A 57,671-nucleotide genomic window follows, 5' to 3' on the forward strand; every position below is an offset into this window, starting at 1 on the left:
ATCTTTACTCATAATATTTTCAAGACGCGCTGTGCTTGTAGGATCAAAATAATGCAAGTCAATATACTCACTAGAAATATTTAAGTTATTTTTTTCACTATTTTGACACACTACTGTAAAAAAGTAACCTAAGCCTTTTTCAAAACAAAGCCTTTCTAAGAAATGCTTTGCTAAAATACCGTCTATTATAATTAAAATATTATTCATTTTAAACTCCAAAAAGGAAATTATAACAAATGGAATTTAAATTAAAGCATAAAGATGGAATGGCAAGGGTTTGTGAAATCGCTACCGCACACAGCACTTTTTTAACCCCTATTTTTATGCCTGTTGGCACAGTAGGAGCGGTTAAAAGTCTTGATGCTAATGATATGAAAAACGAGCTTGATGCAAAAATTATTTTAGCAAATACCTATCACATGTACTTGCGTCCAACTTCCAAAGTGGTAAAAGATTTTGGAGGTTTGCATGGTTTTACGAAATTTGATAGAAGTTTTTTAACCGATAGCGGTGGTTTTCAAGCTTTTTCTTTAAGTAAAAATTCCAAACATTTTAATGAAGGTATAGAATTTAAAAGTCACATCGATGGGAGTCGTCATCTTTTTACTCCAAAAAGTGTTTTAGATACTCAATATGATTTTAACTCTGATATTATGATGATTTTAGATGATTTAGTAGCCCTACCCGCAACCAAAGAAAGGGTTAAAATTTCTGTTGATCGTACTATACTTTGGGCAAAAGAGGCTATTACTTATCATAAAAATATGCAAAATAAAGGTATAGGTATAGGGCAAAATATTTTTGGTATTATTCAAGGTGGTACAAATTATGAAGAAAGAAAGCGTTGTGCTTTAAGTTTAAACGAAATGCCATTTGATGGTTTAGCTATAGGCGGGCTTAGCGTGGGAGAAGAAAATACCTTAATGTATGAAACAGTGCAAAATTTAAACCCTTATCTAGATGAAAATCGTCCGAGATATTTAATGGGCGTAGGAACTCCTGAAGATTTAATAGAAAATGTTGAGCGAGGGGTAGATATGTTTGACTGCGTGATGCCAACTAGAAATGCAAGAAATGGAACATTTTTCACAAGTTTTGGAAAATTTAATATCAAAAAAGCAGAATTTATCAATGATCATGAAGCTATAGATCCTGTTTGCTCATGTTATACTTGTCGTAATTGTTCAAGGGGTTATTTAAACCATCTTTTTAAAGCTAAAGAACTTACTTTTTTTCGTTTGGCAAGTTTGCACAATCTACATTATTATCTTGAACTTACAAGAAAGATGCGTGAAGCAATTTTGAATAATTCTTTTACACAATTTAAAAGAAATTTTTATCACTTAAGAGGCAAATAAAATGCTAGAACTACACGAAAATCTAAAAAAAATCCTACAAGCAAAGAATTTAGAAACTTTCTATAGTGAAATTTATGGACAAAAAATTTTTGTTTATGTGGGATTAAATTTGGAAACTTGGCTTTTTAATGATGAAAAAATTTATAAACTTCAAAATGAAGAATTTAAGCTTTCTAGCATAGAAGAATTTTCAAATTTTATTAAATCCATTTTAGAAGATTTTAAAGTACAAAATACTCATTTTCAAAATCTTTTAGAACACAAAGAAGGTATTATCTTAAAAGGTGGTTTTGTTAAAAATTTTTACAAAAAATCCTTTGTGTTAAGACAAAAAATCAACAAAAATCTAAAGCAAATTAATCTTCTAAGCGAAGCTTTCAATCTTTTGCTTAGTGAACAAGCACAATACAAAAAACATTTAAAAATTTTAAATTTATCCATCGGCATCTTAAGCAAAAACACCAAAGAACATCTAGCAAGAGTTGATACTCTTTATGCATTAACAAGTGCAATTAAAAATGAAAAAATGAATAAAAGTATTTATCTTTTAAGTATACTTTCTTCTATTTTCTTGCCTTTAAATTTGATCGTAGGATTTTTTGGAATGAATACTAATAATCTTTTTTTCAAAGATAGCCCTTATGGTACACTTTATATTTTTTCTTTGATTTGCTGTATTTTGATTGTAGGTTTTATATTTTATCATTCAAAAAAGACTAAAGAATTTGATTTAGATGAAGGTAAAAAAGCTAAAAAACAAACAAAATAAGCAAAATTTTGCTTATTTTAAGAATATTTATATATAATTTTAACTTATTTTTGCGCTCATAGCTCAGCTGGATAGAGCATTTGATTGCGGTTCAAAAGGCCAGAGGTTCGAATCCTCTTGAGCGCACCATATTATTTATCTTCTTTAATTTTTCTTTTAGCTAATCCCATATGCTCGTAAGCATCAATTTCTTTTTTGTAAGATCCAGAAATTTTCTTAAGTTCTTTATTTAAGTAACTGACTGTTTGTGCACTTGCATTAATATTTGCAGCCAAAGCAGAAACAAATTCTAGTTTCTTTTTTGTTGCTTCATCTAATTCTTTAGAAGTTTTTGAACCAAGTTTATGTGTCTGCACATAAAGTTTGGCAAGTTCTTTTAATTCAACATCTGTTAGCTTAACATCGGAAGCAGCAACTATCATTTTATCTAAGTCTGTATCAAATTTTTTAGTCTTTTCAGCTATATGCTGCTTTTGGCTAGTTTTTTGCTTTTTAACTGTTTTTTTGCCATCACTTGTAATAAGATAAGCAATTATGCCTAAAAACAATAAAAGCGCTAAAGCAGCACAAAAAATAACCAAAAAAATATGGCTCATTTAAAGTTTGCCCACAAAATTTCGATTCCTTCTTGCAAAAAGAGCTAAAACCACCATCAACGCAAATCCCCAATAAACATAATTAGGAATTTGAGCCGCTTCGCCTGCAGCGTAAGAATGAAGTCCTGTTAAAAAGTAATTTACTCCAAAATAAGTCATAATAATAACCCAATAAGCAAACATACTCCATAAAGCAAACACAAATTGATTACAATATTTTGGAATCATTCTAAGATGCAAAATTGCTGCATAAACCAAAATGCTAACTAAAGCCCAAGTTTCCTTAGAATCCCAACTCCAATATCTCCCCCAACTTTCATTTGCCCAAATTGCACCTAAAAAATTTCCTACAGTAAGCAAACAAAGTCCAAAAATCATTGCCATTTCATTAATTCTTGTAGCCTCTGTAATATTTCTCAAAATATTAAGATTATATTTTCCATCTTTCTTAAGAAAACACATTAAGAACAGTGTAAAGATACCAAGTAAGGCACAAAGTCCTAAAAATCCATAACTAGCAGTAATAACAGATACATGAATACTAAGCCAATAAGAATTGAGCACAGGAACAAGATTTGTAATTTGCGGATTCATTTCACTTAAATGTGCAACCATTAATACAACACCGGATAAAATAGAAGTTAATGACAAGGCTATAGGACTTTTTCTAGAGAAAAATATACCCGATAAAGACAATGCCCAAGCTATATACACCATACTTTCATAGCCATTACTCCATGGAGCATGACCTGATAAATAAGCACGAAGTCCAAGACCTACTGTATGAATTACAAAAGCTAAAACATTTAAAACATATACCACTTTAAATATAAAAGAGATTTTTAAATTCGGTACGACCATTTTAGAAAAAACAAGAATCAAAAGTAAAAAACCCGCAATTAAATATACAGGAGCGAGTTTAACGAAAATTTCAGCCTTATTAGAAAAAATTTCCATTTCAACCTTGGTTTTACTAGGCATGACTTTATATCCTATTTTTTCTTGATATTCTTTGATAAATTTCAAGCCTTCATCAGCTCTAGTCCAATTACCATCTTTAAAAGCATTTTCCACGGCGCTAAAATAATTCTGTATTAAAGCCAAAACAATATGCCCTTCATCCCCCTTAAGAGTAGTTACAGCAGAAAAAGGTGCAAGCCAAACATTATTTGGATTATTTTGAACAGGAATAAATTTAAATAATTCACCACTAAAAACTAAATTTACAACATTAGCTCTTTCATCTAGTTTTATAATTTCATTATCAAAAACTCCTCTTGCATTTGGGTTTTTACGATTTGCATTTTCAACATATTTTTGAAGTTTATATCGGTTATTCTCATCAAAGAAATCTTTATAAGAAATATATTTAGCGCTAGGAATTTCTAAAATATTTGCAATAGCATCACGAACTGCTTGATTTTGTGGCATTAAAATAAAAGGTTCTATTTGCCATTTATCTACATCAACGAGCATGGAAAGCATAACAGCGTTAGAATTTTGACCCTTATAGCTATCACTTTGATGAATTTTTTCTAAAATTTCTCTTGATAGCGTATCAAAAGGCACCATTCTTCCATCTGCTGATTTTTGAACTATTAAAGTAGCAAGAGCTTTAGCATGATTAGTATTTACCACAGGTAAGGTTGAATTTAAATCTTGAGCAAAAGTCTTTTCAGAACCAAAAGATAGCAATAAAATAAAAATAATCACACTTGCATGTTTTAAAGTGTCTTTATTAATTAATCTTGCCAAAGTTCTAAATCTAGAATGTGGATTTAAAAAATTCATAAACATTCCAAGACAAAGCAAAAAATAACCTATATAAGTTGGTATTTTGCCTGGATCTTTATTTACAGATAAAACAGTCCCTTTTTCATCTTGATCATAAGAACTTTGATAAAATCTATAGCCATCATAATCTAAAACATTATTCATAAAAATTCTATAATCAAAATTTTCATTATTATTTTTTACGGTAATTTCACTTGCATAAGAAGCTGGAGACATAGAGCCTGGATAACGATCTAATACAAAATCTCTCAAATAAATATCAAAAGGCAATTGTTCATAAGAAAGCGCCCAAGAAATAAAGAATTTTTGACCCGCAAGTTCTATCATAATAGGTTTATTATATTCAAAAATATAAAATTCTTTACTTTCATTTTTATAGCTTAATTCTAATTTTAAAGCATTAGAGCCAGTTAATTCTAAGTTTTTATTCTCATTGCTTAAGGCAAAATCTTTAAAATGCAATAATAAAGAATTTTTCCAATTTTGAGGCTCGCCAAAAGTAGAAATCAACATAGTTCTACCCACTTCCAACCAAGCAGATTTGAACCATAACCAAAAACTTTCATCTTGAGGTCTATTGGAGCCTTCTAAAGCTTCTTGCGCATGCAAAGAAGCAGCTTTAACTACAAAACTAATATCATTAATTTCATAAAGCCTTCTTTCCTTAGCATTTGCCTTTTCTCCAATTTTAAGGTCTAAATTTTGTCCATCTAACATACTTAAAAAATGTAAGTTTTCACTTGAACTTAAAGTTAAATTTTCATCAATTTTTACAAAAGGTGCTTTAACATTATCATTCATAAAAGCAAAGTTAACCCCTTCTATATTCTTAACTTCACCTTTTTCAAATTTAACATCAACACCTTGAGATCCTTTTTGAGAAAGCATCAAAACCAATAAAGGATCAGAATTATTATTTTCTTTATAAGTATAATGAGCATTTAAAATTAAATCTTTATATTTTAATACAGCTTGATCATCACCTAAATTAAGTTTTAATTTAAAAGAATTAGCAAAAGGCAAATTTCCTATATAACGATCATTAACCGCACTATAGCGTTCTCCATCTTTTATAGCAGAAATGCGCAAAGAAGTCTTAGAACTTTCTATAAGTGAATTTTGAGTATGCTCTCTAATAGGTAAAATACCTTCAAAACCAGCATATCTTGTCATTGCAGAACCCACTAAAATAAATAAAAAAGAAATATGAAAAATCATTAAAGGCAATCTTTTAAGCCCAAACATTTTATAACGAAACATCCCGCATAGTAAATTAATACCAAGTAAAAGTTGTATATATTCAAACCAAAAAGTATCATAAACCATTGCCCAAGCCGTAGGAGTTCCATAAGCACTTTCAATAAAAGTTGCCAAAGCACAAAAAAGCGCGAAAAGCAAAAACAATACAACCGAAACTCTTAAATCCCCTATGCTTTTTATTATATTTTTCATTCTTTTTCCTTTAAATTTTAAAGCCCTAAATATTTCTTTCTAATCTCATCATCACCTATTAAATTTTTAGCCTCGTTTTCCATTACAATGCGACCATTTTCCAAAACATAAGCATAATCACTTATTTTTAATGCAGAATAAGCATTTTGCTCTACCAAAAGAATAGTTATACCCTCTTCTTTTAAACGCACAATAATATCAAAAACTTCGCCCACAATCTTTGGAGCAAGTCCCAAAGAAGGCTCATCCAACATCAAAAGTTTTGGTTCACTCATTAAAGCCCTTGAAATCGCAAGCATTTGCGCTTCCCCTCCACTCAATGTTCCAGCTAAAGCATGCTTTTTACTTGCAAGTCTTGGAAAAAGTTTATACATTTGCTCTCTTAAATGCTCATAATTTTCAGCATTATTAAAAGCACCTATTTTTAAATTTTCCTCTACGCTTAAATTAATAAAAACACGCCTTCCTTCAGGAACTAAAGCTATACCTTTTTGAACTAAAGTATGAGTTAAATGCCTTTTAGTATCATAACCTAAGAAATTAACCCCACCAGTTCTTTTAACTGAGTTTAAAAGCGCATTTAAAGTTGAAGTTTTACCTGCTCCATTTGAACCTATAAGAGAAACAATATGACCTGTTTCCACTTTAAAATCAATCCCTTTAACAGCTTCAATTAATCCATAATAAACATGCAAATCTTTAACTATTAGCATCAAAATCCCCTAAATACGCAGCAATTACTTCTTTATGATTTACAGCATCGCAAAGTTTACCTTCAAAAATTGTTTTTCCATAATCAAGCACCAATACGCGATCGCACAATTTATTTACAAATTTCATGTCATGCTCTATAAGCAAAACGCTAATTTTATAATCTTTTCGTAATTTAAAAATGAGCTCAGCAAGTTCATCGCTCTCGGAGCTATTCATCCCAGCGGCTGGCTCATCAAGCAATAACAATCTTGGCTGAGTAGCCATTGCTCTTGCAATCTCAACTTTTCTTTGTTGTCCATAACTCAAGCTAGTAGCCTTTTCATAGGCAAATTCTGCAATACCAAGTTCTTCTAATATTGCATAAGCCTTCTCTTTAAATACTTGTTCTATTTTTCCAAAACGCCCTAAATGCAAAAAGGCTTCAAAAATATTATATTTCATTTGTTTATTAAAACCAATAAGAACATTTTCAAGCACATTCATGCTTGAAAAAAGCCTAATATTTTGAAATGTTCTAGCTATTCCTAAATGCACAATCTTATGAGGTTTTAAGTGATCAATTCTTTCTCCTAGAAATTCAACCGAACCTGAACTAGGTTTATAGTTACCTGTTATAATATTAAAAAGAGTTGTTTTGCCAGCCCCATTAGGTCCAATTAAAGCAAAAATTTCACCCTCATTGATTTTAAAAGAAGTTTCATTAATAGCCTTAACACTACCAAAACTTTTTGAAATTTGTTTTAATTCCAAAATCATTTTTCACTCCTTTTAAAACGCTTTTTAATCCCTCTAATCACATCACTCAACTCATAATAACCCATTATGCCTTTTCTTGCAAAAAGCATTACTAAAATCAGAACAATAGAAAAAACAACCATTCTAAGCCCTGGCGTTGATTGGATATCAAGATTTAAAGAATCTATTTTTATATTTAACTCATCTAAAAATCTAAGCCACTCGCTTCCACCAATAACCAATATCGCACCTATGATAGCACCTGTAGTAGAACCAAGTCCACCCAAAACAATAATAATCAAAAGCTGGAAAGTAAGTAAAAAATCAAATTGAGTTGGAGATACGGTAGTCAACAGACAGGCTAAAAGTCCACCACCTACACCTTCTAAAAATGCTGAAGTGCCAAAAGCTAAAGTTTTTATCCAAAAAGTATTTATTCCCATGGCACTTGCAGCATCTTCATCATCTCTTATAGCCTTCATTGCACGACCATATTTAGAATAAACTATATTTAAAATTAAAATAACCGCTACAATAGCAATACCACCTGTCCAATAGATCGTGGAAAATTGTGGAATATCTACCAGTCCTCTTGAGCCATTAGTAATAGAAGGAAAATTAATAGCAGCTATTTTAATAATTATTCCAAAGCCTAAAGTTACAATAGCTAAATAATCCCCTCTCACGCGAAATACAGCAAAAGCTAAAATCAGGGCAAGCAAAGATGAACAAATTCCAGCTACAATTAAAGCTAGAATAAAGGAATTTGAATGGATAGCTAAAATAAAAGAACTAGGACCATCTAAAAAAAACTGATCATTTTTTGCATCAGCACTTAAAAGAACTAAAGCAGCTGCATAAGCTCCAATCGCAACAAATCCATTGGGTTCTAGTGAAAATTGTCCAGTTACACCATTAATAAGGTTGTAACTCACAGCCAAAATAATAAAAATAGCAATTTGATTAACAATGTTTAATCCATAGTCCCCAAAAATATAAGGAGAAATGAAAATAAAAATAATTGAAGCAATTAAAAAGATTAAATGTGAAACCTTAATTTTAACCATCATTAAAACCTACTCTTTTCAAAATTTATACCTAAAATTCCCGTAGGCCTAAATAACAATATAAACACCAAAAAAATAAAAGCAAATGCATCTTTAAAGCCTGATAAATCTGGGAAAAAAGCCACAACAACAACTTCAGTAAATCCTATAATAAGTCCACCCAAAACTGCACCTACTACAGAACCTATACCTCCTAAAACGGCAGCAGCAAAAGCTTTCAAACCTATTAAAGTTCCCATAGTAGGTTCAACAGAGTAATAATTTGCAGCCCAAAAAACACCTCCAACTGCTGCCAAAGCTGAACCTAGGGCAAAAACTATAGCAATAATACGATTTGCATCTATACCCATTAAATTTACTGTTTGTATATCAAATGCTAAAGCACGAATAGCTATACCATATTTGCTTTTATACAAAATCCATAACACTGCTATTAAAATAACAAATGTAAGAGCAGGAACCATTAAAGAACCATAAGTTGTTATCACTCCACCAAAATTAACACTTTCCTCAAAATAACTTGGCGGTGTAAAAGTTCTAGGTGTTGAAGTAAAAAGCATATTAAAAAGATTTTGCAAGAAAAAACTAATACCAATTGCTGTAATCAACAATGAAATTCTAGGAGCCTGTCTTAAAGGTTTATAAGCAATTCTATCTGTAGCCATTCCAACACAGGCAGCAAAAATCATTGCTAAAGATAAAGCTCCTAGAAAAGGAACATTTAGGTTAGTCATGCAAAAAAGAGCTGCATAAGCACCAACCATCATAATATCGCCGTGAGCAAAATTAATAAGTCTTAACACACCATAAACCATAGTATAGCCAACAGCAATAAGGGCATACATACTACCCAAACTAAGCCCATTAACAAGTTGTTGTAAAAATAAAGTAGAATCCATAATCTTTCTATTTTTCCTTTAAGGATTGATAATATCTTTATAATTTTGCTTTTGATTTTTAATTTCTTTAACCACTACAGAACGAGTTGCATTTCCTGTTTGATCAATGCTAATAACACCAGAAACACCTTGATAATTTTTAGTTTGGTGAATTTTTTCATTGACGCACTTACTAGTAAGATTATCAACGCAAGCATTCATAGCATTTAGCATTACAAAATACGCATCAGCACCCATAGCCGAAAAATTTGGAACTTCTTTTGTTCCTTTAGCTTTTTCATAAACACTGATAAATTCTTTGCTTAATTTTGTAGTTGGATTATTAGCATCAAAACTATCTGTGAAAATATAACCCTCGCTTGCATCTCCAGCTAAACTAATAAAAGTTTGATCAGCAACTCCATCTGCAGAGCCCATAGGAATATTTAAACCTGCGAGTTTTGATTGTCTTGCAAATAAAGAAGCTTCACTATAATAAAGCGGTAAAAAAATAAATTCTGGATTTAAACTTTTAACTTGAGCTACAATAGCTCTAAAATCTTTATCACCTGAATTAACTCTTAAAATTCTAAGAATTTGACCGCCATTAGACTTGTACTGTTTTTCAAAAGCTTTTGCTAAACCTAAGGAATAGTCAGTGCTTTGATCTACTACAATAACAGCACTTTTGTAATTAAGTTTTGAAAAAACATATTTTGCTAAAGATGAACCTTGAAAACTGTCCATAAAACATACTCGAGAAGAATATATTTTTTTATCAAGCAATCTATCACCAGTTGCAGCAGGAGCGATCAATGGAATTTTATTATCTTCTGCTACGCGCATAACTTGCAATGTATTAGCAGTAACCATTTCCCCTATAAGACCTATAACTTTATCTTGAGAAATTAAACGATTTGCTCCACTCGAAGATTCTAATTTATCACCCTTAGTATCAATAATAGCAAGAGAAACCTTATTTCCATTACTTAAAGTTGATTGCATTGAATTTGCAAGTTTAATCCCTTCTAGTGCACTTTGTCCATATGCTGCAGTAGCTCCGCTAAGCGGTAAAACAACTCCTATTTTGACTTCCGCAGCACTTAAACTTAAACTTAGAATACTTGCTAAAATTAAACTTTTTTTCATTCTCTACCTTTATTTTAATAATTATGGATTTATAATTGTTTTATAATTTTGTTTTTGATTTTGAATTTCTTTAATCACAACAGAACGAATAGCATTACCGCTTTCATCTATGCTAATCACACCACCAACAGCTTGAAAATCTTTAGTTTGATGAATTTTACTATTAATACATTCGCTGCTAAGATTATCAACGCAAGCATTCATAGCATTTAACATTACAAAATACGCATCAGCCCCCATAGCCGAAAATGCTGGAAGTTCTTTTGTTCCTTTAACTTTCTCATAAGCTGCAACAAAATCTTTTCCTAATTGTGTAGATGGATTGTTATAATCAAAACTATCAGTGAAAATTACTCCATTAACAGCACTCCCGCCAAGATCTATAAAAGTTTGATTATTAACACCATCTCCTGCTGCTAAAAGTTTATCAAAACCAATTTGTCTTGCTTGTCTCGCAATTAAAGCAGCTTCAGGATGATAAATAGGCATATAAACAAAATCAGGATTTAAACTCTTAAGTTGAGAAACCACAGCTCTAAAATCTTTATCTCCTGAATTAATAACAAGTTTTTTTATAATTTTCCCACCATTATTCTTAAAAGAATTTTCAAAAGCTCTTGCCAAACCTAAAGAATAAACATTGCTTTGATCTATGATGATAACAGCATTTTTAAGCCCTAAATCCTTAGATACATAAGTAGCAAATTTATCTCCTTGAAAACTGTCTTTAAAACAAACTCTACTTGCATATTTCTTTTTATCTAGCAATTTATCTCCAGATGCCACTGGAGCTATTAGGGGAATTTTTTTCTCTTCTGCTATAGAAATAGCTTGAATAGTATTTGGAGTTGTAGCTTCACCAATAATCCCAAGGACTTTATCTGTTGCTATTAAACGATTAACTCCGTTTGAAGTTTCAAGCTTATCTCCTTTTGTATCTATTGTGATAAGTTTAATAACATCTCCATTTGAAAGTTTTGGTTGTAGCTTATTAGCCAGTTCAATTCCGTTAAAAACATCTTGCCCATAAGCTGCCACAGTTCCAGTTAAAGGTAAAACTACTCCTATATTAATATCCTTAGCATATAAGCAATTTACCATAGTTAAAACACTTAAAGTTAAAGTTAGTTTTTTCATAGCATTCCTTTTAATTATAGTTTTTACATTTTATTTTAGAAATATATTATGTTTTGTTTTTTGCGCAGGTTCTTCTTCAAGAAGGTCTTTTACTTGCAAATCAAGCGCAAAATTTCCACCTTTAATATAAGCAATAATATTATCTATATCCTCGTGGCTTAAATTTCTAGCATAAAAAGCCATTTGAGAAGCTGTTGTAGAACTGCTACTATCAAGAGTATAACCTATCAAAGCTCCTTTAATATCCTCAGGAGACATATCTTTTAAAATTCTAGATCCTATAACACTCTTTTCAGCATTATCTCCATGGCAAGTATTGCATTTATTTTGAAAATACAAAGCCTTCGCTTTTTCCATATCATATTGCTTATTTGCATCAAAGGTATAAGTAAAAAATGATTTCAAGTTAATACCAAAAAGCGCAACAACAAATATTGAACTAATAAACAACCATCGTATAATCATGATTTTCCTTATTTTATTGTAATTTCCGTTTGTGTTTTATTTTGATATCTATGTGTTTTTTTGTTGTATTTTTTTTCTTTTTTAATATCATAGCGATAACGAACAGTCCCTGAAACTTCTATATCTTTAAAGACTTCATCTAACGGAGCTGCAAAAACAAAATGATTTAAAATCATACCAATTAAAAACATTTTTTTCATTTTTATTCTTTAAACACAAAAAACGATTATATCAAAAAAAGATAATCCTTGTTAATGACCACCTTTATGTAAAAAATAAAGTCCTACACAAAGAGCTAAAATCGATCCAGCAAGAAAAGCCATATCCACAGGAGTAGCAAATTTCATCTGTAAAACCCTTTGAAAGAAATTTACCACTAAGACCATAATGATAACTTTTGCAAGCTTGTCTTTTAATTGATCTAAGCTATGCACCTCTAAAACCTTGCTTTGTTTTGTTTGTTTAAATTCTTCTATTTCACTGATAAAAAGCTCATAAACTCCAAAAGAAAAAATAAACAAAACTAAAGCCATAAGATAAAGATCAACAGCTCCTATAATCAAAGCCACCACATCCTCATGCAAATCCACATTAGAACCTGCATCAAAAAAATAATTATAAGTATAAAATATAACTTTTAAAACATCATAACTTGCAATAAAAAACAATACAAAAGCTCCAATTAAACCAAAAATTACGGGTAAAATTGTAACAATACGACTTCTAACAAGTAAAGATTCAAATATTTTCTCTAACATTTTTTTCCTTATTTATTTTTTAATTCTAACCATTTTTTCGCAATACGCACAGCGTTTGTTGCAGCACCTACACGAATTTGATCTGCCACACACCAAAGATGGAGTATTTTTTTATCATACATGTCAGCGCGAATTCTTCCTACATAAGTTTCATTAGTATCGCTAGTCATTAAAGGCATAGGGTATTTTTTATTTTTAGGATCATCTATGACAACAACACTTGGTGCTTTTTCTAAAATTTCTTTAGCTTTTTTTACATCTATTTCTTTTTCAAAATGCATAGTAATGGCTTCGCTATGACTTCTTAAAACAGGCACTCTTACACAAGTTGCTGAAACTTCTAAATTTTTATGTAAAATTTTTTGAGTTTCATTGACCATTTTAAGTTCTTCTTTAGTGTAATCATTATCCATAAAAACATCAATTTGTGGAATAAGATTAAGTGCTAAAGTATAAGGAAAAGTTTGAGGTTCAAATTCATCAAGTTTAAAAGCAAAAAAACTTTGCATGGCTTCAACCAATTCTTGCATTCCTTCTTTTCCTGCTCCACTTGCAGCCTGATAGGTACTTACATCAACACGCTTTAAATTAAATGCATCATTTAAAGGTTTTAAAACTTGTACCATTTGTATAGTAGAACAATTTGGATTAGCAATAATCCCTGTTTTTTTCCAATCTTTAATATCCTCAGGATTGCATTCAGGAACCACCAAAGGAACATCTTTTTCCATTCTAAAATGACTTGTATTATCAATAACAACAGCACCCGATTCTACTGCAAATTTAGCATATTTTTCACTCACACTTCCACCTGCGCTAAAAAAAGCAATATCAATAGGATTTTCTTTAAATACATTTTCGGTAAGTTCTTTGACTTTATAAGTTTTGCCTTTAAATTCTACTTCACTACCTACACTTTTTGCACTTGCTAAAGGTAAAATACTCTCCACTGGAAAATCAAATTCATCTAAAACATTTAAAAGCTCTTCCCCAACCGCACCAGTAGCACCCACAATGGCTATTTTTTGTTTTTTTGACATTACTTATCCTTTATTTGATATTTTTTAATTTTTTCATTTAAAATTTTTATATCCATACCTAAAATTTGAGAAGCTTGATCCTTGTCATAATCTACACTTAAAAGAACTTCACAAATCAATTCTTTTTCTAAATTCTTTACATCTTTTTTTATACTTCTAGCTTCTAAGAACAAATCTTCACTTGAAATTTCATCATTTTCACTTAAAATACAAGCTCTTTGTACAACGGATATTAATTCTCTAATATTACCAGGAAAATCATATTCAAGTAAAGCATTTTTAGCTTCTTGGCTGAGCTGTTTTTCCTTAAAATCATATTCTTTACAAGTATCTTCTAAAACCTTTTGAGCTATACCCAAAACTTCTTCTTTACGCTCTCTTAAAGGCGGAATATTAATAGGAACAGTGTTTAAACGATAATATAAATCTGAACGAAATTCGCCATTTTTTATTTTTTCATCTAAATTTGCATTAGTTGCACTGATAATTCTTACATCTATTTTGATGTTTTTCGTACTTCCAAGTCGTGTGATTTCTTTTTCTTGCAAAGCTCTTAAAAGTTTGGCTTGAATTTCATAAGGCATTTCGCCAATTTCATCTAAAAACAAAGTACCCTCATTAGCCATTTCAAAAAGCCCTATTTTAGTTGCATTGGCATCAGTAAAAGCACCTTTTTCAAAACCAAAAAGCTCACTTTCAATCAAATTTGCAGGAATGGCTGCCATATTAATAGCAACAAAAGGCTTATTAGAGCGTTTAGAATGGGTGTGAATATAACGAGAAAATACCTCTTTTCCTACTCCACTCTCTCCAAAAAACATTACAGAGGCATCAGTTTTAGCCGCTTTTTGACTTAAATTTAATGTTTTTTCTAAATTAGGAGAAGTTGAAAAAAAATCTTTATTTTCTTCTTTTTTTTCATTTTTTTTGCTTTTTTTATCGGCTGTTTTTTCTCTTATGATTTTAGCACGCTTAATAGCCTCGACTAAAGTATCAACATCAAAAGGCTTGGTTAGAAAATCTTTTACTCCCAAACGAACCGCTTCTATAGCACGGTTTAAAGTAGCATTTCCTGTCATAATAATAAAATCATATTTATTTTCACAGGCTTTAACAAATTCTATGCCATCAATTCCTGGCATATTAATATCTGTAATAATCAAATCTGTATTCTCATCTATTTTTTTTAAAGCCTCAGTGGCAGATTTATAAGATTTAATATTAAATTCTTCATACTCTGCTAATGCAATTTCTAAGGATTTACGCATATTAATATCATCTTCTACTATGACTAAATTCATCCTAAGCCTTTTAAAAAATTTCTGCTATAGTATCCAATTTGCGCTTAATTTTGAATTTACTTTTTTTTAAGATAATAAATTATCGCATTTTGTTCGCCAAATTCCACGGTAAAACGCAAGGGTAAAATTTTAACATAGGTTTCACTTTGAGCACGTAATAAGTCAGTATTAACAATATCCTTAACACTGATTTTAGCTCCTATAAAGCAATCACTTAACTCATCTTTATGAGAATTTAAAAAATTAAATTTAATTGTTTTTGGCATATTATCATCAATCAATCCTAAAGAAGTTCGAGGTAAAACTTTTAAATCTTGATCACTATAAGAAATTTCACATACCCATTGTTCTTCAACATTTTCACTTTGCGTCATTGCTAAGGATAAATTTCGATTTTGATGAAAGAGAATGAAATTTTTACTAGAAAGCTCTGCCCAAAAAATAAATTCATCTTGGGCAAAAAGCTTAAAGCTAAGAAAGATTAATAAGCAAACAATTCTTTCCACTTGTCTGCATCGATTTTAAGTTCTAAGTTTACTCTATAAAGCCCTTGATTAAAATTCTCATCAATAATACTTGCATTTTTAATCAAACCATTTACTTGCGCAGTAATAGTTGAACTTCTAAGCATTGCATCTTTTACAGTATCCTTACCATTCACTTTCACACCATAAAGCTTACTTGCAAGCTGTCTGTAAGCATCTGTAATCGCTGCTCTTTTTGCTAAAGCTAGGGCTTGAGCAGTAGAAACTGTATTCATCGGAGCAATCCCTTCACCAACTGCTGTAAAACTAAGTTCCGTTTCGCTAGCATCTGGAGCCAACATTTTTTCTTCTCTGATAATATCACGCACATCATCTTTATCGACTTTTTGCACGATAACATCTTGAGATGGAGCAGTGCTATTTGCACTTGAATTTTTAGTTGCACTGTTTACACTTGGTACACAACCAGCGAAAATTCCTGCTATTGCTAGCATAAAATAAATTTTTTTCATTTTTACACCTTCAAAATATTGTAATTAGTAAAATAAAAAGCAATAAGCGTTCCAACTTTAAACTTATTACAAATCTAAACCAAAGTTTTCATCGCTTAACTCATCCTCATCATTTTCCTCTTTAGGACACTTAGCGATGCTAACCACCTCGTCATTTTCCACGTTAACAACGATGACGCCACTTGTGTTACGCCCTGCTTTTCTAATACTTTGCATATCAACACGTATCATCTTGCCTGAACTTGTAAGAGCCATCAAATCCATAGTTTCATCTACTATAACTACGCTAATAAGATCTTTAGTTTTTTCTGTAAGTTTCATGCAAATTACACCCTTACCACCTCTGCTTTGTAATCTATATTCTCCAGCATTGGTGCGTTTTCCTATACCTTTTGCGCTTATGCTTAAAATTTCTTGCTCATCATTTTCTACAACAACTGCACCTACTAATTCGTCATTTTTCTCTTTAAACTTAATAGCCGTCACCCCACGACTTACACGGCCGATTTCACGCACTTTGGCAAGTGGGAATTTGATACACATACCTTTTTTGGTTACTGCAAAGAGCATTTTACCTTGTGTGTTTATACTTTCTTCATTTTCAAAATTTTCATCATCTAAATTTTCAATTTCTTGATTTTCTAAATTTTCTTCACCACCACTGGTAAAAATTTCATTTTCATCTCTTTGAACAATAATAGCAGTTACCAACTCATCATTTTCATCCAAGTTGATCGCTCTAACTCCTACACTTCTGATATTTTGATATTCACTCAAATTTGTACGCTTTACAATACCATTTTTAGTAAAGAAACATAAAGATTTACTCTCATCAAAATCCGTGGTTGGAATAATAGCCATGATTTTTTCTTCAGCTTGTAAATTGATAAGATTTACCACTGCTTTTCCTTTAGCCGTTCTTGAGCCTTCAGGAATTTTATAAACTTTAAGCCAATAAAGCTGTCCACGATCTGTTACAAACATAAGCGTATCATGTGTATTTGCCGTAAAGAAACTTTCTATAAAATCATCATCATAAGTCGTAACGGCTAATTTTCCTTTTCCACCTCGTTTTTGCTTTTCATATTGTTTACTAGGCACACGCTTAATATAACCGCGATGCGTAATAGTTACAACCATATTTTCATTAGGAATCAAATCTTCAATATCAATATCATCATAATCATCTTCAATTTGAGTAATACGTGGCACATCAAATTTACTTCTAATTTCTTTTAATTCATCGCGAATTAAATTTTCAAGCAAGGTTTCACTTTTTAAAATTTCTTCAAGTCTTGCAATTTCTTTCATTAATTCTGCAAGTTCATTTTCGATTTTTTCTCTTTCAAGTCCTGTTAAACGACCCAGTTTCATATCTAAAATAGCATTGGCTTGAAGCTCACTAAGACCAAATTTAGCTACCAAAGAATCTCTTGCGGTATTATTATCAGAACTGTTTTTAATTAAAGCAATCACTTCATCTATATTATCAAGTGCAATTTTAAGACCTTCTAAAATATGAGCTCTTGCTCTTGCCTTTTGAAGTTCAAAAATCGTTCTTCTAATAATAACTGTTTTTCTATGGGTTAAGAAAAGATTTAAAAGTTCTAACAAAGAGAAAATTTTAGGTTCTTTATTGTGAATTGCCAACATAATCACACCAAAAGTACTTTCCATAGTGGTAGATTTAAATAGATTATTTAAAACAATTTCACTCATAGCCTCACGTTTAAGCTCTATAACAACGCGGATTCCTTCTTTATTACTCTCATCTCTTACTTCAGATATTCCTTCAATTTGCTTTTCTTTAACAAGCTCTGCAATCTGCTCTATAAGTCTAGCTTTATTGGTTTGATAAGGAAGCTCATCTATAACAATAACATCTTTATTTGTCTTTTTTTCAATATGAGTTTTAGCGCGCACTTTCACGCGACCACGCCCTGTGCGATAAGCTTCTATAATACCTTTTTTACCATAAATTATTCCACCTGTTGGAAAATCTGGACCTTTGATAAACTGCATAATCTCTTCTAAGCTTGCATCTTTATTATCAAGCAAATATAAAATTCCATCTATCAACTCATTTAAACTATGAGGTGGGATGTTTGTCGCCATACCTACAGCTATACCACTTGAACCATTTAGTAATAAATTTGGAACCCTAGAAGGTAAAACATCAGGTTCACTTTCTGAACCATCATAATTTGGAACAAAATCGACCGTATCTTTATCTATATCTTTTAAAAGTTCATGAGAAAGTTTGCTCATTTTTGCTTCAGTATAACGCATCGCAGCAGCGCTATCGCCATCTATAGATCCAAAGTTGCCTTGTCCTGTAATACTTGGATATCTCATAGAAAAATCTTGAGCCATTCTAACCAAAGCATCATAAACTGCTGTATCTCCATGTGGGTGATAACGACCTATAACAGCACCCACTATACGGGCTGATTTGACAAAATCTGTCCTACTTTTTGCCTCGTCATTTTGCATAGCATATAAAATTCTTCTATGAACAGGCTTTAAACCATCTCTTGCGTCAGGCAAAGCACGACCTATAATAACACTCATAGAATAGTCTAAATAACTACTTTTTATAGAATTTTCTATATCTACAAGTTCAATATCAGAATCTTTGCTAAAAATATTCTCCATAAAAATCCTTCTATTAGTTCAAAGTTTTGATTATAGCATATTAAACTTTTGCATCAGCTAAAACAAGAGCAAAAAGTACAGAAATTTTATTTTCTTCTAAAACTTTTTTAGCTTCCAAAAGGCTAGAACCAGTCGTTACAATATCATCTACTAAAATTACAGGTTCGTGAATGGTTTTTAAGAGTTTGTAATTTCTTTTATGTTTTTGACGAAATTCTAAACTTTTTCCAGAATATTTAATATGATTTTGTGCTTTTAAAATATTAAAAACAGGTTTTACAAATTTTGTTTTAAGATATCTAGCTAAAATAGCAGAATGTGAATAAAGCATATCTTCAACCTTATCATCTAAAGCTATAACATTAATTGTCATTCTAGGATCAAAAAAATCTTTAAATTTTGCAAAACTTAATTTAGCAAGCATTTTATAAACGAAATAACCATAAAAATAATGTTTAGAGTGAAGCAAGTGTTGTATCTCATGGTATTTATAAAAAGAATAGACTTTGAAATTATTATCAAGCTTTCTTACATTTAAGGAAAATTCAGAAAGCTCTAGCTCACATAAATCACAAAAGCAAAGCAGAGCAAAAGCTCCGCAATTTATACACCTCAAAGTTCAGAGATTAAACTAGCTGCTTTATTTGCCATTTGTTTTATTAACAAATGAGTATAAAAAGTTGTTTCTTTTAGATCATCGAAACCTTGTACATCTTGCTTGGTGCGGATTGTAAATTTCTTATTTTTGTTTATATCGCTAACTTGTAAAACTCCTACTAGTTTTGAATGTAATCCTGTAGTATCTTGAGTTGCTCCATAAGATATAAATTCTAAATCAATCTTACTCACATAAGGTGAATTTTGATCGTTATTGTCAAGCACAACTATTCCTCTAGCTTCAAGTTCTTGTTTTAAATAAGTATAAAATACCGCATTAAAATTCACATCAACAAATAACTTTTTCCCTTTAGCATTTAAAACTTTTTGTCCTTCTTTTAAATCATAAAATCTATGCAAATAAACCTTTTTTAAAGCAATACCAGTGTCTAAAGTGCGTTTATTGGCACAACATTGAATTCCAACATCGCTAATGTATAAAAGCCCTTTAATCTTTGCTTCAAAGCCATCAGGACTTTCGCAAGAACTGCATTGAGAATTTCTAGAAATTTGATTAACTTGAGCAAAAGTATCTTGTTTAGTTGCACAAGCACTCAAAAATAAAATAGGCGCTATAAAAATCAAAAATTTTTTAAACATTTTTTCTCCTTAGAAAATTATTTTAAAATTGTATTAAAAATACAAGCAAATTTCAAGCCAAGTTTTAAATTTATCATCAATCTATCTTTAAAACACTCAAAAAAGCTTCTTGAGGTAAATTTACCTTACCTATAGCTTTCATTCTTTTTTTACCTTCTTTTTGCTTTTCTAAAAGCTTTCTTTTTCTAGTAATATCCCCACCATAGCATTTTGCTGTCACATTTTTACCCATGGATTTAACAGTCTCCCTTGCGATGATTTTATTTCCAATACTTGCTTGAATGGCCACTTCAAAAAGCTGTCTAGGAACTATTTCTTTCATAGCGCTAACAAGCTCTCTTCCTTTACCTTGTGCTTTCTCATTAGGCACGATAATGCTTAGCGCATCAACATTTTCACCCGCCACTTTAATATCAAGTTTTACCAAATCCCCTACTCTAAATTCTATAGGTTCATAATCAAAACTCGCATAGCCTTTTGTTAAGGACTTTAATTTATCATAAAAATCCATCACAATCTCATTTAAAGGTACATCATATTCTAGCAAAACACGCTCAGGTGTGATATAGTCCATTTTAACCTGCACTCCTCTTTTGCGATTTAAAAGAGTGATTAAATTCCCTAAAAATTCACTTGGAGTAATGATAGTGGCTTTAACATAAGGCTCTTTTATATGATCGATTTTATTAACAGGAGGAAGCTCGCTAGGATTTTGAATTTTAACAAGTTCTCCATCGGTTTGATAAATTTCATAAGTCACAGTTGGAGCTGTAGCAATTAAATCAAGATTAAATTCTCTTTCAAGTCTTTCTTTGATCACTTCCATGTGTAAAAGTCCTAAAAACCCTACCCTAAAACCAAAGCCTAAAGCCAAAGAAGTTTCAGGCTCATAGGTAATAGAACTATCGTTAAGTTTTAGCTTATCTAAAGCATCTCTTAAATCTTCAAATTTATCCGTTTCTATAGGATAAAGTCCTGCAAAGACAAAAGCTTTAGCCTTTTCAAAACCGCCTATGGCTTCTTTAGCCTTGTTTTTTACTAAAGTAATAGTATCGCCTACTTGTACATCACCTACAGTTTTAAGCCCTAAAACCACCACGCCTACTTCACCTGATTGTAAAGATTGAGTTTTAATTGGGCTTAAAGGATGAGGATAAAAAAGATCTTGAACTATATGTTTTTTATCCGTACTCATGACTAAAACTTCATCATTTTTAGCAATACTTCCTTCATAAATCCTAACTAAAGCCAAAGCACCCAAATAATTATCAAACCAAGAATCATAAATTAAAGCCTTAGTAGGAGCTTCATCATCTGTTTTTGGTGCAGGGATTTTAGTAATAATTGTTTCTATAAGCTCTTTTATACCCACTCCTGTTTTTGCACTCACGCAAATGGCGTCTTTACAATCTATACCTATAATATGCTCGATTTCATGCTTGACTTTTTCAATATCAGCATTAGGCAAATCGATTTTATTAATCACAGGAATGATTTCAAGATTATTTTCAAGCGCTATATAAACATTAGCTATAGTCTGTGCTTCAACACCTTGAGAAGCATCTACTACAAGTAAAGCCCCTTCACAACTTGCCAAAGAACGACTCACTTCATAAGAAAAATCCACATGGCCAGGAGTATCAATAAGATTTAAAACAAAATTTTCGTTATTAAATTTATAATTTAAACGCACCGATTGTGCTTTTATAGTGATACCACGCTCTTTTTCTATATCCATAGTATCCATAACTTGTGAACTCATCTGCCTATCACTAATAGCACCACACTCGCTAATAATCCTATCTGCAAGAGTAGATTTTCCATGATCTATATGAGCTATAATAGAAAAATTTCTAATATTTTTTACCGACAAAATTTCATCCTAAATATAAAATTTTAAAGCTAGGATTTTAACAAAATTTATGTTTAAAACAAATAAATTTTATTTTATATAAAAAACTTCAATTGAAATTTATATAAAGCATACTAAAATATCAAATGTTTGAAAAATATTTAAAATCAGCTATATTTTTAGCTCTTTATCCCTTAGCAATGTTAGCTTCTAATTTGCACGAATTTATAGCACTAAGTCAAAATAATGAATCCTATCTCATTAAACAAATTCAAATCGAACAAGCTAAACTTACAAGTAAAGAAGCTTTTAGAAATTACCTACCCTCTCTTAGTCTAAACTCAGCTTATGTAGCCAATAATAAAGATCGCTTCATTATCGATCCACAAGAAAGTTTATTTGCTAAAGTCTCTCTTAATTTTTTGCTTTTTGATGGGGGTGCTAGAGAGGCCAATTTAAGGGCTTTAGAAAGCAAAGAAAAATTAAGCCTTTTAGACAAAGAACAAAATAAAAATTACCTTGCCCTAAATGCAATCACACTTTATTTTAACACCTTAAGTCTTGAAAAAATTTTACTAGCCAATCAACAAAAAGTAGCTTTTTTAAAATCAACTTTTGAAAGATTGCAAAAATTTTACGATGCAGGACTTAGCCCTAAAGATGAACTTGAAAGCATTAAAGCCAAATATCATTTAAGCTTATTAGAGCTCAGTCAAAATGAATTAAAACTTGCCAATATACAAAAAGAGATTAAAATTTTAAGCAATACAGATTTTAAAGTGCAAGGGAATGCTTTTTTAGAAAATCCGCAACAAGAAAAAAGTCAAAACTATGAAGTAATGATAGCTAAAGAACAAATCAATCTTGCTAAAGAAAGTGTAAATTTAGCAAAAGCTGAATATTTTCCAAAATTTTATATTCAAGATAATTTTAACTTTTATAAAAACAATTATAATCCAAAAGTTCCAGCTCCTTTTGTAAACTTAGCAGATCAATTCTTAGAAAAATATTCTCAAGGTAATCAGTTTATTTTAGGTATGGAATGGAAAATTTTTGATTTCAATGCAAGGGCTAAAGAAGTTGAAAAAGAGCGTTTAAACGTTCAAATAGCCAATGCAAATGCAAGATTTAGTGAGAGAAAAAATAAAGAAGAATTAAATTATTTAGACAAAAGTTTAAAAGTTTTACAAGAACAAATTTTAGCTCTTAATCTTAGCTTAAATGCTGCAAATTTAGCTTTTGAAAGTGTAGATAAAAAATACCAAGCAGGACTTGTTTCTTATGTGGAATATCTTCAAGCTTTAGAGGCTAAATTTAAAGCACAAAGCGATTTAGAGCTTGCTAAAAATGAATTTGAAATTACTAAAGCAAATTATTATTTTAATGCAGGTATAGATCTTAATTCAAAGGTTAAAGAATGAAAAAAATTCTATTTTTACTTCTTGCTTTTAATTGCGCCTTTGGCGAAGAAATTTATGCAAGTTTCAATGTAGAAGCATCAAAACAAAGCAAACTTGCCCTTGAAAGCATAGGTTTAGTTCAAAAAATTCCTGTAGAAATTGGACAAAAAGTCAGCAAAGGAGAACTTTTACTTGCTCTTGATCAAGAAAGTGAAAAAATAGCTCTTCAAAATGCCCAAAATTCTTATCAACTTGCTCTTGTAGAATACGAAAATACCAAAAGCAAAATGCAAAAAATCAAAGCTGTAGAAAATGTTATAGACAAACAAAGCTATGAAGATATGAAAGCTAAGTTTGATGCAGCTAATTTAAATTTAAACAAAGCAAAAATCAATATAGCTTATTATAAAAATATCATGACAAAAAAAGAATTGCGTGCACCTTATGATGCTATTATCGCAAATAAATTTATACAAGTGGGTGAAGGAGTAGGAGGAGTAGCTCAACCTTTGATAGAAATTTTTTCCTATCCACAAAGCAAACTGATTTTAAGTTTTGATGAAAAATACAAAGATAAAGTTAAATTAGGCGATGATTTCTTTTATAAAATCGATCAAAATGGTACAGAATTTAAAGGAAAAATCAGCCTTATCTATCCAAGTATAGAAGTAAAAACAAGAAAAATTTATGCTGAAGTGCAAACTACAAATTTAACACCAGGGCTTTTTGGCGAAGGTAGAATCATCACTAAAGATTAAAAATGTTTAAACTAGCTATAAACCGACCAATTACTGTGCTAATGTTTTTCTTAGCTCTTATGATTTTTGGGCTAATCTCTGCTTTTAGCATGAGTGTAAATTTATTTCCTAATGTTTCCATACCTCTTATAAAAATCACAAGCAAGGTAAATGGAGATTTAAATTTCGTAGAATCAAAAATCACCAAAGAAATAGAAAATGCTCTAAGTGAGATTGATGGAGTAAAGACCATAACCTCAGCTGCGTATGATAATTTTAGTGTGAGTGTAGTGGAGTTTAAACTGGGTAAAAATCTTGAAGTAGCTGCTAATGATGTGCGTGATAAAATAGGAACTTTAAGCCTACCTTCTAAGCCTGAAATTGAAAAAATCAGTTCAGATTCTGGTTCTGCTATTTCGCTTTTTTTATATTCTAAAGATAAATTACAACTCATGCGTGAAATCAATGATAAAATAAAACCTTTTTTGCAAAGAGTTGAAGGAGTAGGTAAAATCGAGGCTAAGGGGTTTTTAGAACCCCAAATTCGCATAGAATTAAAACCAAATGAACTTAGAAAATACAATCTTAATGCTCTTGATGTAGCAAATATTATCAAAAGTCAAAATTTTAAACAAGCCCTTGGCGAACTTAATAACAATCAAGATAACTATATCATCAAAGGCTATTTTGAAGCCACAAATTTAGAAGAACTTAGCAATCTTCGCATAAAAACAGGGGTATTTTTAAGCGATATTGCTAATATTTCAAGCCTTTATGAAGATGAAAAACAAAGTGCTTTATACGAAGGTAAAGAAGGGGTGCTTTTAGAACTCGGAAAAATCACAAATTATAATACCCTTGAAATGATTAAAAATGTCAAAAATGCCTTGCCTATTTTAGAAAAACAAATTCCAAAAGATATAAGTATTAATGTGCTTTACGATAAAAGCTTAAATATCCACAAGCACCTTTCTCAAGTGATTTTTGATATGGTTTTGGGAATTTTTCTAACCCTTGTAATTGTATTTTTATTTTTAAGAAATTTAAGTGCAACTCTCATTGCTTGCATAGCTATACCTACTTCTATCATTTCAACTTTTTTTATTATCGATCTTTTAGGCTATGATTTAAACCGCTTAACTTTCATAGCTTTAACCTTAAGCATAGGAATTTTTATCGATGATGCTATAGTAGTGATTGAAAATATCGCTAAAAAACTAAAAACTTATCCGCCTTTACAAGCTGCTTTTTTAGGTATCAATGAAATAGGTTTTAGCGTTTTAAGCATCAGTATAGTTTTACTTTGTGTTTTTATCCCTATTTCTTATATGAACTCTATACCAGGGCTTTTTTTCAATGCCTTAGGCATAAGCGTTGCAAGTGGGATAGTGATAAGCTTTTTGGTTTCTGTATTTTTAATACCTAGTATTGGAGCAAGATTTTTAAATCCAAAAGAAAGCAAGTTTTATGAAAAAACAGAAGCTTTTTTTGAAAAAATAGAGCAAAAGTATGAAAATTTACTCTATAAAATTTTACAAAATAAAGCAAAATTTATCCTAGCCACTCTTGTTTTTGTAGGGCTTTCTTTTGCTTTAGCTACTCGCATAGGGCTTGATTTTTTACCTATGGAAGATGATAGCGAAATTCAAGTTTTACTTGAAAGCAAAAAGGATTTAAGTTTAGAATCCATGAAAGAAAAAAGTTTAAATTTGCTTGAAAAAATCAAAAATGATAGCAATGTCAAATACGCTTTTTTACTTGTAGGCTATGATGATGCCAAAGATGCTACAAAGGCTAAAATTTATGTTAAACTTAAAAATTTAGACGAAAGAAATTTAAGACAAAGTGCTATAGTAAGTTTATATCGTCAAAAATTTCAAGATGAAAGTTTAAAAATCAAAATTTTAGAACTTCCAAAGATAGAGGGTGCAGGCATTGATGATCCCGTGCAGTTTTTAATCTTAGGAGATGATTTAAACACTCTAAAAGAAGCTGCTTCTCGAGCAAAAGAAATTTTGGGCACTAATGCACGCATTGTAGATATAAGCGACAATGCTAATGCTACAAAAGATGAAGTAGCCTTACGCATCAACAAAGAAAAAGCTAAACTTTTAGATGTCAATCCTGAATATATCGCTGGGGTTTTAGGGTATTCTTTTTCGCAACTTAGCGTAGGAAGTATGGATAGAGGCAATTCAAAAGATGATATTATCCTAAGTTTTGCTCCAGAATTTAAAAAAAACATAGAAGCTTTAAAACGCATTAGTATTAAAAACAACCAAGGTGTAAATTTAGAACTTTCAAGCGTGGTGGATTTTATATACAGTAAGGATTTAAAAACTATCAATCGTTACAATAAAAACCGCTCTGTGAAAATCACAGCTGGAGTAAATGATCTTTCCTTAGGAGCGGTGCAAAAACTTTTACTAGATAATATGGATAAAATTTTAAATAATAATGCAAGTCTTAGCTATGCTTTTTCAGGCTTTATCAATCTTTTAGGTGAAACCGTGCAAGGTTTTGCTATGGCAGTAGTACTTGCTTTTGTTTTAATTTATCTTGTTTTAGCCGCACTTTATGAAAGTTTTATTCTGCCTTTAATCATCATGATAACCATGCCTTTAGCCTTTGGCGGAGCTTCTATAGGACTTTTTATCACAGGGCATAATTTTTCGCTTTTTGTACTTATTGCCATCATCTTACTTTTTGGTATGGTGGGGAAAAATGCTATTTTACTTGTGGATGTGGCCAATAAAAAATGCCATGAAGGTTTAGATCCTGATAAAGCTCTTTTAATCGCTGGAAAATCACGCTTAAGGGCTATATTGATGACAACTTTTGCTATGATTTTTGCCATGCTCCCACTCGCTCTTTCAAGGGGTGCGGGCTATGAAGCTAATTCTCCTATGGCAATAGCCATTATCTTTGGACTTATAAGTTCGACCTTGCTTACCTTACTCGTAGTACCTGCACTTTTTAAATTTTGTTTTAAGCTAGATAGCAAATTAAGAAAAATTTATGAGAGAGAAAAATTAAATTAACCAAAATGATTAATTTAATTTTTTTAAGTATTATTCTTATAAAGTGCTTTTAAGTTATCATAGGCAATTTGTATTTTTTCAAACTGTTCTCTTGCGTAAGCTTTTTCTATTGCACTTTTTCCTTGATGAAAATCAGGATGATAAAGTTTTACCAAAATCAAATATTTTTGTCTGATTTCACTAAGATCATTTTGCGGAGTACATTCTAAAGTATTAAAATAATTACTAAAAAGCTTAGCTAAAGCATTAAATTTCCATTTCATATTTTCTTTATTGTGAATATTTTGGCGAAATTTTTTATACTCTTCTCGGTCAACTTCAAAATTCACGCAATATTTTAAATGCTCGCTCTCATCTGCAAAAGCTTCAAAAAGTTCAAGAGTATTCTCGTTTTTATATTCTAAAATTAGAATATTTGTCATTTCATTATATTCTATATTATGATCTTGAAAATAATTTCTTATATAGGTAACAAATAATTTTTCATTAGAGCTTAACTTCATCAAAATTCTACCCGCAGCAAAATCAATCTTGATAAACAACATAGGCTTAAGCATATTATTTTGCTCAAAATTTAATCTAAAAGTTTTAAAATGAGCATCTTGTAAATTCTCTATACCTTCATTTGTACTTTTGCGATATTTTTGATCTAAAACTTTTAAGAAATAACGACGCTGTGGAATTTCATTTTCTTCAAAAAAAGAAAAAATTTTATTTTTTCGTCCTATGACCTTTGTGAAATTTTTGGTAATCAAGTCTTTAAAATACTGAAATACGCTAATATCATCTGTATTAACATTGATAGTTTCTAAAGTTTGCACGATTTGCATCTATTTCTCCCATAAAACCTCATTTTCAAAAAGCTCTTTAGTGCCTTTTAAAATTTCATTGGGTGTATAATCGGCTTTATAAGATAAAGATTGACACTTTTTTACAAAATACCCAAGATAAATATAATCTAAGTTCATTTTTTTAGCTATTTGTATTTCATTGAGCAAAGAAAATTTACCCAAAGAAAAATACGAAAAATCAGGATCATAAAAACAATAAATGCTTGAAATTCCATCCTCTAAAATATCAATCAAATCAACACAAACGAGCTTATCTTCTATATAAAATGCAAGCTCATATCCAAAATTCATAAAACCATCGACATAAAGATTATAATACTGCTTAAAGCTTAAATCATAACGCTTCCAGTTCTTTTTTTCTTCCATAAAACGATGGTATTTATCATATAAAAACAAATGTTCATTGCTTAAATTGGGTGTTCTAAGCATAACTTTGGTGTTAATATTTTTATTTACAACCCTTCTTTCACTTCTTGAAAAATTATATTCATTAACTAAAATTCTAAGACTTAAACATTCATCACAATCTTTACAAATAGGGCGTGAAAAATACCTACCAAAACGACGCCAACCTCGTTTTATTAGCCCATTATTGATTTCTTTAGGGCAATTTTCAATGTATTTATACTCTATTCTTGAGCGTTTATCTTTTAAGTAAGGACACTGATCTTCAAGAGTACAAAAACCAATCTCAAGCATTAAATTTTCTTAATATCTGCATTTTTGATAAATTCGGAAAATTCATCCTGTAGTTTTTCTTGCTTTAAGAAAATTTCTTGCATTTCCTTATCTATGTTTGTTTCTTGATTTTTTTCGCGAATATCTTTAGCTAGTTTTTCTAAATTTTTTACGCTTGCCCCACTCTTGCTTGATTTCTTTGCTAATTTTGGGGTATTGGTGTTAGCTTGCATTTCTTTTTTAATACTTTTAAGACTGTCTAAAAAATCCATCTATTATTCTCTACTTTCTCGTATTTTTTTAAGCGTAGCAGCTATTGCAGCTATAACTTCTTCTTTATTTTCTTGATGACGATCTTCTGTTTTTTCTAATAATTCTTGCATATGTGTTTCTATGAAAGAGGTGTCTAAATACCCTCTTCTAAATTCTCTTGTTTTTGTAATAGCGATTAAAAATGGTATTGTTGTTCTAATATCATCAATCACAAATTCCTTCAAAGCACGCTCAAGTTTATTAACCGCTAAATCATAACTTGTTGCTTTAATAATAAGCTTTGCAAGCATGGAATCATAATAAGGCGGTACAGTATAGTCTTTATAAATATGACTATCAACCCTAACAGATGGTCCAAGAGCTGGGTAGTATTCTCCTATTTTTCCAGGACTTGGAATAAAATTTTTCCATACATTTTCAGCAGTAATTCTAGCTTCAATAGCAAAACCCCTAGGTTTAATATCGCTTTGTTCTAAGTCCAAAATTTCTCCTGCTGCAATACGAATTTGTCTTACAATAAGGTCAATACCTGTAATTTCTTCAGTAATTGGATGTTCAACTTGAATTCTTGTATTCATTTCCATAAAATAAAAGCGATTATAATCATCAAGCAAAAACTCTATAGTTCCAGCATTTGTATAACCTACAGCCTTAGCAGCTGCCACAGCTGTAACACCCATGGTTTTTCTAAGATTATCTGAAATTCCAGGGCAAGGTGCTATCTCAATTACCTTTTGATGTCTTCTTTGGATAGAACAATCCCTTTCACAAAGATGGATAATATTTCCGTAGTTATCTCCTAAAATTTGAAATTCTATATGCCTAGGATTAACTACATATTTTTCCATAAATACTTCATCATTATTAAAGTATGTTAAAGCTTCTCTTTTGCAAGATTCAAAGGCATTTTCAAGATCTTGTTCTTTATGAACAACGCGAATTCCGCGTCCACCTCCACCACCTGAAGCTTTTAAAATAACAGGATAACCAATCTTCTCAGCAAAAATTTTAATTTCTTCCATGCTATAGGAATTTAATTTTTCAGTCCCTGGAACAATAGGTATGCCATTTTTAGCCATTAACTTACGAGCGATATTTTTATTTCCCATCTTATGGATTACTTCAGATTTTGGACCTATAAAAATAATTCCAGCATCTTCACAAGCCTTAGCAAATTCGTAATTCTCACTTAAAAATCCATAACCAGGATGGATCGCATCAGCACCACAAGCCTTAGCAATCTCGACAATACGAGCAACATCTAAATATCCTCTTATAGCATCCGTTCCTATGCGATAAGCCTCATCTGCGATTTTTACATGCAAACATTCACGATCAGGCTCTGTAAAAACTGCAACACTTTTAATATGTAAATCTCTACAAGCACGGATTACTCTAACAGCTATTTCAGCTCTATTTGCTATGAGAATTTTATGGATTTGATTCATAATTTGCCTTTTTTATTATATTTTTATTGTTAATTTTAGCAAATTTTCCTTACAAAAACTTAGCAAAAAATTTAATTTATTTTAGTTATAATAAAACTTTTTAAAATTTTAATTCCAATAAAGAAAAGTTATAATTATAATGGTTGCTGATAAAAGATTATTTTATTTAAGTTGTATTTTAATCACCATAGGAATAGTATTTTCATACTCTCTTACAGCTTTTACTGTTCTTTTTCTTGACTATAGCGAGTTTCATTTTTTTATTCGTCAGCTTTTTTTTGGAATTAGTGGCATACTTATAATGTTTTTTATTTCTCGATTGGATCCTGATAAGGCACTTTCTAAAAAAATTATTTTAGCTATTTTGATTATTTCTTTTATCTTTATTATCATTTTACCATTTTTACCTTCTGCATTAGCAACAGCTAGCGGAGGAGCTAAACGCTGGATACGCTTAGGCCCACTCTCTATCTCTCCTGTGGAATTTTTTAAAATAGGATTGATTTATTTTTTAGCATGGAGCTATACAAGGCGTATTGATGATAGCAAAAAAGCTATCAGACACGAGGCTTTAATTCTTCTACCTTATTGCATCTTAGCTTCTATAGTTATAGGATATATTTATATCACTCAAAACGATTTAGGACAAAGCGTAATTTCTTTCTTTTTGATTCTAGCTTTAGCTTTTTTTGCAGGAGCTAGTAAAAGGCTTTTTGCTTTTGGAACTTTAATCATTATGATGATAGGTATAATGGTAATTTTTAGCAACCAAAGAAGAATTCAAAGAATCGCTTCTTGGTGGGGGAATATACAAGATGCTTTTTTACCTATGCTTCCTGATTGGCTAGCAAATGCTTTGAGAGTAAGTAGCAACAGCGAACCTTATCAGATTTCGCACTCTTTAAATGCTATAGCCCATGGAGGAATGTTTGGTGAAGGCCTAGGACTTGGAACTTTTAAATTAGGCTTTTTAAGTGAAGTGCATACTGACTTTGTTCTTTCAGGAATTACTGAAGAAATAGGACTCTTAGGTCTTGGAGTTATTTGCTATATTTATCTTTGGATGATTTTAAGAATTTTTAGAATTGCAGGAAGATGCGAAGCTAAACAAGATTTTATTTTTTGTTCAGGCATAGCCTTACTTTTACTTTTTTCTTTCTTTATGAATGCTTTTGGTATTATTTCTCTTACTCCACTAAAAGGTGTAGCGGTTCCACTTTTAAGCTATGGAGGAAGTTCAATGTGGGCAATTTGCATAGGCATAGGATATGTATTAATGATTTCAAAAAAGGTTAAATTATGACAATAGCTTTAACAGGTGGCGGAACTGGAGGGCATTTAGCCATAGTGCGTTGCTTATTAGAAAGTGCGATTAAAAAAAATATAGAATGTGTATACATAGGCAGTCAAAATGGTCAAGATAAAGCTTGGTTTGAAAATGAAGTATGCTTTAAGGAAAAATTTTTTTTAAGCTCTAAAGGAGTGGTTAATCAAAGCAAATTTGGCAAAATCAGTTCTTTGCTCCACACCTTAAAACTCTCCAAAGATTGTAGAGAAATTTTTAAAAAATACCACATCCAAGCCGTTTTTAGTGTAGGTGGATATAGTGCAGCTCCTGCATCTTTTGCGGCTTTATTCTCACATTTGCCTCTTTTTATACACGAGCAAAATTCAAAAAGTGGCTCTTTGAATATGCTTTTAAAACCTTTCGCTACAAAATTTTTTAGCGCCTTTGAAAAAGAATTCAGCCCTTATCCTGTGGCAAATAAATTTTTTGATAATGCTAGGACTCGCACAGAATTAAAAAATATTATTTTCCTAGGAGGATCACAAGGAGCTAGCTTTATAAACGAACTAGCTTTAAATCTCGCCCCAAAGCTTCAAGAGCAAAACATCAAAATCATCCATCAATGCGGAAAAAATGATTTTGAAAAATGCAAAAAACACTACCAAAGCTTAAATATCCAAGCTGATGTTTTTGACTTTAGTTCAAATTTGGAAGAAAAAATGAAAAATGCAGATCTAGCTATATCAAGAGCAGGTGCAAGTACCCTTTTTGAACTTTGCGCCAACACCTTGCCTGCTATTTTCATACCTTATCCTTATGCAGCTAAAAATCATCAATACTTTAATGCTAAATTTTTACAAGATCAAGCTTTATGTCAAATTTTCACGCAAGATTCGATCAATCTTGATGATTTTTTAAAAGCAATGTTAAAACTTAACTTAGAAGATATTTCTACAAGATTGCAAAATATAGCACAAAAAAATGGTGGGGATATTTTACTAGAAAAAGCACTATCTGATAACTTGGCTTTTATAAGATAAATATCCAAAGATATTTACCAAAACCCCTACAAAAATCAACATCAAAATAGCAAGTGAAAAATTCTCAAATTTATCATGTAAAAAGCCTATAATCCACTGCCCTTGTGCTGCGATTAAATATCCAAAACCTTGAGCTAAAGCAGAAAGCTTTGCTGCTACTTGGGTATTTGAACTTTTTTGAGCGATAAAAAGCAATGCAATGCCAAAAACTCCACCCCATGGAAAACCCATGATAAAAGCACTAATGATAATAGAAGTTTTACTATCAAAAACAAAAAGCATACCAAAAGCGATCACATACATACTGCACAAACCTGCTATGTAAAAAGTATGTAAATTTTGTCTTAATTTTCCTAAAAGTAAAGGGCCAAAAAGAGACACTGGAGCTGCAACAAGTTGAGCAAATAAAACCATACTTGTAGAAAATTCTTTATCAAATCCTTTTTCTACAACAATTTGAACATACCAAAAAAACAAAGAATAAGCTAAAAAACTTTGAAATCCCATAAAAAGAGTAATTTTCCAAGTTGTTAAATTTGTAAAAAGATTGATTTTTTTATAAGCTTTTTTCTTAATGCGAAAAAATCTACCATTTTTAGCTTGAGGATAGTAAACTACTAAAGCTACAAAAGAAAAAATAGCCCAGAAAAACATAGCTCCAGCTAAATCAAATACACTAAGCAAAGGTATAGCTAAAGCAATACCCATAATCGAAGAAATACTCAAAACAAGACTATAAATTCCCATTATACTTGCGATTTTTTTTGGAAATTTTTCTTTAATAAAACTAGGAAGTAAAACATTTGCAATTGCTATACCACAGCCCATTGCTAACATTCCTAAAAATAAGCCATATACACCAAAATAAGAACGAATAATTTCGCCTAAAAAAATTAAAAAAATTCCAAAAACAATAGCACGAATAGGAGAAAAATACCCCACAATAAAAGAAATACTTCCAAAAGCTATCAAAGGAAGACTTGTAAGTATGCCCGCTACGGTTGAGTTTAAATAATACTTATCTTTAATAATATCAATAATAGGGCCCACTGCAGTAATTGGGGCTCTAAGATTAAAAGCTACAATAATAACAATAATAACATTAATCCAAAATATCTTTTTAAAAGAAGCCATAAAAGCCTTATTTGTTAAGTTCTACTTTGAATATTTTACCTTCTGCCATCTTAGGAATCCATAAAATATTACCTTCAATAAATATATCTGCAGGACCTTTCATCAAAGGAAATTCAAGTTTTACAGATTTAACATTATCTAAATTATAAATATATCCATTTAGATTATTTCCCCAAGAACTTACCAATAAACCATCTTTATAAGGAACTATTCCATCATAAGATTCTTTTTCATTTTTAATTATACTGAGTTCTTTTGTATTTAAATCATAAGCCATTACAACACCGCCACTTACACCATCAGGATGATAACCAGCTATAAAAAGCTTATGTTTTTTTCTATCTAGATATAACCCATTTGGACCACCAAATTTTACTAAATCAAGTTTTAATAATTCATCATATTGCTTAGTTTTTAAATCAACCTTTAAAATAAGTCCTGTGCCAGTATCGCTAACCAAAAGCGTATTGTCGTCTAATTTTTCTATGTCATTTAAAAAGATTGCACCTTTAATAGGTAAATTAAAAATTTCTTTTTTAGTTTTAAGATCAAAACCGCGTAAAACATCGATATCTACCACATAAAGAGTTTTTCCAATCTCCATCATGCCTTTTGGTGCATTAAGATGGGTTAAAAATTTATATTCTAGCACTTTGCCATTTTTATCAAGCTTAGAAATAAATCCATCATTATCTTTCGCCAAAGGTTCAAGTTTTTCTCCTACATTAGATACATAAACATAGTTTTTATCTACAAAAATACTTTCAGGGCTTTTAAAACCATCAAATTCTTGATATTTTAATTCACTTGCACCAAGCAAACTTCCAAGAAGCGCTAAACTTAAAACATATTTTTTCATATTTTCTCCTTTATTTAAAAATATTTTCATTGAATTATATTTATTTAGATAAAAAAAATGTGCTAGTTTTTTGATAAAAAATACAAGTTTTTTGTTTTTTGATATTGCTTAGGAGTTTGCTCATATTTCTCTTTAAATCTTTCAATAAACCAAGCTACTGAAGAAAAAGCGCACTCATTAGCTATTTCATTGATATTTTTTTTAGAAAATTTAAGTAAAATCTTTGCTTTTTGCAATCTTTTTTCATCTAACCATTTTTTAGGACTTTGTCCAAAACATTTCTTAAATTCTTTAGAAAAAGTTGCTAAATCTAATTTCGCAAAATTAGACATTTCATTTACGCTTAAAAATTCTCTACCACAATACTCAAAAAGTTGGGAAAGATCAAGGCGAAATTCTTTTAAAATTCCTGATAAAAAACTAATAAAATAAATATTCTTATTTAAAAGCAAATGTAAAAAAATCTCTTCAAATTTCAAACTCACTATAGGATCTAAAATTTGCGTATTTTCTTCAAAATGCGGTGAAAAACTTTCGAAAATTCCTTGCAAAATCTTATCATTTTTTACCCAAAAAATTTCATAGTTTTGAAACTTTTGATCTAGTTTAAAAAAATCTTTATACTTATAAATAAGCTCAATTAAAAATGCATTGTCAAAAAAAATAAATAAGCTTCATAAACTCCTTTACTAAGTCCTACATTGCTTAAAGTATAGCTCCCAGCTTTTAAAAACAAAGTTTCATAAGAGTTAATCTTATAATCTTTTGATGCAGTGTGTAAAATTTTATATCCTTTGCGAACAAAAGTTAAAAGATGACTTCCTATATTAACAAAAGTAGAATGCGAAGTATCCGTTTGTGTATATTTAGCAAAAGTGCAAGATTTAATTTTTTTATAATTGACACCTTTTAATTGCTTTAAATCTTCTGGTAAAGAAAGAATTTTATTCATCGTAAATTTTGCCTACATTCTAAAAGATACTTTTTAAGATCTTTTTCTTTCATTAAAATTTCACGCATACAAACACCTGCTATATTTATATCTTTAAAATTTTCTATATTTTGAGCATTGATACCGCCTATGGCATAAAGTGGAATTTGACTAAATTCAAGTAAGGATTTTAAAAAATCAAGCCCTTTAGGTTCTAAACCCACCTTGCAAGAACTTTCAAAAATATGTCCTACAAAAGCATAATTTACCTTATAGCTCATCGCCTCTAAAAGCTCTTCTTTACTATGAACTGAAGTGCCAAGTATATGAAAATATTTTATTAATTTAGGCTCTTTTCTTAGCAAAGAAAGCGGCGCGTGAAAATAATGATGCCCTAATTTTAAACAAACCTTATCAAAAGAATGTAAAAAACAAGTCACTTTTTGCTTTGTACAAATGCTTAAAACTTCTTTTGCTAAGTCATAGTATTCAAATTCACTTAAATCTTTTTCTCTTAAAACTATAGCATCTACCTTAGCCTTAGAAAGTTTTTCAATCTGCTTTAAGAAGTCTATTTGCACACATTTTCTATCGCTTATGGCGATGATTTTTTTATCCCACATAAATGCTATCACTCATCACAGCTTGCAAATTTGATCTTTTAAGCATGCTTAAAATTTCATCTACACTCCTATCATCTGAAATTTCAAACTGCTCATCACCCTTTTTCTCGCCCTTATGCTCACCTATACCCACACTTACTCCTGCACTCATTTTAGTAGCGCCAAGCTTGATAACCTCATCTCTAAAACCTATTCTTTCACGACTTGAAATGGTAATGCCCGCAAAAGGTAAAAAAAGTCTATAAGCACAAAGTACTTGCAAAAGGCGTTTTTCACTCACATCTTTAGGATGGATTTTGGCATTATTGATAATAGGTCTTAAACGTGGTACTGAAATAGAAATTTCAGCATGCGGATAAGCTTGTTGTAAAAAATGTGCATGAAGTGCCGTAGCAAGAGCGTCTTTTCTAAAATCATCTATACCCAAAAGTGCCCCAAAAGCCACTCCACGCATACCCGCTTTTAAAGCTCTTTCTTGAGCATTAAAGCGATAAGGAAAAATGCGTTTTTCGCCAGCTAAATGAATTTTAGAATATTTTAAAGGATTATAAGTTTCTTGAAAAACAGTCACATAATCACAACCCTTTTCATGCAAAATTTTATATTCTTCTTCATTCATAGGATAAATTTCAACACCTACAACCTTAAAATACTCTCTAGCTATCTTGCAAGCATTTGCTATATATTCTACACTTGCAAACTCCCTACCCTCGCCTGTTAACATTAAAATTTCTTCTAAACCACTTTTAGCAATGGCTTGCATTTCTTCGTGAATTTCAGCTTCATTTAGCTTAGCTCTTGCGATTTTATTGCCTTTTTGAAAACCACAATAAACACATTTAGAATTACAATAATTTGACAAATAAAGCGGAGTAAAAAGAGAGATAGAATTTCCAAAATATTTTTGCTTGACTTTAGCGGATTTAAAGGCTAATTCTTCTATGAAATCTTCTGCCGCACTTGAAAGCAAGGCTTTTAAATGCTCTATGCTTAAATGTGTTTGATTTAAAGCATTGTTAACATCTTTGGCACTAAATTGACTCTCATCATAGCTTTGAACTTGAGTTAAAACCTTGTTTAAAATTTCGCTTTTTATTTCCTGCATGTGAGGTAAATGCCGCATATAATCTTGCATGATTAATCCCTTAAAAAGCCTGTTAATGGAGAACTTGCTTTAGCCTCGCTCACACTTGCCAAACCTGCTAAAAAAGCCGCTCTTCCTCCATTTACCGCCAAAGAAAAAGCTCTAGCCATTAAAGCTATATCTTTAGCTTCAGCTATGGCTGTATTTACCATCACCGCACTTACTCCCATTTGCATAGCTTCACAAGCTTGCGCAGGACTTCCAATACCCGCATCTACAATAATAGGCAAATCAATTTCATTAAGCAAAATTTGTATAAATTCCTTAGCACATAAGCCTTTATTGCTCCCAATAGGTGCTGCCAAAGGCATGATAGCCGCAGCTCCTGCATCACGCATAGCTCTAGCTGCGTAAAGATCAGCATGCATGTAAGGTAAAGGCGTAAAGCCCTCTTTAGCTAAAAGCTCGCAAGCTTTAATCGTTTCATAATTATCAGGCAACAAATACCTACTATCACTTATCACTTCTATCTTGATAAGTTCTCCGCAACCAAGCTCTCTTGAAAGCCTTGCAATACGTAAGGCTTCATCGGCGTTTCTTGCGCCTGAAGTGTTGGGTAAAAGTGTGATATTTTTAGGGATATAATCAAGTATATTAGCAATTTCCCCTGTATTTGCACGGCGTAAGGCTAGAGTGATAATCTGCGCTTTAGCTTCTTCTATGGCTGATTTTATAAGCTCTAGCGAATATTTTCCAGAACCTAAAATAAATCTTGAATCAAACTCGTATTTGCCTATTTTTAATTTATCATTTTTTAAATTTTCTTGCATTTTTACTCCTTATTTGCTAAAAGCTCTAAAACAAGGTTACTTTGATGTCCTGCGCAAATATTTACCCTTGGCGCCATAAGTCCATTTCCTAGCTTAGCACCATTTACCAAATCCCCACATACATAGAAATTTTTAGCAATTTTTCTTGTTTGTATGCTGTTGCTATCGCCATAACCCGCAAGTCCTGAAGCACAGATTAAAATACTATCTTTGTAAAATCTATGAAAATTTTGTGCTATCATCGCTTTTGCGATAGCACTATCAAAGGCTTCACAAACTATATCTATATCTTTAAACAAAGACTTTAAATTATCCTCATCGATTTTTAAAGTGCAAATTTCAACGCTAATATAAGGGTTAATCTCGCTAATTTGCTCTTTTAAAGCTTCGGTTTTAAATTTACCCAAATCACTCACACGATAAGCTTGACGATTCAAATTACTAGGCTCAATCACATCAAAATCAATCAGCTTTAAAAACCCCACACCGCTTCTTGCTAAATTTATCGCTATATGCGATCCAAGTCCGCCCAAACCACAAACTGCCACACGTCCATTTTTAAGCTTGTCGTGAAGTTTTGGAGTGTGTCTTGCTCTCATCATAGCGTCTAGCGCATCTTTTGGAGGTAAAGTATTTCTTTCTATACAAAAAAGCTCATCATCTTCGTTTAAAGCGATATTCTCTTTTGTTGCAAAACCATTGATAATCCATACATCGTTTTCATTTTTGCTGATATTATCAAAAAATTCCAAACTTGTTTTAAAGTCTGTATCAAGTTCTTTGCCATTAAATTTCACTCTCATCATCCACCCCCTACAAAACTTACGATTTCGGCTTTATCATTTTCTTTTAAAATCAAATTTTCAAACTCACTTTTTGGCATGATTTCTCCATTTAATTCTAAAGCAATAAGTTCGATTTTAAAACCTTTTTCTTTGATAAAATCCATAAATTTAAGCTCTTTAAAATCAAGTTTTTCTCCGTTAATGATCATTTTAAACCTTTAAAAATTCTCTATCAAATCCCTAAAAACAAGGCAAAGTTTTTCAAATTCTTCTATGCTTACTCTTTCATCAATAGCGTGAATTCTATCATTACAAACCCCAAATTCCACTACTTTTACACCATATTTTGCAAAATACCTTGCATCACTTGTGCCGCCTTTAGTATTAAGCTCTGGCACTTCATGAGTGATTTTTTGAACGCTTTCATTCATTTTTTGAACGATTTTATTATCGATATTTGTCAAAAAAGCTTCGCTTGATTGTTTTAGCTCTAACTCATAGTTTAAACCATGACAAATTTTTTCTACATAGCTTTTTACATCTTCTAAGCTTGTATCAGGGGAATTGCGAACATTAAACATAAGTTTTAAATCATTTGGCGTAACATTACATACCCCCATACCTCCACGAATATCAGTAATAACGATTTTTGAAGGACTAAATTCAGCACTTCCAGGATCAAGATCAAAACCCGCTAAAAGCTTTAAAACTGGCGCAAAATCATGCACAGGATTGATACATTTTTCAGGATAAGCAACATGCCCTTGTTTTCCACGGATTAAAAGCTTTCCATTGATAGAACCACGACGCCCTATTTTGATACTATCGCCGATTTTTTTAACACAGGTTGGCTCTGCAACCACGGCATAATCAGGTAGCATATCTCTTTCTTGCATCCATTCTAAAACAGCCTTAGTTCCATATATAGCTTCGCCTTCTTCATCACTTGTTAAAATAAGACTCAGTCTAGCTCCTTTAAAATCCGCATTCTTTAGAGCATCTACAAAAGCCGCTACTCCGCTTTTCATATCTTGAGCACCCCTTGCATAGATAAAGCCTTCTTTTTCCATAGGCACGAAAGCATCGCTACTCCAACCCTCACCTGCAGGCACCACATCTACATGCCCACCAAAAGCTAAATGCTCACCCTCATCTTTAAATTTTTTAGTGAGTAAAAGGTTTTTAATGCCTTCTTTTTCTATGAAAAAAGCTTCAAAATCACTCAGTTCCATAGCGATAAAATTTAAAGCTCCATCATCATTTGGCGTAACAGATTTAAATTTTAAAAGTTCGATTAAAAATTCTTTTGCATTCATTTTTTATCCTAAGAAAGTTTTATATAATAAATTAAGAGCAAAATACTCTATAATTATAGCTGAAATTATATTGATTATAAAAACAACTTTTGCACTAAAAACATGACTATATCTTGCCACCACAAAGGCTAAAGCACTTACCCAAAAAAGTATAGCCACAACAAGCCCTAAAGTCATCAAATAAGCATGATCGCTGCTTAAAACCACACTTGCAGCACTAAGCCAAAATCCTATCACAAAAGGATTTGAACCATTTAAAAAAGCTCCTTTAATATAACTTTTCAAAAGACTTTCTTTAAATTCTTTATGCTCTAAATTTAAGCTTTCTTTCTTTTTTCTTAGCATCAAATACGCCATATAAGTTAAAAAACAAAAACCAAAAATCGCCAAAGAACGCATAAAAATAACATTGTCTAAAAAATTTAAAAGCCCAAATTGAAGCAAAAAAAGATAAAGCATATCTATACTAAATGCTCCAAGTCCTACAGCTATGGAATTTTTAAAAGCTTTTAGTGCATAAGTTAAAATCAAAATATTTACAGGTCCAAAAGGCACACTCACTCCAAAGCCCAAAAAAACTCCACTTAAAAAAGAATCAAACATTACCATCTTTCATAAAATTTTCTATATCAAGTGCGATTTTATCAATAGCGCTTATAATATCTTCTATATAGATTTTATCAAAATACCGCTCTAAATTTGCATCTTTTTCGTAGATATTTAAAATACTTTTTTCGCACATTGAAGCATAACGCCCTACAGGCAAAACCGCCCCACTTGTGCCTACGCTGATAAAAAGCGAAGTTTGATTTAACAAAGAATAAAGCGTAGCATAAGCAGGAGCTTGCTCTTCAAACATGACTATATTGTGTCTTAAATTCTTGCTTTTGCATTTTGGGCATTGTTTATCTGTGATTTTTTCATAGCCTATATTAAAAATTTCTTCGCATTTTAAGCAGCGAAGTTCAGGCAAAAAGCCATGCAAATGAATCACATCTTTACACCCTGCACGCTCTAGCAAATCATCTACATTTTGCGTGATGACAAAAAGATTTTTACCCCATTTTTCTTTTAATTGTGCGATTTTTTCATGAGCGTGATTTGGCTTTACATTTTGAAGTTGTGCCCTTCTTGCATCGTAAAAATCAAGTACTTTTTTAGGATTTTTTCTAAAACCTGTTGCGGAGCAAACCTCCATCACATCGTATTCTTCCCAAAGTCCATCATTATCTCTAAAAGTTTTAAGCCCACTTGGAGCAGACAAACCCGCTCCGCTTAATATCATAATGTTTTTCATAATCTCACCACCTTAGCACCAAAGCCACCTTGATTGATCGGTGCGTCATTAAAGCCTTTGACACTTTTGTGAGTTTTTAAAAACTCTCTTACCGCAAAGGCAAGCTTTCCTGTGCCTATGCCATGATAGATCAAAACCTCATCAAATCCTGCAAGCAAAGCATCTGAAATAAATTTATCAAGCCTTGAAATAGCCTCATCACTCCTAAGCCCGTGCAAATCCAAGCTAACGCTAAGATTAGTCGGTTTTGCAACACTAATGCTTGTTTTTGGACTTATTTTAGGTGTAGGAGTGCTTTTTTTAAGCAGTTTTAAAGGCACACGAAGTTTGATCCCATCGCTTTCAACCATAGCATCGTTTTTAGAAATGCTTATGATTTTACCCTTAATTTTTTCATATTTTACAAAATCCCCCACATGCAATTCTTCGTTTTGCTCCATACTTGGCAAAATGATTTCTTTTTTAAGCTCATTGGCTTTATTAAGACTTCTTTGCTTATCTTTTGTGTCTTTAAGCTGTATAGTTTTTTTAGCTTCTTCTATGGCTTTGTGAAATTTAAATTCTAAATTTCTCAAACTCGTACGAAATTCTTGTTCATTTTTTTCTTTTTGATCTTTTAAAGAAAGTAAAATTTCATCGACTTTTTGCTCTTTTTTCTCGACATTTTCAAGCTTAGCTTTTAGTTCTAATTCAAGATTGATATTTTTACCCACAAGCTCTTCTAAATTTTCTTTATCCTCGCCATAAAGCTTTTTAGCCTCGCTAACTAAATTCGGCGGAATCTGATAACGCAAAGCGGTTTCAAAGGCATAAGATTTTCCTATAGTACCTTTTAAAAACTCATATTTTGGGCGTGAAAGCTCTTCATCATATAGAGCAGCGATGAGTTCAACTTGCTCATTCTTTGCTAAAAGCATGGCAAGGCGTTTGTGGTGCGTGGTGATGATGATTTTAAGATTATTAGCTATGAGTTTTGAAATTAACACACTATACAAACAAGCTGCTTCTTCAAAATCTGTTCCAAGCTCTATTTCATCGATACCTAAAAGCAAATTTTTCTTAGAAAAAAGCCTGGAAAAGTGCAACATTCTTCCTGCAAAAGTTGAAATGTCGTTTTTAACATTTTGCGGATCTTCTATGATGGCATCAAATTCTTTAAAAGTACCGATTTTACTTTCACTTGCTTTTATATGCATAGGCAAAAGATGTTTAGCTAAAAATGCTGCGCTTAGCATGGATTTTAAAAGCATGGATTTTCCGCCTGCATTTACCCCTGTGATGATTAAAACTTGTTTTTTAAATTCCAAACTCACGCTTTTTGGATTTTTTAAGGCAGGATGGGCGAAATTTTTAAGCACTAAATCCGTACTTTGATCGCACAAAATAAATTCAAAATCCCTTTTTTTAGCAAGCAAAACCCTAGCACTATAATGATCAAAAAGATCAAAGGCTGTATTGATAAATTTTAAAAAAGGTAGGTTTTTTGCTAAAAAAGCTGAGAAATTTTTAGCGTATTCATAATAAATTTCTTCTTTTTGATTTTTGATTTTTTCTATATCATTTTGCAAATTTTCAACACTTAAAGGCACGATATAAAAGCCGCCACTACTACTCCTGCCTATGATTTTTGCTTTAATAGCATGATTAAACCCACCTCTTACAAGCAAGGCTTCAAGATTGTTTATAAGATGGATTTGTGTATCGATAAGATAAGGCATCAAAGCTTTTGTGTAGCAAAATTTCTTAAACTCAGCTATTATGCTTTCATTTTTTAATCTTAAAGCAGTATTAAGATTTACAAGTCTTTCATCTAAACTTTCTTTTAACTCCCCTTTTTCATCGAAATTCAAACAAAGCTCCAAAGCCCCGCTAACAAATTCTATCTTTTGTAGCCAAGAGTCTAAATTTGTTCCTAGTTTTATTTTTTTTAACTTTTCAAAATAACGAAAAATTTTTACAAATTCAAAAATTTCATCTAAATGTAAAATTCCTTGCTTGCTTAAATGAACTAAGGCTTTATCAAGATTGCTAAGCTCTGGCATAGTAGGAAATTCCACCTCGCAAAGCTCATGTATGCGTTTAAAATGAAGATTAGAATCTCCTTGTAAAAAAATCTCCTTATCTCTTGCAAAAAGGGCTTTAAACTCTTCTAAATAGCTGTTTAAATCAAGCTTTGAGATCAATTCTTCTTTTGTATCATTCATCATTTAACCTACAATCTTTAATATCTATGATTAAAGAATTAAAACTTTGATTATTATCCTTTGAAATAAAACTTCCTGTACCAAATTCATAATTAAAATACGCCTTAGAAACATTGATATCTTTACATAAAATATTTTTATTTTGATTAAAAGCTACGATAATATCTGTTCTTAAATGACTTTTTTGCGTATTTTCAAATTCAAAAAATACCGCTAAAACAATAAAAATCACAAGCAAAATACCAAAAAAAGGTTTAGTTTTTTTGCCTAATTTTTCACGCAAAGCAAAAGTGATTAAGGTTAAAATTAAGATGATTAAAAGATATAAAAAAAATCTACTCATTCTTTTGCCTTAATTTATTACTGATATCTCCTGCACCAAAACCTATAATAAGCCCTTCTTCAAAAACCTGCCCCTTAGAAGCCACCAAAAATTTACCCTCTCTTTTAATATCTTCTACAAATAAAGCCTTAGGAAAAACTACCTTTAAATCAAGCTCTATAGGTTCTTCTCCTGCAGCATAAACAGGTAAAATTACAAGCTCATCAACACCTTCAAAAGCCGTTGCAAATTCCTTTAAATTTGCAGCTAAACGCGTGTAGCGGTGGGGTTCAAAGATAGCTGTGATTTTTTTATATCCGCCTAATTTTGCGTATTCTTGTGCTGCACTTAAAGTCGCTTTTATTTCGGTTGGATGATGACCATAATCATCGATTAAAACCAAATTTTCATCAGTATGTAAAATATCAAAACGCTTTTTAATACCTTGATAATTTTTAAGCCTAGTTCTTATCGTTTCTATATCTAAAAAATTTAAAGCCGCCAAAATCGCCAAAGACGCATCAAGAGCTAAATGATATCCCATACCAAAAACTTTAAACTCACCTAAATCTTTTAACTCAAAACTTGTAAAAGGTTTGAAATTTTCTATACACATGGTGCAGTTTTTGATATCTTTACTTGGATAAAGCTTGATTGACTCATTTTTATAATTTTTCAAAAACTCATCTTCAGCATTAATCACGCGAATTTTAGCCACATCTAAAAACTGCGTATAAGCATGATGGAGTTTTGAAACTTCATTGCCATAATGATCTAAATGCTCTGCTTCCGCATTGGTAACTATAGCCAAATAAGGATTTGAATTTAAAAAAGAACTATCGCTCTCATCAGCTTCAAAAACAAGGTTTTGACTTTCTTTATAAATCATATTTGAACCAAATTCTTTTAAAATCGCTCCGATAATCACAGAAGCATCATCAAGCAAAGAAGCTAAAATACTTGAAGTTGTGCTTTTTCCATGTGCTCCTGCAACTGCAAAAACACGTTTATCTTCTAAAATAAGAGGTAAGGCTTCCTTGCGTGAAAGGCATTTAATGCCTAATTCTTTAGCATGTTTAAATTCAGGATTTTCTTCTTTGATAGCGGCAGAATAAATAACTAAATCTTTGTTTAAAATATTGTCTTTATGATGAGGGATACTGACCTTAACCCCTTCTTTTTCTAGTTCTTTAGTGATTTTACTCTCTTTAAGATCACTTCCGCTAATCTTAAAACCTTTTTCTTTTAAAAATCTTGCTAAAGCGGAAATTCCTATACCGCCTATGCCGATAAAATGGATATTTTGCATCATTTAAACCTTTATACTTTAAAGGCTAAATTTTAGCACTTTTTTACTAAAAAGAAAATATAAATCCTATTTTGAAATGCCTAAACGCTCGGCTAATTGATATAAATTTAACTCTCTATAAAATTTATCAAAGTCTTTAGTATAACCATCAAGGTTAAAAGCTTTATTCATATCTTTTAAAGTATCATTACTTTCAAAATAGTACCCTTTACCGCCACTATAAATACCTTTTTTATCAATCCATACAGCATCGTTGATCCCAAATTCTAATTTCTCATCACTTGGCCTTGCTAACATATTTCTTCCGCCTACGCTTAAATACTTAACATTATTTAAACTTAAAGCATAAAGAGTTGGAAAAATATCTTTATGAGATCCTACACGATCTTTATCATAATAAATATTATCTTGTAAATCCTTAGGAATATAAAGATAAAAAGGTACACTATAAGCAAAAGCTTTTTGGGAATTTAAATCTATACTCATTTCGCGTACTCTATGATCTCCAGTTGCTGCTATAATAACACTATTCTTGAATGGACTTTGTTTTACTTTATCTAGAAATTTTCCAAATTCATTATTTGCATAAGTATAAGCTTTGATAATATTATCTTGTTTATCTTTTTCATAAGGAAGCATATTAAGTAAAGTTTGCGGAATGTTTTGTAATTTTGGCAAATCATTTTGTGGAATTTTATAAGGTGGATGATTAGAAATAGTAAGAGCAATTATAAGGGTGTTGTGTAGATTTTTTTGAAGCAAGTCATAAACTTTTTTATATAAAAACTCATCAGCTACCCCATAACCATTTTCACTATCTTTTGCTCCATTATATTCTTTCATTAAAATATTTTCATCTATAATCTCATCTACTCCCAAAATACTGAGATAATTTTTAATATTTTGCCAAGATCCATTACCTGCACTTACAAAAATCACCTTATATCCTGCTTTCTTATAAACAGCAATAGGTGTTAAATCCAAATAAGTTTTCTGAAATTTGCTTGTAGAAATATTAGAAAATGGACTTACAAAAAATAAGTTTGCAAAACTTGGTATAGTTCCATTACTAGAACTCAAAAAGCGTTTGAATAAAAAATCTTGCTTAAAATGTTTATCTAACGAACCTAAAAAATTATGTTCTGTATTTGCAAAATCAGCCAAATTAAGCCCAAAACTTTCCATTAAGTTAACAAATACACTAGGATGATTCTTTTCAGCTTTTAGATTTATAGGACTTTGATGCAAATAATCAAAAAGTTTTTCTTTAAGTTCTTGTGCTTTCAAAGGTGTGATAACCTTCAAAGCCGCTTCTTCTTTATATTGTTTTAAAGCCCAAGAAAATGCCATAATTGGATTTAACATTGTATCATTTACAACACTATATTCACTAAAAGAATAATTTTGCACATTTATAGCCACATGCTTAAAGGGACCCCTTAAGGCTATAACATAAACAATAATTAATATTAAATTTAAAGCTATTAAGGGAAATAATCTTAAATTAACAGGTTTTAGCTTTAAATTTAATATTTTCAAATTTAAAAAAAATACAAAAACTCCAAAAATCAACATTAAAGCTAAAATTTTTAAAATTGGATAATCATGATAAATAATACTTAAAATAGTTTTTGTATTATCATCTTTTAGAGTAAACATAAAAATATCAAATTTAGTCTTGTAAATTTCGTAATAATAGTATTTTGCATAAGAAAATCCTATACAAAGACAAGAAAGAACAATTATATAAACGCTTGAAAAAATGAAATAAAAATTTTTACTATATATTACTAACTTATTATTTATTTTTATATTAGAAAAAATTAAACTTAAAAAACCACAAAGCAAGAATGGTAAAAACGCTGCGCTTAAAAATCTTATATCATGAAAAACACCCAAAAGATACATTAAAAAGATTTCATTTTTATCACTAATTAAACCTGTAGGGATGAAAGAATTTTGCATTAAAATACGATTAATGGCAAAAGTTACTATAAATAATACGCTAAAAATAAAAATTTGAAGTAAAATTTTTCTCATATTTACCTTCTTTAAAAATTCTTAAGAATTTTATCAAAACCCCAAAGTTTTCTTGCTTCATCACTTTTTTTAGGCTCTATAATAAGCATTTCTTCTTCAGAACCTAATTTACTTTCTATCTCGCCAAAAGCATTGATAAACAGAGTATCGCCGTAAAAATTCCACTCATCTTTTGTTTTGCCTATGCGATTTACTCTTAAAATGCTTGTAGAATTTAAAAAAGCTCTTGTTTTTAAAAGTTCTTCCCATCTTTGTTTACTTTCAAAGGTACAAGCACTAGGAACGATAACCAAATCAATTTTTTTCGCCATAATCTGTTGCCAAAAAATATCAAAATGCGTCTCAAAACCAAAAAGTAAAGCACATTTTAATTTTTCATAATTAAAAGTAAAAATTTTTAATTCTGATGGAGTTTTGTTGCTGAAAAATTTTTCTTCATTCCAATGTTCATAAGGCATTAAAATTTGCTGTTCATAACTTTTAACACCATTTGGAGTCACTTTTAAGCAAAGTTTTTTATAACTTTTAGCTTCAACGCTTACATAAGGAGCGATGATTTCTAATTCGTATTTTTTAGCAAGTTTAATCAAGCTTTCTTTTTTAGCTTCACTTTGTTCTTTTATCATATTTTTTGGCATATGCAAAAGTTCTGTAAAAAAACTGTTGATCACATATTCGCCCAAAACTACTAAATTTGCCCCATTGTCTTTTGAAGCTTTGAGATAATAATCAAGCCTTGATTCACTTAAAGCTAAAGTTGGAAACTGTAAAGCCGCTATTTTACTCATCGATTTGCTCCACTTCTAATTTTGCTTTTTCAAGCTCAAGTCTTGCTTTTTTGATACTTTCTAAACCCTCTTTGTAAATTTTTACACTTTCATCTAAGGCAAGCTCTTGATTGTTTAATTTTTCCAAAGATTCATTAGCGTGTTTTAAATTTTCTTCAAAACTCATTGATGATTGACCTTGTAATTTGGTGCTTCATGAGTGATAGTAACATCATGTACATGACTTTCTTTAAGCCCTGCAGTAGTGATTTCAACAAATTCAGCTCTTTTTTGAAAATCTTCTATATCTTTAGCCCCAACATAACCCATAGAAGAACGCAAACCTCCTAAAAGTTGATGCACCACGCTTCTTATACTTCCCACATAAGGAACACGCCCTTCTATACCTTCAGGAACAAGTTTATCTTGAGCGGTACCTTGCTGAAAGTATCTATCCGAACTTCCCTTTTGCATAGCCCCAAGCGAACCCATACCACGATAAGACTTATATTGTCTTCCTTGATAAGTAAAAAGCTCTCCTGGACTTTCATCCGTTCCAGCTAAAAGCGATCCTATCATAACAGAACTCGCACCCACAGCTAAAGCTTTTGCAATATCACCTGAATATTTAATCCCGCCATCAGCTATCACAGGAACGCCAAATTTATTTGCTTCTTCCACGCACTCATCAATGGCCGAAATTTGAGGCACACCCACACCTGAAACAATACGCGTAGTACAAATACTTCCTGGCCCAATACCTACTTTAACCGCATCTACTCCTGCTTCACAAAGTGCTTTTGCTGCGGCTGCAGTAGCGATATTTCCTGCGATAAGATCTAAATTTGGATATTTAGTTTTAATTGCTTTTATCGTATCAATAATACCCTTAGAATGTCCATGCGCAGAATCAAGCACAACAACATCAACGCCTGCTTCAACTAAAGCATCCACACGATCCATTTGCCCTACTCCTATAGCCGCACCCACGCGTAATCTTCCAAAATTATCTTTATTGGCATCAGGATATTCTTTGCGTTTTTTAAGATCTTTTATAGTGATAAGTCCTTCCAAGCGTCCTTGTTCATCAACTATAGGAAGTTTTTCTACTTTGTTGGTGCTGAAAATTTTTTCTGCATCATCTAAAGTACAACCCTTTGGAGCAGTAATTAAAGGCATTTTAGTCATAACATTTTCAACCAAATTTGAAAAATCACTCTCAAATCTTAAATCACGATTGGTAAGTATGCCTATTAGTTTCTTATCTTCATCTACTACAGGAACACCTGAAATTCTATACTCTGCCATAATTTCTAAAGCTTCCGCAACACTTGCTTTAGGACTTACAAAAATAGGATCGATAATCACTCCGCTTTCGCTTTTTTTCACTCTTTTTACTTCTCTAACTTGTGAAGCTATATCCATATTTTTATGAATCACTCCAAGTCCTCCAAGTCTTGCCATCATGATAGCAGCTCTGTGTTCGGTAACGGTATCCATAGCCGCAGAGATTAAAGGCATATTTAAAGTGATATTTTTTGTTAGTTTAGTGTGAATTTTTACTTCCTTAGGTAGAACTTCAGAATACCCAGGACGCAGTAATACATCTTCAAAAGTTAAAGCTCTTTTTACAATTTTCATCTTTCATCCTTAATTTTTAATCATTTGTTCTAAACTTAAAGCCCCATCTAACAAGGTTTGTTCATCATAAGCTTTGCAAATCAGTTGTGCTGATATATTAAGCCCTTCTTTATCTTTTGCAACAGGCACACTAATGCCTCCAAGTCCTGCTAAATTTACAGAGATAGTATAAACATCTTCTAAATAAGTTTGCATAGGGCTTTTTTGAGTATCAAATTTAAAAGCCGTTGTAGGAGTTACAGGCATAAAAATAAGATCACAATCTTGCAAAATTTCTTCATATTTTGCCTTGATAAAAGCTCGAGCTTTTTGTGCTTTGATATAATACGCATCATAATATCCACTGCTTAAAACAAAAGTTCCTAACAAAATTCTTCTTTTTACTTCTTCGCCAAAACCTTCACTGCGTGTATTTATATACATTTCTTTTAAATTTTGGATATTTTCAGAACGCTTGCCATAACGCACCCCATCATAACGACTTAAATTTGCACTTGCTTCAGCTGTTGCGATGATATAATACGCTGCGATATCAAACTTAGAATCAAGCAAATTTTTATATACAATCTCATGTCCATTAGCTTTTAATATATCTATGGTTTTTAAAAGTGCGTTTTTTACTTCGCTATCTGCATCATTGACATAATTTTCAATCACTGCGATTTTTAATTTTTTATTTGCATTTAAATTTGAAGTGGTTTTGATAAACTCGATATTTGCACTCGTGCTATCCATTTTATCATATCCTGCGATCGCATCATATAAAATTGCCGCATCTTCTACATTTTGCGTTAAAACCCCGATTTGATCCAAACTTGAAGAATAAGAAGCCAAACCATAGCGACTCACTCTTCCATAACTCGGTTTAAATCCTACACAACCACAAAAAGCCGCAGGTTGGCGTACAGATCCACCTGTATCAGAACCTAAACTTGCTAAAGCCAAGCCACCCGCTACCGCAGCAGCACTTCCACCACTTGACCCACCTGGAACACGCTCAAAATTTAAAGGATTTAAAGTTTTTCCATAACAAGAACTCGCTGTTGAACTTCCCATAGCAAATTCATCCATATTGCAACGCCCAAAAGGAGAAAAACCATTAGCTTTTAAATTAACAATCGCACTTGCATCATAAGGAGCAATATAACCTTGTAAAATCTTACTCGCACTAGTAAGCTCCCAGCCCTTTACGCTGATATTATCTTTTATAGCTACAGGCACACCTTCACCTGAAACGCTTAAGTCTTTATCTAAAAATTGTTCAATATAAGCACCTAATTTTTTTTCTTTTTTTGCTTTTTCATTGAGTTCTTTTTTTAAATTTTCAAGTTCTTCTTTGGAGTATTTTAAAGCTTCTTTTAAAGTTATCATTTATTTTCCTTTGTTTTTTTTGATCAAAAATACTGCTAAAGCACTAAAAGCCAAAACCACCGCTATAGTTGCAATGATAATACTATTTGGAATCGGATTTTCTAACATTAAACCCCTTTTAAAACTTCTTCACATCTTAAACAAGGTGTTTCTTCATTTTTACTTTGAAGTTTCCAACATCTTGGACATTTACAAAGCGAAGATTTGGTGATTTTAAATTTCTCATTCTCTACTTCAAATTCAGCTAAAATTTCTTCATTTTCATTGCTGATTTGACTCACCATAAACCAATCGGCTAATTCCTCATTTGGGAATTTATTAAAACTAATGTTTAAATTTAATTCCAAGGTGGATTTAATGATTTTATCTTTTTTAAGCATATCAATTTGTTCAAAAAATTTCTCTCTAGCACTCATTAAAAATGTATCATCTATACCAAAATCATAATCAAAATCCTGAGTTAAACTCAAATCAAATACATCTTTTGCATCGCCTTTGATTAAAACATTAGCATGTTCTAAAGCCTCATCTACACTATAGCTTAAATTTGGAGCAAGTAAATTTAAAAGTTCTTTTGCTATCAAAGCCATAGCCACTTGAGCAGATTTTCTTCTTTGAGCATTTTCACTATCACAATAAAGTCTATCTTTACTGATATCAAGATAAATCCCACTTAAATCCGCACTTAAGAAATTTAAAAGCAAACTAAAACCTTTAGCAAATTCATAAGCAAAAAATGCTTCTTTACTTGCTTTAAAAACTTTGGTTGCACGACTTAATATCCATTTATCAATAAAACTAAATTCTTTAACTTCTAAATCTTTTAAGTCATTTGTATTGGCAAGTAAAAATCTTATAGTATTTCTTATTTTGCGGTATTGTTCACCCACTTGTTTTAAGATATTGTCTGAAATTTTTAAATCACTTGAATAATCACTTAAAAGTATCCAAAGTCTTAAAATTTCAACTCCATAGGTTTTTACTACATATTCAGGAGCAATCACATTGCCTTTAGATTTAGACATTTTTTGCCCTTTTTCATCCGTAGTAAAACCATGAGTTAAAATACTTTCATAAGGCGCGCTTTCATTGATCGCTGTACCTACAAGCAAAGAGCTTTGAAACCAACCCCGATGTTGATCGCTTCCTTCTAAATACATACTTGCTCTTTTTTCTCCTGCGTCATAAAGTCCGCTATTTAAAACCGCATTAAAAGTACTTCCACTATCAAACCAAACATCTAAAATATCATATACTTTTTCTAAATTTTCAGCTTTATATTTTGAATTTTCAGGAATTAAATCTTTGATTTCAAACTCCCACCACGCATCAGCACCGTGTTTTTCAAAAATAGCTGCTACAAAGTCAAAAAGTTCATCATCAAAAATCACTTCTTTAGTGTTTTTATCTCTAAAAAAGGCTATAGGCGTTCCCCAGTCCCTTTGTCTTGAAATACACCAATCTGGGCGATTTTCCACCATAGAACCTATTCTTTTTACTCCGCTTTGCGGATAAAAGGTTGTTTTTAAAAGTTGTTCTTTTGCACACTCTCTTAAAGTTTTTCCTTGAAGTTTTGGTTCATCCATTAAAATAAACCATTGTTTAGTAGCTCTATAAATCACAGGCTTATGCGTTCTCCAACAAAATGGATAAGAGTGTATAAATTTAGAAGAATGTAAAAGTTTTTCGCCTAAAAGTTCTAAAATTTTTTCATTGGCCTTAAAAATATGAAGACCTATAAACTCTTCAAGCAAATGAGAAGGCAAAAGCCCTTTAGCTCTTAAAGTTTCATCATAACATCCGCTATCATCAACAGGCATTAAAACCTCAATGTCATATTTCAAACAAGCATAGTAATCATCTTCGCCATGTCCTGGTGCAGTATGTACAAGTCCACTTCCACCATCCATCAATACATGCTCGCCCATAATTAAAACAGATTTTCTTCCATTTAAAGGATTGATAGCTTCAAGTTTTTCAAATTCTTTTGCGTTTAATTCTTTTTGAATTTCTCCACTTGTAAGCCCTTTTTCTACCATACTTTTAAGTAAAGCACTTGCAAAAATCAAACCTTCTTTGGTGATCACATAATTTTCATTAGGATTTAAAGCTATAGCTTGATTAGCCACCAAAGTCCAAGGCGTAGTTGTCCATATCACTGCACTTGCTTTTGATACGCCTAATTTTTCGCAAGCTTTTGCATCTAAATCAAAAGCCACAAAGATAGAATAATCTTCTTTATCTTGATACTCTACTTCAGCTTCTGCTAAAGCTGACTTTGCCGCCCAACTCCAAAAAACAGGTTTGGAACGCTCACAAAGTAAGCCTTTTTTAGCAATCTCGCATAAAGTTCTATAAATCGCTGCTTCAAACTCAAATTTCATAGTCAAATAAGGCTTATCCCAATCTGCAATAATGCCTAAATTTTTAAATTCTTCTCTTTGGATATCTGCAAATTCACTCGCATGTTGTCTGCAAAACTCACGAATTTCTTTCTTGCTTAAGCTTTTTTTCTTTTCTCCAAGCTTTACTTCTACTTGTTGTTCTATAGGTAAACCGTGACAATCCCACCCTGGAGTAAAACGCACACTCTCACCTTTAAAATAATGCGTTTTTATAATAGTTTCTTTTAAAATTTTATTTAAAGCATGTCCTATATGAATATGTCCGTTAGCATAAGGGGGGCCATCGTGCAAGGTAAAACTTTTTTTCGCATTTTTGCGATTTTCTTTCATTTTTTCATAAGCATAATTTTGATCAAACCATTTTTTAAATCTTTGCGGTTCAAGTTCCGCTAAATTCGCCCGCATAGCAAAAGTAGTGCTGGGCAAAAGTAGAGTTTCTTTGTAGTCCATTTTTTCCACCTAATTTTTAATAATCTTAAATTCTACTCAAATTAGCTTTAATTTCTACTTTGTTTTTGGCTATAATTATAAGAAAAAAAGGAAAATTTATGAAACATTTGCTTTATCTTATAGGAGATGAGCTTACTATAAACGAAAAATTCAAAAATTATATTTATAGAACTTATGAAGAAAAATTTAAAGAAATTAACGAAATTCGCATACAAAATAAAACCGATAAAGATTTACCCTTTTTGCTTGAAAACCTCTTAAATCAGTATGATTTTATCACTTTATTTACAAGCCCTTTGCATTATGCGACTGTTGCTAAAATTTTAGCAACTTTAAATGATGATAATCTTATCTTAAAAGATGATACCTTGGTTCCAGATAAAGCAGAATTTAGTAAAAATAGCTTTGTGTGTAATTTTTCAAATTCAAAAATCAATGTCGTTAAAATAAATCCAAGTGAAAAATTACCTGATCTTCTTGGGCATATAAAATTAAATTTTGCATATTTTTGCATTTTTGGCATGGATGATGAAAGCGCTATATTACTACTGCAAACCCTAACAAAATCTTATGAGATAAGTATAAAATCAACCAAGCTTTTAGATAATCTTGTGCTTATTAAGGCCACTTGCGCTAATTTTGGAAAACTTGATGGTTTTTTAAATAGCGTAAAAAATCTTTTTGGACAAAAGGTGTTTTTAGGTAAAGATCCTATACATTTTATAAGCTCTAAACTTTTAGAAAAAAAATTAAAAATTTCTTTTGCTGAAAGTTGCACAGGTGGACTTTGTGCAAGCACCTTAACCAAAATTTCAGGTGTAAGTGAAATTTTTGAAGGATCTATTGTAAGTTATTCCAACCGCATCAAACACGAATGGCTTGGAATTAGCGAAAGCGTCTTAGAAAATAATGGCGAATACAGCGAACGTTGTGTTTATTTTATGCTAAAAGGTATTTTTAAAACAGCTAATCCTGATTTTGCCTTAGCTATTAGCGGAGTAGTTGGCGAAAAAGATGAGGGAAAAATAAAATCAGGCACTATTTATATAGGTGCAATGTTTAGAGATGGAACTTTTATCCAAGAAACGCTTTATTTAGATGGAGATCGTGAATTTATGCAAGAACAAGCTGTTTTGGCAACTTTTTGCCTACTTTTAAAATTAAAACCTGAGATTTTTGAAATTTAAGGGATTTAAAAATGAAAGAAATTAAGCTAAAAGAAGACTTGGAAAAAATTTATCCCTTGATAAAACAATTAAGAAATAACCTATCTTTGAAAGATTTTTTAGACAAAATCCAACTTGCTACACAAACTCAACATTATAAACTTTTTGCCTATGAAAATGAGAGAAATTACAAAGCAGCTTGCGGGGTCATACCCTTTAATCTACTTTATCATAATCATTGTCTTTATATTTGTGATTTTGTCGTAGATGAAACTTTAAGAGGAAAAGGTATAGGTCAAGCTTTTTTGAAAAAAATCCAAATTTGGGCAAAAGATCAAGGATATGAAGAATTAGAACTAAGTTCAAGTTTTTTTTAGAACACAAGCTCATGAATTTTATATCCAAAAAATGGGTTTTGAAAAATCCGGTTTTGTTTTTAAGAAAAATATCAAACTATAATATTTCTGATTAAGCTTTGCATTTTATAATTAATATTATTATTTTTGATTTTAAGGAATAAAATGAATTTTAAAGAACTAATTTCAAAACGCAGAGCTTGTAAACTTTTTAATGATAAAAAAATCAATGAAAAGGATTTGCATTTTATCTTAGAAAGTGGAGTCTTAGCCCCAAGCTCACATGGATTTGAGCCTTGGAAATTTGTAGTATTAGAACAAAAAGAACACAATCTTAAACTCTCAACCCTATGTTACAATCAACAAAATGTAGCAAGTGCGAGTCATAATATTATTTTTCTAGCAAGAAAAGATCTTCAAAGCAAAGATGAATTTACACAAAAACAAGTGCGTCGTTTCTCAGGTTCTAGCGAAGAAAATTTTCAAAAAATTTTAGAAATTTACACCCATAAAACCAATGCAATGAATGATAATGAACTCTATCATTACGCACAACTTCAATGCTATCTTGCTATGATGCAAATGTCGCTAGCTGCAATGAGCTTAGGTATTGATTCTTGTATGATAGGCGGCTTTGAAAAAGCTAAGGTTGATGATTTTCTTAATTTAACTTATCCTTTTGAAACTGCTGTAATTTTATCCTTAGGATATAAAGCCCACGAACCAAAATATTCTACTCAACGCTTAAATTTTAATGAAGTCGTCGAATTTTATAAGGAAAAATAATGAAAAAAGAACTTGAAATTTTTAGCACAAGATATTCTTGTAGAAATTTTAAAAATGAAAAACTCAAAAAAGAGGATTTAAATTCTATTTTAGAAATAGCAAGATTAAGCCCCAGTTCCTTAGGACTGGAACCTTGGAAATTTATAGTAGTACAAGATGAGAAAAGAAAAGAAGAACTTTCTAAAATTTGCAACCAACAAAAACATGTAAAAGATTGCGCTGCATTAATTATCATCATTTCAAGACTTGATTTTTTAGATTATTTTGAAGAAAAACTTAGAAAAAGAGATATGAGCGAAACAGAAATTCAAAAACGCTTACATACTTACATGCCTTTTTTAAAATCTCTAAGTCAAGAACAAAAAATATCTTATGCAAGAGAACAAGCTCATATAGCTCTAGCTAGCATAATTTATAGTGCTAATGCTTTAAATATAGCAAGTTGTACTATAGGTGGTTTTGATAAAGAAAAGCTTGATTCTTATTTATCACTTGATATTCAAAAAGAAAGATCAAGTTTGGTGGTGGCTTTAGGATATTGTAACGATGAAAAAAATCCTCAAAAAAATCGTTTTAGTTTTGATGAAGTTGTAAAATTTATTTAAATTTTGCTTAAAAGCAAAATTTAAATAAAAATAAACTGATTCTTTTTTGTATTTTTACTAAGTCTTTGCTTAAATTTTATACAATTTTGATTATAATTTTACATTTAATTTCACAAGGCTTGTTATGAATTTACCCAATATCTTGGCGGTTTTTAGAATGGTTTTAGCGCCTTTGCTATTTTTTTTATTAATTCATCATTTTGAAAATATTCATCAAAGTTGGATTAACTATTTTGCTGCTTTAACTTTTTCATTAGCAGCTTTGAGTGATTTTTTTGATGGATACATTGCAAGAACTTGGAAACAAACTACAAAACTGGGCGGAATCTTAGATCCATTAGCCGATAAAATGCTTGTTTTAGCAGCTTTTTTAGGGCTTTTGCTTACAGGAAAAGCTAATGAATGGGTAATTTATATTATACTAGTAAGGGAATTTTTTATCACGGGTTTTAGAGTTGTAATGATCAGTGAAAATTTAAATGTCAATGCTTCTTTTGCAGGCAAACTTAAAACCGCTTTTCAAATGACTGCGATAGGATTTTTAATCATGGAGTGGATAGGCGGAGAAATTCTACTTTACATAGCTTTGATTTTAACTCTTTATTCTGGATTTGAATACATCTATACTTATACAAAAGCTCAAAAAAAAGGAGAAAAATG

The 57,671-nt window shown here is 31.1% G+C and carries 56 protein-coding genes, 1 tRNA gene and 3 pseudogenes (3 of these 60 running past the window's edge); 14 read left to right on the plus strand and 46 right to left on the minus strand.

What is annotated here, in order from left to right:
* A protein-coding gene (locus AJN69_RS06545) for a COG3400 family protein (RefSeq protein WP_002880603.1) crosses the window boundary here: on the minus strand, positions 1-207 show its start. The gene continues 1,194 nt to the left of window position 1, outside the view; 207 of the gene's 1,401 nt are visible here — the first part of the coding sequence; its start codon is at positions 205-207; the stop codon falls past the left edge of the window.
* A gap of 29 nt (positions 208-236) precedes the next feature.
* On the opposite strand from AJN69_RS06545, the gene tgt reads away from it, so the two are divergent.
* The 3 genes from tgt to AJN69_RS06560 all read left to right on the plus strand — a co-directional run bounded on the left by tgt (position 237) and on the right by AJN69_RS06560 (position 2,256).
* Positions 237-1,358: a tRNA guanosine(34) transglycosylase Tgt gene (gene tgt, locus AJN69_RS06550; RefSeq protein WP_002880602.1), complete on the plus strand. Its 1,122-nt coding sequence runs from the start codon at positions 237-239 to the stop codon at positions 1,356-1,358.
* Between the two features lies 1 nt (position 1,359).
* Entirely contained in the window at positions 1,360-2,127 is a 768-nt protein-coding gene (locus AJN69_RS06555; protein WP_002880601.1) for a magnesium transporter CorA family protein, read from the plus strand.
* 52 nt (positions 2,128-2,179) lie between these two features.
* Positions 2,180-2,256, plus strand: a tRNA-Arg gene (locus AJN69_RS06560).
* A 2-nt stretch (positions 2,257-2,258) separates the two neighbouring features.
* On the opposite strand, the gene AJN69_RS06565 is transcribed toward AJN69_RS06560, so the two are convergent.
* The 19 genes from AJN69_RS06565 to lepA form a co-directional block, all read right to left on the minus strand.
* Complete coding sequence (locus AJN69_RS06565) at positions 2,259-2,708, minus strand: hypothetical protein (RefSeq protein WP_083262299.1); 450 nt, start codon at positions 2,706-2,708, stop codon at positions 2,259-2,261.
* 15 nt (positions 2,709-2,723) lie between these two features.
* Complete coding sequence (ccsA, locus tag AJN69_RS06570) at positions 2,724-5,969, minus strand: cytochrome c biogenesis protein (RefSeq protein WP_070288167.1); 3,246 nt, start codon at positions 5,967-5,969, stop codon at positions 2,724-2,726.
* A gap of 17 nt (positions 5,970-5,986) precedes the next feature.
* The gene (locus tag AJN69_RS06575; RefSeq protein WP_002881782.1) at positions 5,987-6,682 is read right to left on the minus strand and encodes an ABC transporter ATP-binding protein; all 696 of its coding nucleotides are present in this window, start codon (positions 6,680-6,682) and stop codon (positions 5,987-5,989) included.
* Positions 6,669-7,439, minus strand: a complete 771-nt coding sequence (locus tag AJN69_RS06580; RefSeq protein WP_002853599.1) for an ABC transporter ATP-binding protein — start codon at positions 7,437-7,439, stop codon at positions 6,669-6,671. The genes AJN69_RS06575 and AJN69_RS06580 overlap by 14 nt, the downstream gene beginning before the upstream one ends.
* A complete protein-coding gene (locus AJN69_RS06585; RefSeq protein WP_044779199.1) occupies positions 7,436-8,488 on the minus strand; it encodes a branched-chain amino acid ABC transporter permease in 1,053 nt (350 codons plus the stop codon). The genes AJN69_RS06580 and AJN69_RS06585 overlap by 4 nt, the downstream gene beginning before the upstream one ends.
* The gene (locus tag AJN69_RS06590) at positions 8,488-9,384 is read right to left on the minus strand and encodes a branched-chain amino acid ABC transporter permease (protein ID WP_002881774.1); all 897 of its coding nucleotides are present in this window, start codon (positions 9,382-9,384) and stop codon (positions 8,488-8,490) included. The genes AJN69_RS06585 and AJN69_RS06590 overlap by 1 nt, the downstream gene beginning before the upstream one ends.
* Before the next feature lie 18 nt (positions 9,385-9,402).
* A complete protein-coding gene (locus AJN69_RS06595) occupies positions 9,403-10,512 on the minus strand; it encodes an ABC transporter substrate-binding protein (RefSeq protein WP_070210231.1) in 1,110 nt (369 codons plus the stop codon).
* 21 nt (positions 10,513-10,533) lie between these two features.
* A complete protein-coding gene (locus tag AJN69_RS06600; RefSeq protein ID WP_002867160.1) occupies positions 10,534-11,649 on the minus strand; it encodes an ABC transporter substrate-binding protein in 1,116 nt (371 codons plus the stop codon).
* A gap of 30 nt (positions 11,650-11,679) precedes the next feature.
* Entirely contained in the window at positions 11,680-12,114 is a 435-nt protein-coding gene (locus AJN69_RS06605) for a c-type cytochrome (protein ID WP_002853959.1), read from the minus strand.
* A gap of 8 nt (positions 12,115-12,122) precedes the next feature.
* Positions 12,123-12,314, minus strand: a complete 192-nt coding sequence (locus AJN69_RS06610) for a mini-MOMP protein (protein WP_002861753.1) — start codon at positions 12,312-12,314, stop codon at positions 12,123-12,125.
* Positions 12,315-12,365: 51 nt separating this feature from the next.
* The gene (locus AJN69_RS06615; protein WP_002852919.1) at positions 12,366-12,872 is read right to left on the minus strand and encodes a YqhA family protein; all 507 of its coding nucleotides are present in this window, start codon (positions 12,870-12,872) and stop codon (positions 12,366-12,368) included.
* An 8-nt stretch (positions 12,873-12,880) separates the two neighbouring features.
* Positions 12,881-13,912, minus strand: a complete 1,032-nt coding sequence (locus tag AJN69_RS06620; protein WP_070288225.1) for an aspartate-semialdehyde dehydrogenase — start codon at positions 13,910-13,912, stop codon at positions 12,881-12,883.
* Positions 13,912-15,213 (minus strand): fla regulon two-component system response regulator, encoded by a 1,302-nt coding sequence (flgR, locus tag AJN69_RS06625; RefSeq protein ID WP_002880734.1) that lies wholly within the window; start codon positions 15,211-15,213, stop codon positions 13,912-13,914. Before flgR ends, AJN69_RS06620 begins: the two co-directional genes overlap by 1 nt.
* Before the next feature lie 56 nt (positions 15,214-15,269).
* Positions 15,270-15,719, minus strand: a complete 450-nt coding sequence (gene flgQ, locus AJN69_RS06630; RefSeq protein WP_002880735.1) for a flagellar assembly protein FlgQ — start codon at positions 15,717-15,719, stop codon at positions 15,270-15,272.
* Complete coding sequence (flgP, locus tag AJN69_RS06635; RefSeq protein ID WP_002880736.1) at positions 15,695-16,210, minus strand: flagellar assembly lipoprotein FlgP; 516 nt, start codon at positions 16,208-16,210, stop codon at positions 15,695-15,697. The genes flgQ and flgP overlap by 25 nt, the downstream gene beginning before the upstream one ends.
* Before the next feature lie 66 nt (positions 16,211-16,276).
* Entirely contained in the window at positions 16,277-18,865 is a 2,589-nt protein-coding gene (gyrA, locus tag AJN69_RS06640; RefSeq protein ID WP_002880737.1) for a DNA topoisomerase (ATP-hydrolyzing) subunit A, read from the minus strand.
* Positions 18,866-18,905: 40 nt separating this feature from the next.
* Positions 18,906-19,481: a ComF family protein gene (locus tag AJN69_RS06645; protein WP_002880738.1), complete on the minus strand. Its 576-nt coding sequence runs from the start codon at positions 19,479-19,481 to the stop codon at positions 18,906-18,908.
* A complete protein-coding gene (mapA, locus tag AJN69_RS06650; RefSeq protein ID WP_002880739.1) occupies positions 19,478-20,122 on the minus strand; it encodes an outer membrane lipoprotein MapA in 645 nt (214 codons plus the stop codon). The genes AJN69_RS06645 and mapA overlap by 4 nt, the downstream gene beginning before the upstream one ends.
* A 76-nt stretch (positions 20,123-20,198) precedes the next feature.
* On the minus strand, positions 20,199-21,995 hold the full coding sequence (lepA, locus tag AJN69_RS06655) for a translation elongation factor 4 (RefSeq protein ID WP_002880740.1): 1,797 nt from the start codon (positions 21,993-21,995) through the stop codon (positions 20,199-20,201).
* Between the two features lie 125 nt (positions 21,996-22,120).
* Here lepA and cmeD point away from each other — a divergent pair, with 125 nt between their 5' ends.
* From cmeD to cmeF, 3 genes are read left to right on the plus strand one after another with little or no spacing between them, the layout of a single operon-like run.
* Positions 22,121-23,395 carry a multidrug efflux RND transporter outer membrane subunit CmeD gene (cmeD, locus tag AJN69_RS06660; RefSeq protein WP_070252686.1) on the plus strand — a complete coding sequence of 425 codons (1,275 nt, stop codon included), beginning with the start codon at positions 22,121-22,123 and terminating at the stop codon, positions 23,393-23,395.
* Positions 23,392-24,132 carry a multidrug efflux RND transporter periplasmic adaptor subunit CmeE gene (gene cmeE / locus AJN69_RS06665; RefSeq protein ID WP_002861762.1) on the plus strand — a complete coding sequence of 247 codons (741 nt, stop codon included), beginning with the start codon at positions 23,392-23,394 and terminating at the stop codon, positions 24,130-24,132. Before cmeD ends, cmeE begins: the two co-directional genes overlap by 4 nt.
* A gap of 2 nt (positions 24,133-24,134) precedes the next feature.
* Positions 24,135-27,152, plus strand: a complete 3,018-nt coding sequence (gene cmeF / locus AJN69_RS06670; protein ID WP_070288227.1) for a multidrug efflux RND transporter permease subunit CmeF — start codon at positions 24,135-24,137, stop codon at positions 27,150-27,152.
* Between the two features lie 23 nt (positions 27,153-27,175).
* Here cmeF and AJN69_RS06675 read toward each other — a convergent pair whose 3' ends face one another.
* The 4 genes from AJN69_RS06675 to AJN69_RS06690 are packed head-to-tail and all read right to left on the minus strand — an operon-like array spanning position 27,176 to position 30,402.
* On the minus strand, positions 27,176-27,982 hold the full coding sequence (locus AJN69_RS06675; protein WP_002861764.1) for an adenylosuccinate lyase: 807 nt from the start codon (positions 27,980-27,982) through the stop codon (positions 27,176-27,178).
* Positions 27,983-28,702 carry an arginyltransferase gene (locus AJN69_RS06680; protein WP_070210235.1) on the minus strand — a complete coding sequence of 240 codons (720 nt, stop codon included), beginning with the start codon at positions 28,700-28,702 and terminating at the stop codon, positions 27,983-27,985.
* On the minus strand, positions 28,702-28,953 hold the full coding sequence (locus tag AJN69_RS06685) for a hypothetical protein (protein WP_002861766.1): 252 nt from the start codon (positions 28,951-28,953) through the stop codon (positions 28,702-28,704). The genes AJN69_RS06680 and AJN69_RS06685 overlap by 1 nt, the downstream gene beginning before the upstream one ends.
* Before the next feature lie 3 nt (positions 28,954-28,956).
* On the minus strand, positions 28,957-30,402 hold the full coding sequence (locus AJN69_RS06690; protein WP_002856595.1) for an acetyl-CoA carboxylase subunit A: 1,446 nt from the start codon (positions 30,400-30,402) through the stop codon (positions 28,957-28,959).
* A 139-nt stretch (positions 30,403-30,541) separates the two neighbouring features.
* Here AJN69_RS06690 and ftsW point away from each other — a divergent pair, with 139 nt between their 5' ends.
* Positions 30,542-31,705: a putative lipid II flippase FtsW gene (gene ftsW / locus AJN69_RS06695; protein ID WP_002853553.1), complete on the plus strand. Its 1,164-nt coding sequence runs from the start codon at positions 30,542-30,544 to the stop codon at positions 31,703-31,705.
* The gene (gene murG, locus AJN69_RS06700; protein ID WP_044780234.1) at positions 31,702-32,730 is read left to right on the plus strand and encodes an undecaprenyldiphospho-muramoylpentapeptide beta-N-acetylglucosaminyltransferase; all 1,029 of its coding nucleotides are present in this window, start codon (positions 31,702-31,704) and stop codon (positions 32,728-32,730) included. The genes ftsW and murG overlap by 4 nt, the downstream gene beginning before the upstream one ends.
* Here the strand turns inward: murG and AJN69_RS06705 are convergent.
* The 22 genes and pseudogenes from AJN69_RS06705 to ileS all read right to left on the minus strand — a co-directional run bounded on the left by AJN69_RS06705 (position 32,701) and on the right by ileS (position 54,098).
* The gene (locus AJN69_RS06705) at positions 32,701-33,864 is read right to left on the minus strand and encodes an MFS transporter (RefSeq protein ID WP_070288229.1); all 1,164 of its coding nucleotides are present in this window, start codon (positions 33,862-33,864) and stop codon (positions 32,701-32,703) included. The two genes, murG and AJN69_RS06705, sit on opposite strands and share 30 nt — an antisense overlap.
* A 7-nt stretch (positions 33,865-33,871) precedes the next feature.
* Positions 33,872-34,723 (minus strand): ATP-binding protein, encoded by an 852-nt coding sequence (locus AJN69_RS06710; protein WP_002861770.1) that lies wholly within the window; start codon positions 34,721-34,723, stop codon positions 33,872-33,874.
* Between the two features lie 62 nt (positions 34,724-34,785).
* Positions 34,786-35,055: a helix-turn-helix domain-containing protein gene (locus AJN69_RS10645; protein WP_407918705.1), complete on the minus strand. Its 270-nt coding sequence runs from the start codon at positions 35,053-35,055 to the stop codon at positions 34,786-34,788.
* A 150-nt stretch (positions 35,056-35,205) separates the two neighbouring features.
* A pseudogene (locus AJN69_RS10650) lies at positions 35,206-35,675 on the minus strand (AraC family transcriptional regulator); the annotation flags it as partial.
* Positions 35,672-36,277, minus strand: coding sequence for a thiamine phosphate synthase (locus tag AJN69_RS06720; protein ID WP_044780232.1), 606 nt, complete (start codon positions 36,275-36,277; stop codon positions 35,672-35,674). The pseudogene AJN69_RS10650 and the gene AJN69_RS06720, both read right to left, overlap by 4 nt.
* On the minus strand, positions 36,267-37,412 hold the full coding sequence (thiH, locus tag AJN69_RS06725) for a 2-iminoacetate synthase ThiH (RefSeq protein ID WP_044780231.1): 1,146 nt from the start codon (positions 37,410-37,412) through the stop codon (positions 36,267-36,269). Before thiH ends, AJN69_RS06720 begins: the two co-directional genes overlap by 11 nt.
* A 2-nt stretch (positions 37,413-37,414) precedes the next feature.
* The gene (locus AJN69_RS06730; RefSeq protein WP_044780230.1) at positions 37,415-38,191 is read right to left on the minus strand and encodes a thiazole synthase; all 777 of its coding nucleotides are present in this window, start codon (positions 38,189-38,191) and stop codon (positions 37,415-37,417) included.
* Positions 38,192-38,193: 2 nt separating this feature from the next.
* Positions 38,194-38,997 (minus strand): thiamine biosynthesis protein ThiF, encoded by an 804-nt coding sequence (gene thiF / locus AJN69_RS06735; RefSeq protein WP_079396818.1) that lies wholly within the window; start codon positions 38,995-38,997, stop codon positions 38,194-38,196.
* Positions 38,994-39,185, minus strand: a complete 192-nt coding sequence (thiS, locus tag AJN69_RS06740; RefSeq protein ID WP_070288231.1) for a sulfur carrier protein ThiS — start codon at positions 39,183-39,185, stop codon at positions 38,994-38,996. Before thiS ends, thiF begins: the two co-directional genes overlap by 4 nt.
* Positions 39,186-39,194: 9 nt before the next feature.
* Positions 39,195-40,292, minus strand: coding sequence for a succinyl-diaminopimelate desuccinylase (dapE, locus tag AJN69_RS06745; protein ID WP_044780228.1), 1,098 nt, complete (start codon positions 40,290-40,292; stop codon positions 39,195-39,197).
* 3 nt (positions 40,293-40,295) lie between these two features.
* Complete coding sequence (locus AJN69_RS06750; protein ID WP_002861777.1) at positions 40,296-40,895, minus strand: LysE family translocator; 600 nt, start codon at positions 40,893-40,895, stop codon at positions 40,296-40,298.
* A complete protein-coding gene (locus AJN69_RS06755; protein ID WP_044780227.1) occupies positions 40,888-41,589 on the minus strand; it encodes an NAD-dependent deacetylase in 702 nt (233 codons plus the stop codon). Before AJN69_RS06755 ends, AJN69_RS06750 begins: the two co-directional genes overlap by 8 nt.
* Entirely contained in the window at positions 41,586-43,796 is a 2,211-nt protein-coding gene (locus AJN69_RS06760; RefSeq protein ID WP_074497703.1) for an endonuclease MutS2, read from the minus strand. Before AJN69_RS06760 ends, AJN69_RS06755 begins: the two co-directional genes overlap by 4 nt.
* On the minus strand, positions 43,786-44,136 hold the full coding sequence (locus AJN69_RS06765; RefSeq protein WP_044780225.1) for a hypothetical protein: 351 nt from the start codon (positions 44,134-44,136) through the stop codon (positions 43,786-43,788). The genes AJN69_RS06760 and AJN69_RS06765 overlap by 11 nt, the downstream gene beginning before the upstream one ends.
* The gene (murC, locus tag AJN69_RS06770) at positions 44,129-45,427 is read right to left on the minus strand and encodes a UDP-N-acetylmuramate--L-alanine ligase (protein ID WP_074497705.1); all 1,299 of its coding nucleotides are present in this window, start codon (positions 45,425-45,427) and stop codon (positions 44,129-44,131) included. Before murC ends, AJN69_RS06765 begins: the two co-directional genes overlap by 8 nt.
* A gap of 63 nt (positions 45,428-45,490) precedes the next feature.
* Positions 45,491-47,464, minus strand: a complete 1,974-nt coding sequence (locus tag AJN69_RS06775; protein ID WP_070288233.1) for an LTA synthase family protein — start codon at positions 47,462-47,464, stop codon at positions 45,491-45,493.
* Between the two features lie 11 nt (positions 47,465-47,475).
* Entirely contained in the window at positions 47,476-48,252 is a 777-nt protein-coding gene (locus AJN69_RS06780; protein WP_002853489.1) for a carbon-nitrogen hydrolase family protein, read from the minus strand.
* A complete protein-coding gene (xseB, locus tag AJN69_RS06785; RefSeq protein ID WP_002853034.1) occupies positions 48,245-48,418 on the minus strand; it encodes an exodeoxyribonuclease VII small subunit in 174 nt (57 codons plus the stop codon). Before xseB ends, AJN69_RS06780 begins: the two co-directional genes overlap by 8 nt.
* Positions 48,415-49,872, minus strand: a complete 1,458-nt coding sequence (gene guaB, locus AJN69_RS06790) for an IMP dehydrogenase (RefSeq protein ID WP_002870560.1) — start codon at positions 49,870-49,872, stop codon at positions 48,415-48,417. Before guaB ends, xseB begins: the two co-directional genes overlap by 4 nt.
* Before the next feature lie 9 nt (positions 49,873-49,881).
* Positions 49,882-51,243: an Asp-tRNA(Asn)/Glu-tRNA(Gln) amidotransferase subunit GatA gene (gene gatA, locus AJN69_RS06795; RefSeq protein ID WP_044780222.1), complete on the minus strand. Its 1,362-nt coding sequence runs from the start codon at positions 51,241-51,243 to the stop codon at positions 49,882-49,884.
* Positions 51,240-51,351 (minus strand): annotated as a pseudogene (locus tag AJN69_RS06800) (hypothetical protein). Before AJN69_RS06800 ends, gatA begins: the two are co-directional and overlap by 4 nt.
* Positions 51,351-54,098 carry an isoleucine--tRNA ligase gene (gene ileS / locus AJN69_RS06805; RefSeq protein WP_070288235.1) on the minus strand — a complete coding sequence of 916 codons (2,748 nt, stop codon included), beginning with the start codon at positions 54,096-54,098 and terminating at the stop codon, positions 51,351-51,353. The pseudogene AJN69_RS06800 and the gene ileS overlap by 1 nt, the downstream one beginning before the upstream one ends.
* 98 nt (positions 54,099-54,196) lie before the next feature.
* On the opposite strand from ileS, the gene AJN69_RS06810 reads away from it, so the two are divergent.
* On the plus strand, positions 54,197-55,285 hold the full coding sequence (locus tag AJN69_RS06810; RefSeq protein ID WP_044780219.1) for a CinA family protein: 1,089 nt from the start codon (positions 54,197-54,199) through the stop codon (positions 55,283-55,285).
* Between the two features lie 11 nt (positions 55,286-55,296).
* Positions 55,297-55,723: pseudogene (locus AJN69_RS06815) on the plus strand (GNAT family N-acetyltransferase).
* Between the two features lie 62 nt (positions 55,724-55,785).
* Positions 55,786-56,406: an NAD(P)H-dependent oxidoreductase gene (locus AJN69_RS06820; RefSeq protein WP_044780217.1), complete on the plus strand. Its 621-nt coding sequence runs from the start codon at positions 55,786-55,788 to the stop codon at positions 56,404-56,406.
* A complete protein-coding gene (locus AJN69_RS06825; RefSeq protein ID WP_044780216.1) occupies positions 56,406-57,011 on the plus strand; it encodes an NAD(P)H-dependent oxidoreductase in 606 nt (201 codons plus the stop codon). The genes AJN69_RS06820 and AJN69_RS06825 overlap by 1 nt, the downstream gene beginning before the upstream one ends.
* 124 nt (positions 57,012-57,135) lie before the next feature.
* Positions 57,136-57,671, plus strand: the 5' portion of a protein-coding gene (pgsA, locus tag AJN69_RS06830) for a CDP-diacylglycerol--glycerol-3-phosphate 3-phosphatidyltransferase (RefSeq protein ID WP_044780215.1). It continues 1 nt past the right edge of the window; 536 of the gene's 537 nt are visible here — the first part of the coding sequence; the start codon lies at positions 57,136-57,138; its stop codon straddles the right edge of the window (only 2 of its three bases are visible, at positions 57,670-57,671).
* Positions 57,669-57,671, plus strand: the start of a protein-coding gene (gene rseP / locus AJN69_RS06835; protein WP_070276533.1) for an RIP metalloprotease RseP. 1,104 nt of this gene lie beyond the right edge of the window; 3 of the gene's 1,107 nt are visible here — the first part of the coding sequence; its start codon is at positions 57,669-57,671; its stop codon lies off the right edge, out of view. The genes pgsA and rseP overlap by 4 nt, the downstream gene beginning before the upstream one ends.

Origin of the sequence: Campylobacter sp. BCW_4338 (assembly GCF_001763255.1) — a bacterium.
GTDB classification, from domain to species: Bacteria; Campylobacterota; Campylobacteria; order Campylobacterales; family Campylobacteraceae; genus Campylobacter_D; species Campylobacter_D jejuni.

Coding starts and splice junctions, on each gene's coding strand:
- tgt (WP_002880602.1), top strand. CDS start 237: ATGGAATTTAAATTAAAGCATAAAGATGGAATGGCAAGGGTTTGTGAA.
- AJN69_RS06555 (WP_002880601.1), top strand. CDS start 1,360: ATGCTAGAACTACACGAAAATCTAAAAAAAATCCTACAAGCAAAGAAT.
- ccsA (WP_070288167.1), bottom strand. CDS start 5,969: ATGAAAAATATAATAAAAAGCATAGGGGATTTAAGAGTTTCGGTTGTA.
- AJN69_RS06575 (WP_002881782.1), bottom strand. CDS start 6,682: ATGCTAATAGTTAAAGATTTGCATGTTTATTATGGATTAATTGAAGCT.
- AJN69_RS06580 (WP_002853599.1), bottom strand. CDS start 7,439: ATGATTTTGGAATTAAAACAAATTTCAAAAAGTTTTGGTAGTGTTAAG.
- AJN69_RS06585 (WP_044779199.1), bottom strand. CDS start 8,488: ATGATGGTTAAAATTAAGGTTTCACATTTAATCTTTTTAATTGCTTCA.
- AJN69_RS06590 (WP_002881774.1), bottom strand. CDS start 9,384: ATGGATTCTACTTTATTTTTACAACAACTTGTTAATGGGCTTAGTTTG.
- AJN69_RS06595 (WP_070210231.1), bottom strand. CDS start 10,512: ATGAAAAAAAGTTTAATTTTAGCAAGTATTCTAAGTTTAAGTTTAAGT.
- AJN69_RS06600 (WP_002867160.1), bottom strand. CDS start 11,649: ATGAAAAAACTAACTTTAACTTTAAGTGTTTTAACTATGGTAAATTGC.
- AJN69_RS06605 (WP_002853959.1), bottom strand. CDS start 12,114: ATGATTATACGATGGTTGTTTATTAGTTCAATATTTGTTGTTGCGCTT.
- AJN69_RS06610 (WP_002861753.1), bottom strand. CDS start 12,314: ATGAAAAAAATGTTTTTAATTGGTATGATTTTAAATCATTTTGTTTTT.
- AJN69_RS06615 (WP_002852919.1), bottom strand. CDS start 12,872: ATGTTAGAGAAAATATTTGAATCTTTACTTGTTAGAAGTCGTATTGTT.
- AJN69_RS06620 (WP_070288225.1), bottom strand. CDS start 13,912: ATGTCAAAAAAACAAAAAATAGCCATTGTGGGTGCTACTGGTGCGGTT.
- flgR (WP_002880734.1), bottom strand. CDS start 15,213: ATGAATTTAGTCATAGTAGAAGATGATATTAATATGCGTAAATCCTTA.
- flgP (WP_002880736.1), bottom strand. CDS start 16,210: ATGAAAAAAATTTATTTTATGCTAGCAATAGCAGGAATTTTCGCTGGT.
- gyrA (WP_002880737.1), bottom strand. CDS start 18,865: ATGGAGAATATTTTTAGCAAAGATTCTGATATTGAACTTGTAGATATA.
- mapA (WP_002880739.1), bottom strand. CDS start 20,122: ATGTTTAAAAAATTTTTGATTTTTATAGCGCCTATTTTATTTTTGAGT.
- cmeD (WP_070252686.1), top strand. CDS start 22,121: ATGTTTGAAAAATATTTAAAATCAGCTATATTTTTAGCTCTTTATCCC.
- cmeE (WP_002861762.1), top strand. CDS start 23,392: ATGAAAAAAATTCTATTTTTACTTCTTGCTTTTAATTGCGCCTTTGGC.
- cmeF (WP_070288227.1), top strand. CDS start 24,135: ATGTTTAAACTAGCTATAAACCGACCAATTACTGTGCTAATGTTTTTC.
- AJN69_RS06675 (WP_002861764.1), bottom strand. CDS start 27,982: ATGCAAATCGTGCAAACTTTAGAAACTATCAATGTTAATACAGATGAT.
- AJN69_RS06680 (WP_070210235.1), bottom strand. CDS start 28,702: ATGCTTGAGATTGGTTTTTGTACTCTTGAAGATCAGTGTCCTTACTTA.
- AJN69_RS06685 (WP_002861766.1), bottom strand. CDS start 28,953: ATGGATTTTTTAGACAGTCTTAAAAGTATTAAAAAAGAAATGCAAGCT.
- AJN69_RS06690 (WP_002856595.1), bottom strand. CDS start 30,402: ATGAATCAAATCCATAAAATTCTCATAGCAAATAGAGCTGAAATAGCT.
- ftsW (WP_002853553.1), top strand. CDS start 30,542: ATGGTTGCTGATAAAAGATTATTTTATTTAAGTTGTATTTTAATCACC.
- murG (WP_044780234.1), top strand. CDS start 31,702: ATGACAATAGCTTTAACAGGTGGCGGAACTGGAGGGCATTTAGCCATA.
- AJN69_RS06705 (WP_070288229.1), bottom strand. CDS start 33,864: ATGGCTTCTTTTAAAAAGATATTTTGGATTAATGTTATTATTGTTATT.
- AJN69_RS06710 (WP_002861770.1), bottom strand. CDS start 34,723: ATGAAAAAATATGTTTTAAGTTTAGCGCTTCTTGGAAGTTTGCTTGGT.
- AJN69_RS10645 (WP_407918705.1), bottom strand. CDS start 35,055: ATGTCTAATTTTGCGAAATTAGATTTAGCAACTTTTTCTAAAGAATTT.
- AJN69_RS06720 (WP_044780232.1), bottom strand. CDS start 36,277: ATGTGGGATAAAAAAATCATCGCCATAAGCGATAGAAAATGTGTGCAA.
- thiH (WP_044780231.1), bottom strand. CDS start 37,412: ATGCAAGATTATATGCGGCATTTACCTCACATGCAGGAAATAAAAAGC.
- AJN69_RS06730 (WP_044780230.1), bottom strand. CDS start 38,191: ATGCAAGAAAATTTAAAAAATGATAAATTAAAAATAGGCAAATACGAG.
- thiF (WP_079396818.1), bottom strand. CDS start 38,997: ATGATGAGAGTGAAATTTAATGGCAAAGAACTTGATACAGACTTTAAA.
- thiS (WP_070288231.1), bottom strand. CDS start 39,185: ATGATCATTAACGGAGAAAAACTTGATTTTAAAGAGCTTAAATTTATG.
- dapE (WP_044780228.1), bottom strand. CDS start 40,292: ATGAATGCAAAAGAATTTTTAATCGAACTTTTAAAATTTAAATCTGTT.
- AJN69_RS06750 (WP_002861777.1), bottom strand. CDS start 40,895: ATGTTTGATTCTTTTTTAAGTGGAGTTTTTTTGGGCTTTGGAGTGAGT.
- AJN69_RS06755 (WP_044780227.1), bottom strand. CDS start 41,589: ATGAAAAACATTATGATATTAAGCGGAGCGGGTTTGTCTGCTCCAAGT.
- AJN69_RS06760 (WP_074497703.1), bottom strand. CDS start 43,796: ATGATGAATGATACAAAAGAAGAATTGATCTCAAAGCTTGATTTAAAC.
- AJN69_RS06765 (WP_044780225.1), bottom strand. CDS start 44,136: ATGAGTAGATTTTTTTTATATCTTTTAATCATCTTAATTTTAACCTTA.
- murC (WP_074497705.1), bottom strand. CDS start 45,427: ATGATGCAAAATATCCATTTTATCGGCATAGGCGGTATAGGAATTTCC.
- AJN69_RS06775 (WP_070288233.1), bottom strand. CDS start 47,464: ATGAGAAAAATTTTACTTCAAATTTTTATTTTTAGCGTATTATTTATA.
- AJN69_RS06780 (WP_002853489.1), bottom strand. CDS start 48,252: ATGAGTAAAATAGCGGCTTTACAGTTTCCAACTTTAGCTTTAAGTGAA.
- xseB (WP_002853034.1), bottom strand. CDS start 48,418: ATGAGTTTTGAAGAAAATTTAAAACACGCTAATGAATCTTTGGAAAAA.
- guaB (WP_002870560.1), bottom strand. CDS start 49,872: ATGAAAATTGTAAAAAGAGCTTTAACTTTTGAAGATGTATTACTGCGT.
- gatA (WP_044780222.1), bottom strand. CDS start 51,243: ATGATAACTTTAAAAGAAGCTTTAAAATACTCCAAAGAAGAACTTGAA.
- ileS (WP_070288235.1), bottom strand. CDS start 54,098: ATGGACTACAAAGAAACTCTACTTTTGCCCAGCACTACTTTTGCTATG.
- AJN69_RS06810 (WP_044780219.1), top strand. CDS start 54,197: ATGAAACATTTGCTTTATCTTATAGGAGATGAGCTTACTATAAACGAA.
- AJN69_RS06820 (WP_044780217.1), top strand. CDS start 55,786: ATGAATTTTAAAGAACTAATTTCAAAACGCAGAGCTTGTAAACTTTTT.
- AJN69_RS06825 (WP_044780216.1), top strand. CDS start 56,406: ATGAAAAAAGAACTTGAAATTTTTAGCACAAGATATTCTTGTAGAAAT.